This is a genomic window from Sphingopyxis sp. A083, from assembly GCF_001468495.1.
In the GTDB taxonomy this organism is placed as follows: Bacteria; Pseudomonadota; Alphaproteobacteria; order Sphingomonadales; family Sphingomonadaceae; genus Sphingopyxis; species Sphingopyxis terrae.
The window spans coordinates 730,556-787,134 of the sequence record NZ_LNSK01000001.1 but is presented as its reverse complement, the minus strand read 5'-3'; the positions used below and the strand labels follow the sequence as shown (position 1 = coordinate 787,134).

Sequence of the window (56,579 nt, the reverse complement as noted above, 5' to 3'; positions counted from 1 at the left end):
ACCGAGACACCGTCCTTGGTGATGCGGGGGGCGCCGAAGCTCTTGTCGATCACGACATTGCGGCCCTTGGGGCCCAGCGTGACCTTGACGGCGTCGGCGAGGATGTCGACGCCCTTCAGGATGCGTTCGCGTGCGTCGCGCGAAAATTTAACGTCCTTGGCAGCCATGAGGATGCTCCTTTAATAAAAGCGCAGAAAACTGCGTAACTTCACACTGAAATCGGCAAACAGGCTCAGGCGAGAACGCCGAGGATGTCCGATTCCTTCATGATCAACAGCTCTTCGCCATCGACCTTGACTTCGGTGCCCGACCATTTGCCGAACAGGATGCGGTCGCCCGACTTGACGTCGAGCGGCGTCACCTTGCCATCTTCGGCCTTGCTGCCGGTGCCGACGGCGACGACTTCGCCTTCCTGCGGCTTTTCCTTGGCGGTGTCGGGAATGATGATGCCGCCAGCCGTCTTTTCTTCGGCTTCGATACGGCGGACGAGCACGCGGTCGTGCAGCGGACGAAATTGCATGGATGTCCCTCCAGTAATGCAATGGATGTCAGACTTAGCACTCACAGGGCGTGAGTGCTAACAAGCCGGCATATGGGTGGGAGTCAGATGGGCGTCAAGCAGCGCCGATCAACTTTTTTGCGTCAGGCCGGAAGCAGGCCGAGACGGGCGCGCATTCCCCAGCGCATAAGCAGCACCGCGGACACCACGATGAGCCCCACGGCGAGCCCGATCCACACGCCGACGCCCGCAAGCGGGGTCCAGAAGCCAAGGTAGATGGCGGTGCCATAGCCCGCGATCCAGTAGCCGCAGACCGCGATGATCATCGGCACGCGCGTATCCTGAAGCCCGCGCAATACGCCTGCCGCCACCGTCTGGGCGCCGTCGAACAGCTGGAACGCGGCGGCCACGATCAGGAACTGCAGCGCAAAATGGACGAGCGCGGCGTTGCGCGCCGCATCGACATCGACGTAGATCGACAGCACGAGCCGCGGCGCGAGCCAGATGACCGCCGCGGTCACGACCATGAACCCGATACCGAGGATCAGCGACGCCTGCCCCGCGAGCGTAATGCCGCGATGGTCGCGCGCGCCGTAGGAAAGGCCGACCCGGATCGTCGCCGCCTGCGCCACGCCGAACGGGATCTGGAAGGCGAGCGCCGCGATCTGGAGCGCGAGGGTGTGCCCGGCAAGCTGCGCCTCACCGATCCGGCCCATCAGGAAAGCGGCGCCGGTGAACAGCCCGGCCTCGGCCAGAATGATGAGGCCGATCGGGGTGCCGATGCGGAGCATTTCCCAGAAGCGGGGCCATTCGGAGCGCCACCAGTTGCCGAACAGATGATAACGGCGCAGCCGCCGGTCGGTCTGGATCACGATGATATAGGCGATCAGCATCACCGTGCTCGTGATGACGCTCGACAGCGCCGAGCCCTGCAGTCCGAGGGCCGGCATGCCGAGATGGCCGAAGACGAGGCTCCAGTTGCCAAGGGCGTTGACGAACAGCGCGAGGAAGGTGATCGCGGTGGCAATCGTCGGACGCCCGAGCGCCGAAACGAAGATGCGCAACACGCTTGCTGCGATCATCGGCACCATGCCCCACATCAGGATCAACAGGAAACTGGCGGCATGTGCCGTGATTTCGGGGTCTTGCCCGGTTGCGCGCATGATCGGGCCGCCCGCGGCACAGACACCCATGAACAGCACGGACACGATCGCACTGAGCCACAGCGCCATGCGGACGGTGCGCCGCACTTCGCGCACGGCATGTTTGCGCCGCCCGAGTTCGGCGGCGACGAGCGGCGCTGCGGCGCCGACGAGCCCTGTCCCGGTCCACAACAACAGGCCGAAGATCGAGACGCCGAGCGACGAGGCGGCAAGCGGCGCATCGCCGAGCCGCGCCACGAAGATCACGTCGATCGCATGGACCATCATCTGCAGCAGGTTCGCCGCCGCCAGCGGCAGGGCGAGCGCCAGCGTCGCGCGAAATTCGGCGCGGAAAGTCTGCGGCTGATCCGCCGTCAGGGGGTGGGCCTGCTCGAGCATAGCCGGCCCGGATAGGCGCGCTTTTACGGCCGCTCAATAGCGCGCGAGCGCCGCGCGCGGTTTCGGATGCGGGGGTGATAAAAAGGCAACAATCGTTGCCTTAGCCCCTCCACGTCACCGCCATCTCATAGGCGAAGGCGAGGAAGGTCAGCGTCAGGCCGACGACGAACAGGCGATAGGCATAGGCGAGGTAGCGATATTTGCGCCGCGCGAGGACAAGACCGTTCTGGTAGGTGTCGCGCAGGATCGTTTCGTAAATATCCTCCTCGGTCCGCATCCGTGCCTTGACCGCGTCGATGAACTCGTCCTCCTCCATCTGCTCGAACCGGCCGAAGAAGAGGATATTGCTATGATCCTTGCCGTCGCGAAACACCGCCGGCGGCGCCTTGCCGACACGGGGGAGAACCGCCGATATGGCGAGCAGCGCCGAGAGGAAAGAAAAGGTCGCCAGCACCGCGAGCGGCAGCGTGAAGGCCCCCGCCCCGGCGCGCGCCTGTCCGACCGCGAGGGTGAAGACCACGAAGGTCGCGCCCATCAGGATCGACGCCTTTTGATCGGCCATCTGCGACAATTGCATCGTGATCTGCTGATTGGTGCGCACGAGATGCACCGCGTTGGGCGGAAAGGATATGGCGGGCCGTTGCGGCGCCGCGTCCGATTTTTCGCTGTCCATCCAGCCCCCTCCCTGCCCCTTCAGCTTGCGGCGACCTTCGCCCGGATGGCACGAAGGACCGCGAACGGCAAGATGCTGCCCGATTGCCGCCGCAATCGCTTGCCAAGCGGGACGGGGCGCGGCATGCCCGCCCGCAGTTTTTTCATTATGGGACGCACCCGCATGAGCACCCCCCTCGCCGACCAGATCCACGGCCTGATCGAACCTTTCAACAAGAAGGGCGTCGCCCTGACCGACGCGACGACCTTTGCCGGCGACCTTGAATGGGACAGCCTGACGGTGATGGATTTCGTCGCCGAGGTCGAGGATACGTTCGACATCATCATCAGCATGAACATGCAGGCCGAGATCGAAACCGTCGGCCAGCTCGTCGCCGCGGTCGAAAAGCTGCAGGGATAATCACCCCCATCCGTTCGTGCAGAGGAGGGGCTGAGCGAAGTCGAAGACCTGTTCGAGACGCCATTTCGTTAAGCTCTATGGCCCCTCAGGACGAACGGATGGTTTCAGGATTCACATATGACCGACCTTTTCTCCAAATTCGATCCGCTCATCGAACAGCGCGCGGCGCTGCTCGCGACCGGCGTTACCGATCCCTTCAGCCTGGTGATGGAGAAAGTGCTCTCGCCCACCGTCGCGATCTGCAACGGGCGCGAGACGATCCTGCTCGGCACCTATAATTATATGGGCATGACCTTCGACGAGGATGTCATCGCCGCGGGCAAGGACGCGCTCGACAAGTTCGGCAGCGGCACCACCGGCAGCCGCGTCCTCAACGGCACCTATCAGGGGCACAAGGAGTGCGAGGACGCGCTGAAGGAATTTTACGCCATGGATCATGCCATGGTGTTCTCGACCGGATATCAGGCGAACCTCGGCATCATTTCGACGATCGCGGGCAAGGGCGACTATGTCATCCTCGACATCGACAGCCACGCATCGATCTATGACGGGTGCAAGATGGGCGACGCCGAAATCGTTGCTTTTCGCCACAACGATGTCGAAGCGCTCGAAAAGCGGCTGAAGCGCCTGCCCGCCGAGGCCGGCAAGCTCGTCGTGCTCGAGGGCGTCTATTCGATGCTCGGCGACGTTGCGCCGCTGAAGGAGATGATCCGCGTCTCCAAGGAAAATGGCGCGATGGTGCTGGTGGACGAAGCGCATTCGATGGGCTTCATCGGCGAACATGGCCGCGGCGTCGCCGAGGCGCAGGGCGTGATCGACGATGTCGACTTCATCATCGGCACCTTTTCGAAGAGCGTCGGCACCGTCGGTGGCTTCTGCGTGTCGAACCACCCGAAGTTCGAGATCTTGCGGCTCGTCTGCCGCCCGTACGTCTTCACCGCCTCGCTGCCGCCGAGCGTCGTCGCGACCGCGGCGACGAGCATCCGCAAGCTGATGCACGGATCGAACAAGCGCGCGCACCTGTGGGAAAATTCGAAGACGCTGCACAAGGGCCTCAAGGACCTCGGCTTCACGCTGGGTACCGAAGAGCCGCAGTCGGCGATCATCGCGGTCATCATGCCCGACCTCGAAAAGGGCGCGATGATGTGGGAAGCGCTGCTCGAAGAAGGCCTCTACGTCAATCTCGCCCGCCCGCCCGCGACCCCCGCGGGTATGACGCTGCTGCGCTGCTCGCTCTGCGCCGAACATTCGAGCGAGCAGGTGAGCGAGATCCTCGGCCGCTTCGAGCGCGCGGGCAAGCGCGTGGGAATTATCGGCTGAACCGAGCCGCGCCGCCGACCAGCGGATTCATTTTCGGGGCGAACCGAGCGGAACGCCGCGTCGTGCGGTCTTCATCGCTTTGCCCCGGAACGCTTGTTGGATAGAAGATCAGCGTGTTCGAGCGGGATTTGGATCACGACAATGAGGGCCGTCGCGAACGGCTGCGCTTCTGGCTAACCGTCGGGCTGGGCGCGGTGCTGACCGGCGTCGTCGGCGCACTCATCATGCTGATGAGCCGTGCCAACGACAATTATGACCGCTCGCTGAGCTGGCAGGCGCACAGCCTGGAAGTGATTTCACAGACGCGCAGCCTTGATGCCGCGCTGGCGCGCGCCGAGGCGGCACTCGGCCGCTTCGCGGTCGGCCTGAAAAAGGAGGACGGCCGCGTCTTTCAGCAGCAGTGGGGGCTGTCGCAGCAATATCTCGCGCTGCTCCGCCGCAACGTCCGCGACAATCCGGAACAGGCGGCGCTGGTCAAGACACTGACCGCCGAACTCGACCGGCGCGGGACGCAGCTCGGCGATGCGGCGCTCAGCGCCAATTACAACCAGACCATTGCCGCGATCTCGAAATATAACGCCGCCGGACACGATGCCGCGCTGCTGCGCATCGACCGGCTGCTGACCGAATTGATCGGCAACGAACGCGCGATCCTCGCCAACCGGAACCAGCTCGCCGCGTCCGACCGTGCCAGCCTGAACCAGGCGATCCTGCTGTTCACCCTGCTCGCCGCCGCGGCGGCGGTGGTCGCGATCGCGGCGACCGTCTCGCTCGTCCGCGCACAGAGCGAACGGCGCGCGGCGCGGCGCGAACAGTTGATCGAAAGCGACCGCGCCATGGCGCTCGAGGCGGCGGTCAATGCGCGGACCGCCGAGCTGGCCGAAGCGAACAGCGCGCTGCGCAGCGAAATGGCCGAACGCGCCGCCGCCGAGGAGCAGCTTCGCCAGGCGCAGAAGATGGAAGCGGTCGGCCAGTTGACCGGCGGCATCGCGCATGATTTCAACAATATGCTCGCTGTCGTCGTCGGCGGGCTGGAACTTGCGCAGCGGTGGATCGGCGAAGCGCCCGAAAAGGCACAGCGCCACATCGGCAATGCGATGGACGGGGCCAATCGCGCCGCCGACCTGACCCGCCGCCTGCTGGCCTTCGCACGGTCCGAACCCGCGCGCCCCGAAATGACGCCGATCGACGCCTGCATCGCGGGCTTTTCGGAATTGATCGGGCGCACGATCGGCGACCGCATCGCGCTGACGCTCGACCTTCAGACCGAAGGGCTCGCCTGCTGGGTCGACAAGCAGCAATTCGAAAATGCGCTGCTCAACCTTGCCGTCAACGCGCGCGACGCGATGGACGGGCACGGGTCGCTGACGATCCGGACGCTGCGCGACGAAGAGGACGACACCGCCGCGCTGGCGGTGGAGGTGATCGATACCGGCTGCGGCATGTCGCCCGAGGTGCTCAAGCGCGTGTTCGACCCCTTCTACACCACGAAACCCGCGGGTCAGGGCACAGGTCTGGGGATGAGTCAGGTCTTTGCCTTTTGTCGCCAGTCGGGCGGCGAGGTGCAGATTCATTCGGTCGAGGGCGAAGGCACGCGCGTTGCGATGCTGCTGCCCGTCGCAAAGCCGCATGCCGAAGCGGCGGCGCCCGCGGGCGGTTCCGATGCCGTGGTGAGCGAACCGCCGACGGACGCGATGCGCATCCTGGTGGTCGAGGACGACGAGCGCGTCCTGACCGCCACCGTCGACGCCGTAACCGAGCTTGGCCATCAAGCGATCGCTTGCGACGATCCGCGCGCCGCCGCCGGGCTGGTCGAAGCGCATGGCGGGTTCGACCTGATCCTCAGCGACGTGCTGATGCCCGGCCTGACCGGCCCCGAAATGGTCGCAGAACTGAAGGAACGCTGGCCCGATCTGTCGGTGCTGTTCGTCACGGGCTATGCCGGCGATGCCAGCGAGTTCGAAAGCTTTGGCGACCATGACGTGCTGCGCAAGCCCTTTACGCTGAACGCGCTCGAACAGGCGATCCGCCGCTGCGGCGATGCGCGCGCACCGGAGCGCGTCGCTTCCTAGCGGATTGCGCCGCTCTTCACGAGACGTGGCACCAGCGTCAGCGCAGCGACCAACGGCCAGCGGCGCTGCCACGGCTTGATCTCTATCTTGGTGCCCGCATGGCGGTTGATCTTCCAGGCGAGATAATCGATCCCGCCAGCGTAGGTCAGGCTGGCCTTGGCGAGCCGCACGATACTGAGCAGCTTGCCCTCGATCCGCCGCCGCGCCCAGCCGCCGCTGGCGGCACCGGCCGGGATTGCCGCCATCGCCGGCAGGCTGAAGCGGTCGTAGCGCGCGGCGTCCGCATCGACGACCGACTGCGCCCGACCGGTGCGTTCGGCGCGCAATTCGACCGAATAGGTCAACGAAAAGGCGCGCCGCCACCAATCGAGCGGCGCCTCGCCATCGACCGTTCCCGCCGCAGCAAGCAATGTCGGCGCGGCGCGTGCCACCGCCGCCACCGCGCGGTCCCGCGCCGTATCGTCGACGGCCCAGACGAGCCGCGACGGCTGGGCGAAGCGCGCCCAGACCGATACGTTGCGCGTTTCAGGGCCGTTCAGCCGGTGAAAATCACCTTCGCTGAGCACCGCATATTTGGCGATCAGCCCCTCATGCTCGAACGGAAAGACGTTTGGCGGGATGAGGCGGTTGGCGGCCGCGAGCCAGCGCTTCGGATAGGCATCGCCATAGTCCGAAACGATCAGATAGAAATCGAGCATCAGCCCGTCGAGTTCGCTCTCGCGCAGGCAGCTGCCGTAGAAGAGCACAGCGCGGGCGCTGCCCGGACAGCGGGCAGCGATCGCCGACGCCATCGCAGCGACGCGCGGATCGACGTGTATCGCAAGCTCTTCGCGGACGAGATCGGTAAGCGCCGACATGCGAGCGCTCAGGCGGCGAGGCGCAGGAAGGGCACCGGCTGGGTCGAGGTCAGGATGATCGGCCGGCCGTGCTTTGCCTCGAAAATCTCGCCGTCGAGGATAACGTTCGAGCGTTCGCCCTCGATACGGATCTCATCGCCCTGTTCAAAATGGACCCCGGCGAGCTGATGCTGGCCGAGGGTCCCGCGCCAGGTGGCCCCGAGCATGCGGAACAGCGCGCCGACGCTGCGATCGACCGCGAGCAATTTCATCCGCCCGTCGCCGCCGTGCGTATCGCTGGTGCGGATACTCAGCAGCAGCTTTTCCAGCGTCGTGACGATGAGCAGCGAGAATTTGCCCTTGAGCTGGCCCTGGCGGATCAGCGACACGGTCAGCGGCTCCGGCTTCGGCGGCAGGCGCCCGCCGCCAATGCCGAAGATGATCGCGAAAAGCCCAAGGATCGCCGCCAGCACATGCGACAGGCCGTTCGGCAGGCCGAGCGGATAGATGCGGTTGCGGCAATAGAGCATCACGTCGGCCAGATAGGCACCGCCCAGGAACATGCCGAGCACGGGGCGATTGCCGCCGCTGTCGAGCGCGATCAACTGCCGTTCGATGACATGATCCTCGAGCCGGCCATTCGACACGAGTTCGACGACGCGCTCGAGCGCCTTGATCGGATCGCCTTCGGCGCCGAGATCGAGCGCGATCAGGTTGGTCTTGCCGTTCGGCAGCACCGCGACAGGCGGCGGCGAACCGCCAAAATGGCCGCCCGAATAAAGTTCGGTCAGCGCGGCCTGAACGGTGCCGTCACCGCCGTTGATCGCGACGATGCGCGGGCTGACCATGGCGATCGTACGGATCGCTTCACCGATCTGGTCGACATCCTCGACCTCGTAATGAAAAATGTCGGGGTGCGCCGCGCAATATTCCCGAACCCGCGGCAACAGGGCACGATTTCCCGTTGAGCGCGGATTGGAAAGAAGGGCGACGCTTGCCATCGGGCCCCTACATATATTTCATGGTGATCGAGATCGTCTTCGGCGCGTTGCCGACATCGAACCCCGTCTTCTTGTAGCTCGGCTTGCCGAGGTTGAAGATGTTGATGCTCGGGTTGTTCGACATGCCGCCGCCGTCCGAGGTCAGATCGGTCTTGCCATTCCCGTTGACGTCGTGGCGCACCGCGATGCCGTAGTGGCCCGCTTCGGGCAGCGGCACGCAAACGGTCATCGACCCGGCCTGTGCCGGCACTTCGACACGGGTGATCCAGCGCCCCTTGGCCAGCCATTCGGACGCGGTGGCACGATAGCTTTGAACACGAATCTTGCCCGTCCCGGCCTTCACGCCGTTGATGTGGACGAGGGTGGACGGACCGCTCCGGCATTTCGACAGGTCGTTGGTGATAACCTGTCCCTCTGCGTTCGCTGCCACGGATACGGCGAGCAGAGCCACGCAGAGCGACGCCGACATAAATTTCGACATGACGCATTAGCTCCCAGTGGTTATAGCCACGCCAGCACCGAGCCGACATGGGTCCCTGTTGCCCTTGAATCCGGATATCGGAACCATTTGCGGCCAAATCATGGTGATGGGGCGACGAAAGATTGAATAGACTGCCCGCCATCGACCGTTACATCGCGCGGCTCATCTTCTTTCCCATGCTCGGTACGCTGGTCCTTTCGGCCATGCTGCTGGTGCTGGAAAAGATGCTGCGCCTGTTCGATTTCGTCGCGACCGAAGGCGGTCCGGTGAGCGTCGTGTGGCGGATGCTCGCCAATCTTATCCCCGAATATCTGTCGCTTGGCATCCCGATCGGGCTGATGCTCGGCATCCTGCTCGCCTTCCGCCGCCTCGCGACATCGAGCGAGCTCGACGTGCTGCGCGGCGTGGGGATGAGCTTCGGACGGCTGATGCGCGTACCCTATGCCTTTGCCTTCGCGCTGGCGCTGCTCAACCTCGCGATCGTCGGCTTTATCCAGCCCTATGCGCGCTACGCCTATGAAGGGCTGCGCTTCGAATTGCGGTCGGGCGCGCTCGGCGCGTCGATCAAGGTCGGCGAATTCACCAAATTGGGCAGCCGGATGACTCTGCGTATCGAGCAGAGCTATAACGAGGGGCGCAATCTGCGCGGCATCTTCGTGCGCGGCGAGAACAAGGACGGGCAAAGCGTTTCGGCAACCGCCGCCGAGGGCCAGTTTCTTGCCACCGACGATCCCGACACGATCATCCTGCGCCTGACGCGCGGCGTGCTGATCCATGAATCGCCGAAATTCGCGGTGCCGCGGGTATTGACCTTCGACAGCCACGATCTGCCGATCCCGCTACCCAAGATCGAGGCGTTCCGCACCCGCGGCGGCGCCGATCGCGAACTCACCATCCCCGAATTGCTGGTAGTCGGTCACGATCAGGCCGAGCCATTGGCGACGCGGCTCGAATCGCGGGCGAATTTCCACTTCCGCATCGTCGAGGTGGTGTCGATGTTCTTCATCCCGCTGATGGCGATCGCGCTGGCGATTCCGCCCAAGCGATCGACAAGCTCGCTGGGCGTCTTCCTGTCGATCGTGCTGCTCGTCACCCAGCACAAGATCAACGAATATGCCGAGGCGCTGGGCGCGCGCGGGGCGGTCGATCCGCTGTTGGCGCTTTGGATTCCGCTGCTGCTGTTCGGCGCGCTCGCGGTGTGGATGTATTATACGGTGGCGCATGTCCCCGGCGGCCAGCCGATCGGCGCGCTCGAGCGCGTCGCGGCCAAGGCGGAACAGAAAATCCGGGCCTTCATCCGCCTGTTCCAGCGCAAGCAGCAGCCTATCTGACGATGAACCAGCTCCATTTCTTTCCGTCGCGAACCATGGCGCTCTATGTCGGGCGGCTGTTCCTGGTGCGCAGCTTCGCGATCCTGTTCGCGCTCGTGCTGGTACTCCAGACGCTCGACCTGCTGGGTGAGAGCGGCAAGATCCTGTCGGTCGCGGGCAACAGCGACAGCGACGTGTGGCGCTATGTCGGGCTGCGCCTGCCGCAGATCATCGAAACCTTTCTGCCCTTCTCCGTTCTGCTCGGGACGATCTTGACGCTGATCACGCTCAACCAGAACAGCGAGGTCATCGCGATGAAGGCGTCGGGCATGTCGGCGCATCAGGTGCTGGCGCCGCTGTTCCTCGCCGCACTGTTCGTCGCCGCGATCAGCTTCGGCTTCAACGAAAGGATCGTGACGCGCGCGACCGCGGCGCTCGCCGCCTGGCAGAAGGTCGAATATGCGCAAATTCCGAAAGACACCGGGATTCGATCGAACATTTGGGTTCGCGACGGCAATAATCTGATCAATGCCGCGACCGTCAGCGGCACCGGGACGGCGATCACGCTGCACGGCGTGCGCATCTATGAACGGTCGGGCGGCGTATTGTCCTCGATATTGTCGGGCGACAGCGCGCGGCCGGTCGCGGGTGGGTGGGAACTCACCAACGCCAAGCGCTTCCTGCGCCGCGCCGGTATCGTCCAGCCGCTCGGCACCATCGTCGCCGCGCCGGGCGTGCGTCCCGACCAGTTCACGCTCGCGCAGGTCGATGGCGATCAACTGCCCTTCACCGAACTCAAGGCGGCAATCGGCGATCTCGAGGCAGCGGGGCGACCCGTCGATGCGCTGAAAGGCGTGTTGTGGCACAAGATCTCGGGGCCGCTCTCGGCGGTCCTGATGCCGCTGCTCGGCGCCGTCGCGGCATTCGGCCTGGCGCGATCGGGCAAGCTGTTCGTTCGCGCCATCATCGGCATGGCGCTGGGCTTCGCCTATTTCGTCGCCGACAATTTCGCGCTCGCGATGGGCGACCTCGGCGCCTATTCCCCCTTCCTCGCCGCATGGGGGCCCTTCATCCTGTTCGCGCTGATCGGCGAAATGATCCTGATCCGGACCGAGGAATAGCGTCCGGACTCCGGGCGCATAGCCGCCGCCCCCCAAGCACCGCCCTGTTTCGGGCCCGGCCCGAATGTTTCGACGGGCAGGCCGACGCCCCTCTCCCCACCCGGAGGCCGACAGCGCCCAAAAGAAAAGGGGCCGCTTTCGCGGCCCCTTCGCATTGGTTCGAGGGTCGAAGGATCAGTCCTTCAGGAAGTCGGGCACATGGCCCTGATCTTCCGGACCGTCTTCGCTGCGCTCGCGGCGCGGGCCGCGGTCGCCGCCGTCGCGGCGGGGGCCGCGATCGCGGCCGCCACGGCCACGGTCGCCGCGATCGCCGCCGTCACGGCGCGGACCACGGTCACCGCGCGGTTCGCGGGGTTCGCGCGCCGGACGCGTGTCTTCCAGTTCCTCGCCGGTTTCCTGATCGACGACGCGCATCGACAGGCGAACCTTGCCGCGCGGATCGATCTCGAGGACCTTGACCTTGACTTCCTGCCCTTCGGACAGGACGTCGGCGACCTTTTCGACGCGTTCGTTCTTGATTTCCGACACGTGGACGAGGCCGTCCTTGCCGCCCATGAAGTTCACGAAGGCACCGAAATCGACGAGGTTCACGACCTTGCCGTTATAGATTTTGCCGACTTCGGCTTCCTCGACGATGCCGAGGATCCACGCCTTGGCGGCTTCGATCTGGGCGGTGTCCGACGAAGCGATCTTGATCGTGCCCTCGTCGTCGATGTCCACCTTGGCGCCTGTCGTCGCGACGATTTCGCGAATGACCTTGCCGCCGGTGCCGATAACGTCACGGATCTTCGACTTGTCGATTGTGATCGTTTCGATACGCGGCGCATGCGCCGACAATTCGCTACGGACTTCGCCGAGCGCCTTGTTCATTTCGCCGAGGATGTGCGCGCGGCCTTCCTTGGCCTGCGCCAGTGCCTTTTCGAAGATTTCCTTCGTGATGCCGGCAATCTTGATGTCCATCTGCATCGTGGTGATGCCTTCGGACGTACCCGCCACCTTGAAGTCCATGTCGCCGAGGTGATCTTCGTCACCCAGAATGTCCGACAGGATCGCGAAATCCTCGCCTTCGAGGATCAGGCCCATCGCGATGCCCGACACCGGGCGCGCGATCGGCACGCCGGCATCCATCATCGCAAGGCTGCCGCCACACACCGACGCCATCGACGACGAACCGTTGGATTCGGTGATGTCGCTGGTCAGACGGATGGTATAGGGAAAATCTTCCTTCTTCGGCAGCACGGGGTGCAGCGCACGCCACGCCAGCTTGCCGTGGCCGACTTCGCGGCGGCCCGGCGCGCCGAAGCGGCCGACTTCGCCGACCGAATAGGGCGGGAAGTTATAGTGCAGCATGAAGTTCTGATACGACAGGCCGTTGAGGCCGTCGATCATCTGTTCGGCTTCCTTGGTGCCCAGCGTGCAGGTCGCGATCGTCTGGGTTTCACCGCGGGTGAACAGCGCCGAACCGTGCGCGCGCGGCAGGAAGTGCGTTTCGGCGACGATCGGACGGATCTGCGTCGTCGTGCGGCCGTCGATGCGCTTGCCGTCCTTCAGGATCGCCGTGCGGACGATTTCGGCTTCCAGCTTCTTGGTCAGCTTGATGCCGGCCATGACTTCCTGCGGGCTGAGGCCATCGGCTGCAAACTGTTCCTTCGCCTTCGCGCGCGCTTCGTTGAGCGCGTTCGAACGGGCCGACTTGTCGGTCAGCTTGTAGGCGGCGGCTATGTCCTTGCCGATCAGCTTCTTGAGCTTGTCCTTGATCGCGGCATTGTCGTCCGACGACGCGATTTCCCAGGGTTCCTTGGCAGCCTGTTCGGCAAGCTTGATGATCGCCTTCACGACTTCGCGGCACGCATCGTGCGCGAACAGCACGGCGCCGAGCATGATCTCTTCCGACAGCTCGTTCGCTTCGGATTCGACCATCATCACCGCGTCGTGCGTCGCCGCGACGACGAGGTCGAGGTCGCCTTCGGCAACCTGTTCGTCGGTCGGGTTGAGGATATATTCGCCGTCGAGATAGCCGACGCGCGCAGCGCCGATCGGACCCATGAAGGGCACGCCCGAAATGGTGAGCGCAGCCGAGGCCGCGACCATCGCGAGGATGTCGGGTTCATTGTGGCCGTCATAGCTCAGCACCTGAGCGATGGCGTTGATCTCGTTATAGAAGCCTTCGGGGAACAGCGGGCGGATCGGACGGTCGATCAGACGGCTGACCAGCGTTTCCTTTTCGGTCGCGCCGCGTTCGCGCTTGAAGAAGCCGCCGGGGATGCGCCCCGCGGCCGAATATTTTTCCTGATAGTGGACGGTCAGGGGGAAGAAGTCCTGCCCTTCCTTCACCGACTTGGCGGCGGTTACGGCGCACAGGACGACCGTTTCACCCAGTGTCGCCATCACGGCGCCGTCGGCCTGACGGGCAACCTTGCCCGTTTCGAGAGTCAGCGTTTCACCGCCCCACTCGATCGATACTTTTTTCACGTCAAACATGGAATTTCCTTCGCCCGCCGGGCCCTATGCCGGGCGGGGCCTCTGTTCCGGGCAATCCGGCCCGGGCGGGTCGGGGCGTCTGTCTGCCCCTATGGCGGTCCCGCCGGATGCGGGAACGGCCCTTTAAGCATGTGTCCCCGCGAAGGCGGGGACCCAGTTCTGCCAGTTCGGTGCAAGCCCGCCCTGGATCCCCGCCTGCGCGGGGATAACGCAATACGTAAACGGCCCCCGAAGCCGGGGGCCGAACGATTGCGTTACTTGCGAAGACCCAGCTTCGCGATCAGGTCGGTGTAGCGTCCCTCGTCCTTCTTCTTGAGATAGTCGAGGAGGCTGCGGCGCTTGTTGACCATCATCAGCAGCCCGCGGCGGCTGTGATTGTCCTTGGCGTGCGACTTGAAATGGCCGGTCAGCGTGTTGATGCGATCGGTCAGGATCGCGACCTGCACTTCGGGCGAACCCGTATCGCCCTTTTCGCGGGCATGTTCCTTGATGAGTTCGGCCTTGCGTTCGGCGGTAATCGACATGTGCTTCGTCCTTCGAACATCCTGTTACAGATTGAAGCCCCGCACGACCTTCAGCGTTCCCGCCAAAGCCTCTATCAATGCCACGGGCCGATCGTCGGCGTCGCGTCCCCAATAGAGCCCGTCCTGCGTGCTTCCCCCGGTCCAGACACGACCCTGACGGATCGCCCCTGCCGCTTCCGGGGAAAGGTCCAGAGCCGGGATGTCGACCAGCCCTGCCTCCAGCGGCAGAAATATCTCTGATTGGGCGGCGCCTTGGCCGAAAGCGTTCAATTTGTCCAGCGAAATCGCCTGATCCAGCGCGAAGGGGCCCGCCTTCGTCCGGCGCAACATGGTGACATGCCCGACGGTGCCGACCGCCCGCGCAATGTCGCGCGCAAGGCTGCGGATATAGGTGCCCTTCGAAACATGTGCCGTGAGGGTGATGGAATCGAGCCGCTCCGCCCCCTCCGCGTCACCCCGGCGAAGGCCGGGGTCTCGCCGTTCCGAGTTAGAACCGCCAACGGCGAGATCCCGGCCTTCGCCGGGATGACGGATGCCTAGGGCATGGATCGTCACCGCCCGCGCCTTCATCTCGACCGTTTCGCCGGCGCGCGCGCGGTCATAGGCGCGCTCGCCGTCGATCTTGATCGCCGAATAGGCGGGCGGCACCTGTTCGATCGGCCCGGTAAAGCGCGGCAGAATCGCAGCAATTTCCGAAAGCCGCGGCCGCACGTCGCTGGTCGCAACGACGTCGCCCTCCGCGTCGAGCCCGGCGGTCTCGGTCCCGAACGCGATCGTGAAATCATAGACCTTGCTCGCGTCGAGCATGCGCCCGCACAGCTTCGTCGCCTCGCCGAGCGCGATCGGCAGCACGCCCGAGGCAAGCGGGTCGAGCGTCCCGCCATGGCCGACCTTGACCTTGCCCAGCCCGGCTTCGCGGCACACGCGCTTCACCGCGGCGACCGCCTGCGTCGAGCCGAGCCCGACGGGCTTGTCCATTATGATCCATCCGTTCATCGCCGCGCGGGCTAGGCCGCGCAGGCGATGCTTGTCAATTCGACCGGGATCGATTCGATTGGGCTCAATTCGACTTGGCGGCGTCCGCAGCGGCCTTGGCGGCTTTCTCCGCCTCGCGCGCTGCCTTGCGCTCTTCCTTGGTCGGCGGCGGCGCCGACGTCACGAAGGACGAAATCGCACAGCGCTCGCCGCGCACCAGAAGCGACGCGAACTTGTCGAGCCGCGAGGTTCCGCGCGTATCGACGCCGATCGCCTGCGCAAAATCGATGTCGCGGCACGGACCGAAGAAGGTGGCATAATACCAGTCGCGGCGGCTGTCCTGAATCCACACGCCATCCTCGCCATCGGCCTGAAAGGTGCGGATCGTCGCGTTGCTGGGAAAGCTGATGCCGGTTTCGACGCCCAGCGCGCGCGATTCCTGCGGTGCCCCTTCGGCCGCCACAGTTGCTGAAAGGGGGAGCAAGGCGGCGGCCAGGGAGAGTGCAAGAGTTTTCATGGCGACTCATCTAGCGCGAACTGGCTGAACTCATGCTGACTGAGGCCGCAATCCTAGCGACGGCGCGCGACCGGCCATAGCAGCAATCCCGCCATGAAAGCCGTACCGGCATATAGGAACCAGGATCGCGGGGCGAACGTGAATGGGTTCCAGAATAGGAGCAGGTTGAGTGCGTGCCCGGCCAGCAGTGCCAACCACAGCGCACGCCGCGTGCGCCCCCACCAGCGCCGCGCCGCGAACCGGTCGATGATCAATGTGAACAGCAGCGTCACCGCCGTGCACACGATCCATGCAAATCCCATAAAAAGCCAAGCCACGCCCATCGCCGGACTATGGCCGGGCAGCCCAATCGTCCGCAAGAAGGCTAAATAACCCAGTATGCCGCAAATAGCCGGTCCAGGTGATGCGTTCGGCGCGTAGCACGCCCTCCTTGACCGCGCCGAGCTTCCCGACCGCCGCCTGACTGCGTGCATTGCGTTCATCGATGCGGAATTCGATCCGGCGGATGCCGACTGCAAACGCATGATCGATCATCAGTTTCTTGACACGCCCATTGAACCCCGTGCCGCGCGCGGCGGGTTCGATATAGCTGTTGCCGATCTCCACCGTCTGCGCCGACACATCGGGACGCAGATAAGCGGTCATGCCGACCAGCCGATCGCCGTCGATGATCGCATAGGGCATCCGGCTTTCATGCCCGATCAGCGTGTCGAAGCTCGCGTCGAAATGATCGGGATCGAAGCTCGACGAATAGATCGGCCAGATGTCGGCATCGGCGGCGCAGGCGGCGCGCAGCGCCTCGCGGTGCGGCTCGGCCAGCTTGACGAGCCGGAGGTCGCCGTCGGCCAGTTCGACATAAAGCCGGTCAAGCATCGGCGACCGCCTCCTGCAAAGCCTCTGCCGCAGCCCGGCGCTTGGCCATGAAATGGCGGCGGCACATGGCGACATAGCGGTCGTTGCCGCCGATCTCGGTCTGCGCGCCCGCGACCACCGCACGGCCGGCGGCATCGACGCGCAGGTTCATCGTCGCCTTGCGCCCGCATTCGCACACCGCCTTCAGTTCGACCAGCGCGTCGGCGATGCCGAGCAACGCCGCCGAGCCGGGAAAGAGATCGGCCGCAAAATCGGTGCGCAGCCCGTAACAGAGGACCGGAATATCGGCCTCGTCGGCGAGCCGCGCCAGCGCAAACACCTGATCTTTCGAAAGGAACTGCGCCTCGTCGATCAGCACGCATGCCAGCGGGCGCCGCCGATGCTCGTCGCTCACCGCGGCCCACAAATCGCTTTCGGGATCGAATTTATGCGCCTCGGCGAGCAGGCCGATGCGGCTGGTGATCTGCCCCGCGCCGTAGCGGTCGTCGAGCGCGGCGGTCCACAGCATCGTCTCCATCCCGCGCTCGCGATAGTTGAAATCCGCCTGCAGCAGCGTTGTCGACTTGCCCGCGTTCATGCTGGCATAATAGAAATAGAGCTTGGCCATGGCATGAGCGATACCGCCTCGGCGGCGCCGCGCAAGCCCAATCAGGCGGCGCCGAGCAGCACGCGAAAACGCGCGGGCTGCGGCAACAGATCGGCGAGCGTGTAGCCGTCGAGATGCGCGGTGAAGGCTGCCAGCGCCCCGGCGAGCGCCCCCTGCAATCCGCAGCCGCCGCGCACCGGGCAGGTCGACGACGCTGGGTTCATACACTCGACGAAGCCGTCCAGCCTTTCGAGCTCGCGGACGACCGCGCCGACGATCACCGTCTCGGGCGCCTTGGCGAGCGTCAGCCCGCCACCGCGTCCGCGCTGCGCCGCGACATAGCCGAGCGCCTGCAGCCGCTGCGCCACCTTGGCGAGATGATTGCGCGACACGCCATATTGGCCAGCGATCTCGTCGACCGACATCTGCCGCCCGGTCGCCGCCAGCGCCATCAGGATGCGCAGCGCATAGTCGCTGTGAAGGCTCAATCGCATAAAATAGGTATATGAAATATTGCTTTTATGCGCAAGGCCGATAAAGCGGCAAATGAAATGCCGTTTATCGAGTCGAGGCAATGAAGAAGACCGTCCCCGCCCACCCCCATGCCATCGCCGCGCGCGAGGACCGGCGCGCCGCCGCCATCGCGATGGGAGTCGACGAAGCCTTTATCGCGACGCTCGTCGATCGCTTCTATGCCGCGATCCGGCGCGACGCCCTGCTTGGCCCGATCTTCGGCGAACGCATCCACGACTGGCCCGCGCATCTCGCGCAGATGAACCGCTTCTGGCAGTCGATCCTGCTCGGCGCCGGCAATTTCACCGGCAATCCGATGGCCAGGCATCTTGCGATCCCGACCATCGGCGAAAGCCATTTCCAGCACTGGCTCGGCCTCTTCTACGCGACGTTGCGCGATGTGGCACCGAGCGAAGGGGCGGTCGCGCTGGTCGGTGCGCGGGCGCGGATGATCGCCGAAAGTCTGCTCACCGGCATCGCCGTCCACCGCGACCGCGACCCCGACATCACCCGCAGGATGGTGCTGCCCCACGTCTGATACCCGCCGCGCGCCGGCAGCCGCCGACACCGCAGCTTGACTCGCCCGCCCCCGCTGTCATGCTGCGCACAAAAGATGCAGCATTAACAGTGGGGAGAGCTGCAATGCGATTGATGCCGGTGACCGATGCGATGTTCCTGTGGGGGGAAAGTCGCGAGATGCCGATGCATATCGGCGGCATCAACCTCTACACGCTGCCCGACGATGTCGACGAAACCGACTGGCTGAACGAACAGCTCGCACTGTTGCGCCAGTCGGAAGGGCTGCGGCGGCCGTTCAGCGAAGTGTTGAAGCTCACCCCGCTCGGCCAGTACGGCCCGATCCGGCTCGAACCCGACCGCGACATCGACATGCACTATCATGTGCGCTCGGCCGCGCTGCCCAAGCCGGGGCGCTATCGCGAGATGTTCGAACTCGCCTCGCGCCTCCATTCCAGCCTGCTCGACCGCACCCGCCCCTTGTGGGAAATCACGCTGATCTCAGGGCTCCCCAATCGGCAGATCGCAACCTTCAAGAAGGTGCATCATGCGCTGATGGACGGCGCGGCGAGCATCCATTTCTATAATTCGATGTTCTCGCCCGACCCCAAGGAACGGCGGACCTGCTCGCCGCTGTCGGTCGAGGCCTATGAAGCCTATAAGCGCAAATTCCCGTCGCCCAAAAAGCCGCCGCGCCCCAGCCTGACCGACATCGCCGCGATCGGCGAGTTTCTGAAGGAGCAATGGGGCAACAGCGTCGGCGTGACCAAGGCGCTCAACCAATATGTCGCGGCGATGTTCGGCATCGGCGGCGAAGGGCTGGTCACCCCCTTTGCCGGCGTGCCACGCACCAGCTTCAACCGCAACATCACCGGCGCCCGCCGCTTCGTCGCGCAAAGCTGGTCGCTCGAACGCGTCCGCGCGGTCGGCAAGGCCTATGACGGGACGATCAACGACGCGGTGCTCGGCATGTGCGCGGGCGCGATGCGCAAATATCTGCAATCGCTGAACGAGCTCCCCGACAAGCCTTTGAAAGCCATGGCGCCGGTGTCGATCCGGCCCAAGGACGATATCGATTCGGGCAATTCGGTTGCCTCGGTGACGGCCAATCTCGCGACCCATATCGACGACCCCGCCGAACGCATGGCGGCGATCCAGGCGTCGATGAACGCCGCCAAGGCGCAGTTGCGCGCGATGACCGCGCAGCAGATCCAGCTCTATACCGCGATCACCAATTTCCCGCAGATGCTGACCGCGCTGACGCGTACCGCCGACAAATTCCCAGCCTATTCGGCGACCATCTCCAACGTCCCCGGCCCGCGCGAGCAGATGTACTGGAACGGCGCGCGGCTCGACGGCATGTATCCCGCAAGCATCCCCGTCGACGGCATGGCGATGAACATCACCCAGGTGTCGAATTTCAGGAATATCGACTTCGGCATCACCGCCTGCCGCCGCAGCGTGCCGCACGCGCAGCGGATGATCGACTATCTGGAAGAAGCGCTGGTCGAGCTGGAAGCCGCGGCAGGGATCAAGACACCGAAGGGAAAATAGCGCCTATCCGCTCCCACCAACCCGTCATCTGGGCTCAGTCTTGAATTTCGCCCTCGCCGCTGCCCAAGTCGCGCGCCACTTTGGGATCGCGCAGCAATTGGTCGATGTGGCTCGCTTCGTCGAAGCTTTCGTCGGCGAGGAATTTGAGCTTCGCCGCATATTTCATGCGGATGCGGTGCGCGACTTCGCGCTGGAGATAGGCGGTGTTGGTGCGCAACGCCTTCAGCACCGCCTCCTCGTCGCGGCCGAGCAGCGGCTTCACGAATACCGTGGCATGGCGCAGGTCGGGCGACATGCGCACTTCGGTCACGCTCACCGGATGCGTCGCGAGGACATCGTCATGCACGTCGCCGCGCTGAAGTATCTCGCTCAGCACATGGCGCACCTGTTCGCCCACGCGCAGGACGCGGACCGAGGGGCCTTCGGATTTTTCGTTATGCCGCATCGCACCCTCCATGTTCCCCCGCGAAGGCGGGGGTCCAGAGCGTCAGGAATTCAACGTCGGGTATAAATCGTTCCACAGCGGGTTCATCTCTTCGATCGCGCGCAATTTCCAGGCGCGATTCCATTTCTTCATACGCAGTTCGTAAGCACGCGCATCCTGAATGTCATCAAAGGCGAGGTGCCAGACGAGCAGCTTGCAACCATAGTCATGCGTGAAGCCTGGTACGACGCCGCTCCGATGCTCCCACGCGCGCTTCGCGAGGTTGCTCGTGACGCCGATATAGATGGTACCATTGCGCCCACTGGCCATGATGTAGACATAGCCCGGCCTTGTGCCCATCCATCGTCGCTCCACGCCGCTCTGGGCCCCCGCCTTCGCGGGGGCGCAAAGGGATCACAACGTCCGCGCGCGTTCCTCGACCTCGAAGACTTCGAGGTGATCGCCCGGCTTGATGTCGTTGGTATCCGCCAGCACGACGCCGCATTCCAGGCCCGCGCGCACTTCGGCGACATCGTCCTTGAAACGGCGGAGCGACGCGATGGTCGTTGCCGAGACGATGACGTCCTCGCGCGTGAGACGCGCGTGGAGCCCCTTGCGGATGATGCCTTCGAGCACCAGCAGACCCGCGGCCTTGTCGCGCTTGCCGGCCGGGAAGACTTCCTTGACCTCGGCGCGGCCGACGACGGTTTCGACGCGTTCCGGACCCAGCTCGCCCGCCATCTCCTTCGCGACTTCCTCGGTCAGGTGATAGATGACGTCATAGTACATGAAGCGCACTTTTTCGCGGTTCGCGATCTCGCGCGCCTTGGCGTTGGGGCGGACGTTGAAGCCGATGATCGGCGCATTCGTCGCCGCCGCCAGCGTCACGTCGCTTTCGGTGATCGCGCCGGCTCCCGAATGGAGCACGCGGACGCGAATCTCGTCGGTCGACAGCTTGTTGAGCGCGTTGACGATCGCTTCGACGCTGCCCTGCACGTCGGCCTTGATGACCACCGGATATTCGATGACATTGGCCTTGTCGGCGAGCGCCGAGAACATGCCTTCCAGGCTGACCGGCGCCTGCGCCGTCCGCTTCTTGAGCGCCTGTTCCTGACGATAGGCGGCGACTTCGCGCGCGCGCGCCTCATTTTCGACCACGGTCAGCGTGTCGCCCGCCATCGGCACCCCGCCGAGGCCCAGAACCTCGACCGGCATGGACGGACCGGCTTCCTTGATCTGCTGACCCTGATCGTTGACGAGCGCGCGGACGCGGCCGCTTTCGGCGCCGCAGACGAAGATGTCGCCGACCTTCAGTGTACCGCGACGGACGAGGATCGTCGCAACGGGGCCGCGGCCCTTGTCGAGCTTGGCCTCGACCACCGTCCCCTCGGCCGAACGGTCGGGGTTGGCCTTGAGCTCCATGATCTCGGCCTGAAGTGCGATAGCGTCGAGCAGCTTGTCGAGGCCAGTCTTCTTGAGCGCCGAAACTTCGACATTCTGGACGTCGCCGCCCATTTCCTCGACGACGATCTCGTGCTCGAGAAGGCGTTCGCGCACGCGCTGCGGGTTCGCGCCTTCCTTGTCGACCTTGTTGATCGCCACGATGATCGGCACGCCGGCCGCCTTCGCATGGTTGATCGATTCGATCGTCTGCGGCTTCAGCCCGTCGTCGGCCGCCACCACCAGCACCGCGATATCGGTGACGTTGGCACCGCGCGCGCGCATTTCGGTGAAGGCTTCGTGGCCCGGCGTATCGAGGAAGGTGACTTCGCTCCCGTCGGGGGTCTTCACCTGATAGGCGCCGATATGCTGGGTGATGCCGCCGGCTTCGCCCGACTGGACGCTGGTGCCGCGCAGCGCGTCGAGCAAGCTGGTCTTGCCGTGATCGACGTGGCCCATGATGGTGACCACCGGCGCGCGGGGCTTCATCTGTTCGGGCGCATCGACGTCCTGATCGTTGCGGATATCGACATCGGCTTCGCTGACGCGTTTGATCTCGTGCCCGAATTCGGTGACGAGCAGTTCAGCCGTATCCTGGTCGATCGTCTGATTGACGGTGACCATCATGCCCATCTTGAACAGCGCCTTGACGAGATCGGCGCCCTTTTCGGCCATGCGGTTCGCCAGTTCCTGCACGGTGATCGTGTCGGGAACGACAACTTCGCGAACCTGCTTTTCGCGCGGACCGCTCGGCATCAGGTGCGAACGCTTTTCCTTTTCGCGAGCGCGCTTCAGCGCGGCGAGGCTGCGCGCACGCGCGCCTTCATCTTCGTTGAGCGCGCGCGTGACGGTCAGCTTGCCCGACTGGCGCCGGTGATCGCCGCGATGTTCCTTCTTCTGTTCGGGGCGCTTCGGTTCGGGACGCTTCGGCGCCTCGACCGGCGTGAAGCGACGCGGCGCGGGCGCAGCGCTGCTCGTCGTGGCGGCGCGCGGCGCGGCTTCGGCCGGCTTGGCTTCGGCAGCAGGCGCGGCCGGCGCTTCGGCGGCGGGCTCGGCAGCAGCCGGAGCGGGCGCTTCCTCGGAAGCCTTGGACTTTTCCTCGCGCGCTTCGGCGGCACGCGCGCGCTCTTCCTCGAGCGCGCGGGCGCGTTCGGCCTCTTCGCGGCGGCGCGCTTCTTCAAGCGCGGCGAGACGCGCCTCTTCGGCTTCGCGCAGCAACTGCGTCTGGCGCTCCTGACGCGACATCAGGCTGTCGGCCTTGGGCGCGGCAGGCTTGGGTGCCGGTGCGGGCGCAGCCGGCTTCGGCGCGGGTGCAGGCGCGGCCTCGACCGCTTCAGCCTCGGGCGCGGGCGCCGCTTCGCCGGGACGGCCAAGCACGCGGCGGCGCTTCACCTCGACCACCACCGTATTGCGGCGGCCGTGGCTGAATTGCTGCTGCACCTGTCCGGCCTCTACCGTACGCTTCAGCCCCAAGGGCTTGCGGGTCAGAGTCGGCTTGTCCTGTTCGTCACTCATCGAAACGTCTTATTCCTTCAATACGCGTCCGAAACCGGAGAGTCCGTGTCGGGCTCCCTGGACGCCATCCCATTCCCCGCCGTGCGGGAATCCTGATCGGAAACGCGGTTGGCCGCGTCCCTAAACCATCCGGTGAAAAACTGCCAGCGGCTCAAATGCGCCAGCACCCGGTCAGCGGCACGGGCGTCGGTCACGCCCAGATGCACCGCATTTTCACGCCCCAATGCCATAGATAGGGTGTATCGGTCCACCGGCAAGACCGTGCCTTCACGGCCGGACCCTTCGTGATCCTCGCCGACCCGCCACGCCTGTGCCAGTTTCTTGCGCCCATCTTCGCCGGCATCCTGCGCATGCAGGAGCAGGCGGACCTGGCCGCGGCGCGCCGCGTCCTCGATCCGCTCGCTGCCGAGGATCAGCATCCCGCCGCGCGCCTCAAGCCCCAGCCGGTCGAGCGTCGCACGCGCGAGTTGCGCCTCGATCCGCGCGCCCAGATCGTCGGGAATCGTGAAGGCGCTGTCCTGCAGCGCCCGCGCCAGCCCGCCCTTGAGCTTGCCTTTCGCCTGGGCCGCTTCCAGCGCGTCGCGGTCGACGCCGATCCACGCGCCGCGCCCCGGCGCCTTGCCGAGCACGTCGGGCGCGATCGCGCCGTCGGGCCCGAGCGCAAGGCGCACGAGCCGTCCGGCCGGCGCCACGTCGCCGGCTACCACACAGCGCCTTTCGGGCGCGTGCTGTCCGCGCTTACCCGCGCGGTCGGTTTGGCTTAGCTGATCATTGCGCGGGGTCCGCATCGGCGGCCTCCCCGGTCTGGGCTTCGGCTTCGGCAGCCGGTTCGTCGTCGAACCAGTGCGCGCGCGCCGCCATGATGATCTCGTTGCCCTGCTCTTCCGACAGGCCATATTCGCCGAGCACGCCGCCCTTGTCTTCGGCGCGTTCCGAACGCTCGCGCGCCGGGCCGCGGCGATTCTCGCTGCGCTTCTTCGCGATCAGTTCGTCGGTCGCGAGATCGGCCAGATCGTCGAGCGTCTTGATCCCCGCCTTGCCGAGCGTGACGAGCATCGCTTCGGTCAGGTGCGGCAGTTCGGCCAGATCATCCTCGACGCCAAGCCCGCGGCGTTCCTGGCGCGCGGCTTCTTCGCGGCGTTCGAGCGCTTCGGTCGCACGGCTCTGCAGCTCTTCGGCCAGCTCGTCGTCGAAGCCTTCGATGCTCGCCAGTTCGTCGAGCGGCACATAAGCGACTTCTTCGAGTTCGCCGAAACCTTCGGCAACGAGCAGCTGCGCGAGCGTTTCGTCGACGTCGAGTTCTTCCTGGAACATCGTCGAGCGTTCGACGAATTCGCGCTGGCGCTTTTCGCTCGCGTCGGCCTCGGTCATGATGTCGATCTGCTTGCCGGTCAGCTGGCTGGCGAGACGGACGTTCTGGCCGCGGCGGCCGATGGCAAGGCTGAGCTGATCGTCGGGAACGACGACTTCGATACGGCCGTCATCTTCGTCGATGACGACGCGCTGCACCGTCGCGGGCTGCAGCGCGTTGACGACGAAGGTTGCGGTGTCTTCCGACCAGGGAATGATGTCGATCTTTTCGCCCTGCATTTCCTGGACGACCGCCTGAACGCGGCTGCCCTTCATGCCGACGCACGCGCCGACGGGGTCGATCGAGCCGTCATAGCTGATGACACCGATCTTGGCGCGGCTGCCCGGATCGCGCGCCGCGGCCTTGATCTCGATGATGCCGTCGTAGATTTCTGGGACTTCCTGCGCGAACAGCTTCTTCATGAAGTCGGGGTGCGCGCGGCTGAGGAAAATCTGCGGCCCGCGATTTTCGCGGCGCACCGACAGGATCAGCGCGCGGACGCGATCGCCGACGCGCATCAGTTCGCGCGGGATCTGCTGGTCGCGGCGGATCACGCCTTCGGCGCGGCCCAGATTGACGACGATGTGGCCGAATTCGACCGACTTGACGACACCGGTGATGATCTCGCCCGCGCGGTCCTTATATTCCTCGAACTGGCGCTCGCGGTCGGCTTCGCGGACCTTCTGGAAGATCACCTGCTTCGCCGACTGGGCGTCGATGCGACCAAGGTCGACCGCGGGCAGCGGATCGACGATGAAGTCGCCGACCTTCGCATCCTTCTGCAGCTTCTGGCCGGCGGCAAGGTCGACCTGCTTGAAATAATCATCGACCTGTTCGACCACCTCGACGACGCGCCACAGGCGCAGGTCGCCGGTCTGCGCGTCGAGCTTGGCGCGGATGTCGTTCTCGGCGCCGTAGCGGGCGCGCGCCGCGCGCTGGATCGCTTCCTCGATGGCCTCGATGACGATGCCCTTGTCGATCATCTTCTCGCTGGCGACGCTGTTGGCGATCGCGAGCAGTTCGGCCTTGTTGGCGGAAATGGCAGTGGCCATCAGTCCTGTCCTTCTTCTTCCATGTCGTCGGCACCCTCGATCGAGAGCGGGACGGTTGCGGCAATCAATTTGTCGGTAAGGACGAGCTTGGCCGTGTCGATCGCGTCGAACGGCAGCTTGTGCTCGATCCCTTCCTTGTCGAAAATCGTGACGATGCCGGCGTCGATGCCGGCGAGTTCGCCATTGAAGCGCAGGCGCCCGTCGCGCTTTTCCTTCAGCGCGACCTTCGCCTCATGCCCCGCCCAGTCGGCGAAGTCGGCGGGACGCGTCAGCGGGCGGTCGATCCCGGGCGACGACACTTCGAGGCGGTAGGCGCCCTCGATCGGATCCTCGCCCGCTTCCTCCAGCGCATCGAGCCGGTCCGAAATGCGGCGCGACAGATCGGCGCAATCGTCGATCGTCAGCTGGCGCGTATCGGGCCGTTCGGCCATCACCTGCAGCGTCGGATCTTCCTCGCCGCCGAAAAAGGCGACGCGCACGAGCGCAAGGCCCAACGCCTCGGCTTCGGGCGCGATGATCGCATTGAGGACGTCGAAATCGACCAAGCTTCATTCCCAAATATCGCGACCGGAAAAGCCATGCGTTTACGGCCGCCGCGGCCCGCGGCCCCGACGTCCTATCTGGCTACCCATGTCTAGGAGTGAGCGTGCATATAGGCGCGTTGCGGGGAGTCGGCAAGCGGAGATTGGGGTAGGCGGCTTTCGGCCGGTTGGGTCATCGGGCCGGATCGGCATGGATGGCAGGTAACGACCGATTGCTGACGTAGGAAATCCTTAGGCCCTAATCGGCATACAGGTAGCCAATTAGCAAGAGGTCTCGATGTGATGGAACTGTTACTCGACTGGATCGAACTGGTCGTAGCATTGGCGCTAGTGCTGGCAGTCGGGGTTGCCTGGCTTGCTAGACCACTATTTGAACATATTTCGGGCCAAAGAATGCAGCAAAGCAACTTCGTCGTGTTTGAGGCATACGAAGTCCATTGGCAGTGCCTGAAAAGCGACATGGAGAGAGCGGGTTGGCGGTCCACCGATATTGAACCTGCGCACGGTGAAGCGAACCTGTATCGCTTTCAGAAATGCACCCCTCTCGCAGAGAAGCTTGGCGATCTCATAAACAAGGGGATGCCGGAAACAGCGAACCGCAAAGAAGGTGCCGACCTGCTAATCAAGGTCGCCGAACACGGAATTGCATGAGATCGAACTGAAAATAACGTTTGTGGGGGCTCCCCGCCCTCAAAGCGGCCTCCCCGCCCACCTTTCCACTTCCCTCGCGCGCGCGGTCATGCTCAATGCGCCGGCATGGTCGACGATTCCCCCCTGCTCGCGCTGTCGAACGTCCGCGTCATGGCGGACGAGGCGTGCATTCTCGATCTGCCCGCGCTGACCATCCCGGCGGGCGAGAGCGCCGCGATCCTTGGCGCCAACGGTTCGGGCAAATCGACATTGGTCAAGCTGATCGCGCGCCAGCTTTATCCTGCTTGGGGTGCCGATGTCCGCATCTTCGGGCAGGACAGCTGGAACGTCTTCGACCTGCGCAAGCTGCTCGGCATCGTGTCGTCGACGATGCAGCTCGACTTCGACGCCGAACCTCCGCTGGAGGTACTCGACTGCGTCGTCTCGGGCTTCTTTGCCTCGCGCGGGCTGTGGGCGCATCAAAGCTACACGCAGGATATGGTCGATGTTTCGGTGGCGGCGCTCGGCGATGTCGGCGCGCAGCATCTGATCGGGCGCAGCATGGCGAGCCTGTCAACGGGCGAGGCCCGCCGCGTCCTCATCGCCCGCGCGCTTGCGCACCGCCCGCGCGCGCTGCTGCTCGACGAACCCTGCGCCGGGCTCGACCCCGCGGCACGGCATCATTTCCTCGACATGCTGCGTGGCGTCGCGCGCAGCGGGGTCGCGCTGTTGCTGATCACCCATCATATCGAGGAGATATTACCCGAGATCGACCGCATCGTGATGCTGCGCGGCGGCCGCCTCGACCGCGACGGCGCCAAGGCCGATCTGCTGACCGGCGACAGCCTGACGCGCCTGTTCGGCCTGCCGATGACGGTGACGGAGCGGCACGGCTGGTATCAGGCGGATATCCACCCCTGACCGCCGCCGCATTGCCTCCTGTCCCGCTGCGGGACAGCGCACACGCGGTGCAATCTTTTATTCGCACCTCGCGGCATAAGCAGGGATCGCAGCACGCCTGGGCGAATCGGCCGATCGGGCGGGGCACCGGATTTTGACGCGCGCATGAAACCCGAACTCAACCTCGACGCTCCCGGCTATGCCGACGCCCGCGCCGCCTGGCGCGGTGCGCCGCGCGCGGCCGCTGCGGCGGCGGGTCCGGGGCGCAACTTCTGGATCGGCCTGCTCGCCGCCGTGCTTGTCGCCAGCGTGGCGCTCGCGCTGTCGAGCGGCCAGTTCCGCCCGCGCGGCTTCGGCCCCTACAGCGTGTCGGTGCCGCTGACCTTCAAACCCTATGACCCGACGCGCTGGGCGGTGATGAATTCGGACAGCTATGCCGACGCGCTCAAGATCGACCCGACGCTGCCCGATCCCAGCAGCGTCGGCTATGCCGATGCGACCGCGCTGCCGCCCGCCGATCCGGCGCAGCTTCGCGACGAAGCCTTTGTCGGCCCGGCGGCCAAATCCTATGTCTTTCGCGGCGTCACCGCGCTCGACCGCGAACGCGCGCATTATTGCCTGACCTCCGCCCTCTATTACGAGGCGGCCTCCGAAAGCGATGACGGGATGCGCGGCGTGGCGCAGACGGTGCTCAATCGCGTGCGCCACCCGAGCTTTCCCAACACCGTGTGCGGCGTCGTCTTTCAGGGTTCCGAACGCGCCGGCGTGTGCCAGTTCACCTTCTCGTGCGACGGCGCGATGGCGCGCGCGCCGAGCCGCGACAACTGGCTGCGCGCGAGCCGCATTGCATCAGCGGCCCTGAACGGCGCCGTCTTTCCGGGCGTCGGGCTCGCCACCCATTATCACACCACCGCGATCTGGCCGCGCTGGGGCAAGAGCCTGGTGATGACCAACATCGTCGGCGCCCATATCTTCCACCGCTGGCGCGGCCGCTGGGGCATGCCCGACGCGTTCCGCGCGCCCTATCTGGGCCGCGAGCCGGTGCCTGGCCCCTATCTTCCCGTCGCGCAGCAGCTTGCGATGCTGAAGAAGGGGCCGATCCCGGGCGCGCCCCTGTTGCCCGCCGCTGCGGTCGATCCCTTGCCCGCAGGCGGCCCCGCGCCGCTGCCCGGCACGCTGAGCGCGCCGGCGCAGACCGCGGCACCGTCCCCTTCGGTGACCGCCGCGCCCACGCCGCCGGCCTACAGCGACCCGCGGCTCAACCAGTCGGGTCAGATCCGCGAGGAATATCAGAAGAGCGGCGAGTGGATTCGCTAGGCGCGACGCGCTAGCTTCTTCTGCTCACAAGGCGAAGGAGGCGTTTCCATGGGGCATGTCAAAGGCATCGGCGGCCTGTTCTTCCGCGCGCGCGACCCCGCCGCGCTCAGCGACTGGTATCGTGACCGTCTCGGCGTCGGCGGCGGATGCAGCGCCGACGACAGCGCGCCGGTCAATCAATGGGTGTGGACGGTGACCGGCGGACCGCTGGTCTTCTCGCCTTTCAAGGCCGACACCGACTATTTCCCGGCTGACCGCCAGTTCATGATCAACCTGCGCGTCGACGATCTTGACGCGGTGCTCGCGCCGTTCCGCGCCGCCGGCGAGGAGGTGATTACCAAGAAGGAATGGGATGATCCGTCGGTCGGCCGCTTCGCGCGCGTCCACGACCCCGAAGGCAATCCGATCGAATTGTGGGAGCCGGCGCAAGCCGGCTAGATCGCCGTCCCGGCGAAAGCCGGGACGACGGAAGCCTTACCTGCCCTGGCTGCGCCAGCGCTTGACGACGCGCTCCAATATTTCTGGCTCGCCGCCGGTTTCGCGCCAAAGCTGCGAGAAGAGCGGATCGCTCGACGCGGGGCGCTTGTCTTCCTCGAGCGTGTCGAGGTGGACGCGAATCGGGATCGACACGCCCTCGCCGCAGATGATGCATTCGCGGTTGCGCAGCGCCGGGATCGAATCGATGAAACCGCGCGCGCCTTCGGGCATCGCCGCCTTCACGAAATGCTGGTCGCGTTCGTTGTTGAGGCGCATCGAGATGATCGTGCCGCACTGCGACAGCACGCCTTCGGCAAGGTCGGACGGGCGCTGGGTGATGAGGCCCAGCGACACGCCGTATTTACGGCCTTCCTTGGCGATACGTTCGAGGATCTTGCGCACCGCCTGCCCCTGTCCGCTATCCTTCGACGGGATGTAGCGGTGGGCTTCTTCGCAGACGAGCAGGATCGGACGCTGCGGCTCGCCGCGCGACCAGATCGCATAGTCGAAGGTCAGGCGCGACAGCACCGCGACGACCACGCCCGTGATGTCCGACGGCACCCCCGATACGTCGATGATCGAGATCGGCCGACCGTCCGACGGCAGGCGGAAGATCTTGCCAAGGAAGTTTGCCATCGTGTCGGCGACGAGCATGCCGGAGAACATGAAATTATAGCGCGGGTCGGCGCGCATTTCCTCGATCTTGCCCTTGATGCGCATGAAGGGCGCCGACGAGGTCGCCTTGTCGAGCTTGCCCATCTCGTTCTGCAGGATGTTGAGCAGATCCGACAACAGATAGGGGATCGGCGAATCGACCGTGATCTTCGTCATCCCCTCGGCCAGCCGGTTCTTGAGCCGCGCCTGGAGCAGACATTTGGCGAGCACGTCGCAATCGCCCTGGCGGTCGCGCCCCTCGCTGGTGACGAAAACCTCGCAATGTTCCTCGAAATTCATCAGCCAATAGGGCATCGCGAGATTGTCGACGTCGAACAGCGCGCCGGTGCCCTTGAACGCCGCCGAATATTCGCCGTGCGGGTCGATCATCACGATATGGCCTTGCGGTGCCAGTTCGCAGATCTTGTGCAGGATCAGCGCGGCGCTCGTCGATTTACCCGTACCGGTCGATCCGAGCAGCGCGAAATGCTTGCCGAGCATCGCGTCGACATACAGCGAACCGCGAATGTCGCGCGTCGGATAGACGGTCCCGATCTCGACATGCGCCCGCTCGTCGGCGGCGTAGATCTGCTTGAGGTCGGCGCTGGTCGCAGCATAGACTTGGCTGCCCGGAATCGGATAGCGCGTCACGCCGCGACGGAAATTGTGGATGCGGCCGGTCAGCTTTTCTTCTTCGCCTTCGCCGAGGAAGTCGATCGCCGCGACGATCAGCCCCTCGCCGCGCTCGTAAAGCTGCTGGTCGCGCACGCTGGCGAGCAGCCAGACATTGCCGACGCGCACCTTGACCTGCGCACCCACCTGGCCCGCCATCGCGACCGACGGGTCGTTCGATGTCGACAAGCCCTGCAACGCCGAAGCATCGAGCAGGATGCGCGAAGCCGAGCCGGCAATGTCGATCACTTCGCCGATCAGAAGGTCGTCGCGGTGGTGCGCCTGCACCGGCGCAATCGGCGCCGCCGTTCCGCCGCCCGCCAGCCTGACATGCTGCGCAGCCGTCGCGTCGCCGGTACCAAAACCGCCCCCATGCATATCCATATTCAGCCCCGCCATATGTTTGTCCCGCGGCGACTATCGCAGGCGAGGGTAAACAAAGCGCTTATGATAGATCAGCGGCGGCGGAAAAGCGCCGATGCGGCATAGCCGAGCAGCAGCGACAGCGCGACCGCGGCAAGGCCGTAGAGGAACCCGTGCCGCTGCGCCGCGAGCGCGACGAAACGTTCGAAGCCCGCCTTGCGGATCTGAACGTCGCGCGAGGCGACGGCCAGCACGCGTCCCTTGCTGATCAGATAGGTTTCGGCGCGGTAGGTGCCCACGGGAACGCGCGCCGGCACGGGGATTCGCGCCCGATACAACACGCCTTCGGTAATCTCGACCGCCGAAGGGTTTTCGTAGAACAGCCCCATGCGGCGATAGAGATCGACCAGCCCCGCCTCGAACCGCTCGAGCTTCTTCGCCTCCGAAAAGCCGGTCGGGGACATCGACAGATTTTTAAGGCCAAGCTCGAAGATCGCCGCGGTGCGTTCGTCGACCAGCTTGTCGACCGGGCGCGACGACCCGATCGCGTAGAAACCGGGCGAGGTGCGCAGCCGGATGCTGCTGGCGTTGACCCACATGCCAGCGATGCGCTGCTTTTCGCGCAGCACCACCGGCCGCACCGGGCCCTTCAGAACGACGACGATGTCGGCGCGATCGTCGGGCAGGCGCTGACCGGGATAGAGGATTGCGCCGAACAGCAGCAATTCCTCGCCGGTGAAGCTGTACTGGATTTCGATCGAGCGGCTCGACACGTCGGGCACCAGACGCGGGTCGACCGCCTGCGCCGCGGCGGGCAGCAGCAACAGCAGCAGCGCTGCGATCGAGGCGCCGATCCGCGTCACTGGACGGTGTAGATTTCGTCGGGACGGATGAAGAGGCCGACCGCCATGCGCAGTGCGACGAGCAGCACGATGATCGCCAGCGCCATGCGCAAATATTCAGGGCGGACCTTTTGCGCGAAACGCGCGCCGATCTGCGCGCCCGTCACGCTGCCGAGCAGCAGCAGGCCGGCAAGGACAATATCGACCGCGCCCGTCGTCATCGCATGGACCATCGTCGTCGCGATGGTGACGAACAGGATCTGGAACAGCGAGGTGCCGACGACCACCTGCGCTCCCATGCCGAGCAGGAAGATCATCGCCGGGACCATGATGAAACCGCCGCCGACGCCGAGCAGCATCGTCAATATGCCGACGAGCGCCCCGAGGATCAGCGGCGCGAGCGGCGAAATATAGAGGCCCGAACGATAGAAGCGCCAGCGCATCGGCAGGTTCGCGACCATCGGATGGTGGCGCCGCTTGCGCGCCGGCGCCGGAAGCCCGGCCTGCAGCGCGCGCAGCGCACCCCATGCTTCGCGCGCCATCAACCCGCCGACCGATCCCAGCAGCACGACGTAAAGGATGTTGATCGTCGTATCGATCTGCCCCCATGCGGTGAGCAGTTCGAACAATCCGGCGCCGATCAACGATCCGAGCAACCCGCCGGCGATCAGCACAGCGCCCATGCGCAAATCGACGCCGCCGCGCTCGAAATGCGCGAGCGCGCCCGATACACTGGCCCCCGTCACCTGCGTCGCGGCCGACGCCGCGGCGACCGTCGGCGGGATACCGTAAAAGATAAGCAGCGGCGTCGTCAGAAAGCCGCCGCCGACGCCGAACATGCCCGACAGAAAGCCGACCCCGCCGCCCAACAGCACGATGACCAGCGCGTTGACCGACAGATTGGCGACAGGAAGGTAAAGATCCATGGGCCCCGTATGCACGTAAGCGGCGCAAAACCAGCACCGATTCCGCCGACCCTAGAGCCTTTTCAGCGCAGGTGGAACCACCTGACGAGCGGGATAAGCGCGCAAAAGGCAAATCCCGCGCGCCGCCTGTGTTGCGGGCAGAAGCCGTCCCAAGAACGCGCTGTCCCGGCACATGAAATCGGCCGTGCCACCGCGCGCCGGGGGGTTGTCAAAAGTCGCTCGCCAGCGTCAGCGCGAGGCCGCTTTCGGGGCGGGCACCGCCAGCGACGCGCTGTCGCCAGTCGAGCGCGATGCTGCTGCCCTGGCCGACATCGGGCAAGCGGAGCGTCAGCCGTGGCCCGACATCGACGCGTGCGACACCGGGCTGTATGGCGCCTGCCGCCATCCCGCCCACGCTGACGCGGGTCGGACCCGCCGCCGCTATCTCGCGATCGATCGAAATCGCACCGTCGGCAAAGACGTCGCCCCGGCGCAGCCCGACAACCCCCGCCTCGCCATAGGCGTCGAGCCGGAAGTCATGCGGCAGCGGTAGCGCGCTCACGCCGCCGACGACCATTGCGGCAAAGGCGCTGCGCCCCTCATGGCCGATCGCCATCCGGCGCTCGACCGCGACATCGACGGGCAGGCCGGGTGCCGGAGCAAATGCCAGTCCGAGCGCCAGTTCGCTCTGTTCGGGACGGCGCAAGGCCGCGGTCGCCCGCCCATAGACGCGCAGCGCTCCGTCTCCGGCGAGCGCGTGCGCGACGCGGAAGCCCGCCTGCGAACCGCCCAATTGCCCGTCGCCCGCCAGCGACCGCCCGTCGCCGTCCCGCAAATAGACCCATGCCGATGCCGACAGCCCCGTTAATTGCCGCTGCATCCAGAAGGCGCCGCCGCGACCAGGCGCTGCACGCGCGGGCGCGGTCGCAAGATTCCACGTTCGTGATTCTGCGGCCGCGGCGCGCGGCGGGGCGGCGGGGAAGAGGCGGGCCATCAAGGCGAGGCTCAGCTGCGGCAAATCGGCGCCGAGGTCGGGCACTGCAGGGGTTGCGGCATGTCGCGGTCGCCGCGGCAAAGCGCCATGGGCGATCCGCTGCACGACCGGCGCCGACGCAGCCGCGATCGCACCCTGGTCGGGCGCGCCGGACAGAACCGTCGGAAACCAGGGCGGCGCGACCGGTATCGGCGGCGCGGGAGTCGCGGCGCTCCACAGCATCAGCGCGCGCAAGGCGATCCAACCACCGATGCAGAATGCCAGAAACCGCAGCGCCGGGGCGCCGCCGGACGCCGGACCGCTATAGGCCGTGCGATTCACCGCAACCATGCTTCGGAAAGGAGCAAGGGACGCGGAGCCTCGACGGCGGGGTGATCGGTCTTGTCCCAGACCACCCGCCCCGAACGCTGCATCGTCCAATAGCATGCGATCGCGCGCCGTGCCGCAAGGACCGCGATCAGATTGGCGACAAAGGCGCGCGGCACCGCCGCGAAACCGGCGCGAAGCCCATAGCAGCGCGCGGTGAAAAGAAAGCGCATCGAAAGCCGCCACAGCAATAGGACGGCATTGAAAGCAAGCAACCAGCGCAGCGTGTCGCCGATGTCTACCGCGGACCAGCCGAACAGCGCTTCACCCGCCATGGCCAGCCCCGCCAGGATCATCCCGATATAGGCCGCCAGAATGACGATCGCCGCAAGCGGCGCGCGCCGGTCGCGCCAGAGCATCCAGCGCGCGGCCCAGGCGCGCGATGCGCCGCGTGGGCCATCGTCGGGGCGCGCGGCTGGCCAGGCGACATGATCCCATCCCGCGAGCGCGATGCCGACGACCCACCGCGCCTTCTGCCGCGCCGCCGCCTCGACCCGTGCCGGAAATTCGCCGCGCGAGACGATCCGTGTCCCGTCGCCGTCGACCGCATCGACGAAGAGCGCCGACAGGCCGAAGGCATCGAGCAGCATCCCGACCTCATAATCCTCCGCCAGACTGTCGGCGCGGAACGGGTCGCCCCCGCGCTCAATCGCCAGCAGCGACAGCGCATTGCGCGTCAGCGCGGTTCCGACGCCCGCCGACGGCAGCGGCAGGCGAAGGCGCGAGCGCAGCGCCAACTCCTTGCCATGCGCCTCCGCAAACTCGTCGGCATAATGTCCGCCGATCCAGCGTTGACCGGGTTCGTAATGCGGCACGACGGGGATCTGCACCATCGCATCCTGCGCGAGATGCACGCGATAGAGCGCGATTTCGGCCGGATGCACCCGATCTTCGGCATCGTGGAGCACGACTGCGGCAAAACGCCGCCCCTCGGCGCGTTCATCCTCGCCCAGCGCGTGCCACATCCGGTTGAGATTATCGCCTTTTGTCGTTGGCCCGGCCGCCGGACCAATCACCAGCCGCACCCGCCGGTCGCGCGCCACCAGCGGGGCGACCGCCATCAGCGTCGCGGCATCATTGGGGTAGCAGCCGACATAGAGCCGGACATCCTCGCCATCCCAGCTTCGCAGCATGTGGGTGAGGGTCGCGGGCAACACCGCCGCCTCGCGCCACGCCGGCACGAAGACCGCAACCGTTCCCGAAACCGGATCGCGCCCGCGAACAGCGTCGCGCCGCGCCCGGCCAGCCCCGAACCAGAGCGCATCGAACAAGAGATCGTCGAGCCCGAACAAAAGGATGCCCACCGATGCGAACAGCATCAGTTCATGACCGGCACCCTGTACCAGCCAGCCCAGCCATGCGGTCGACCCTTCCACCCGCCTGCCCTGCTCTGCCCCTGTCTCTGACGTCTTGGCGTCACATATCGCAATGCCTAATCGGCGGAATCGGTTTGTAAAGCGTGACGCAGCCGTTCGAGCGCGCTACGACGTCCACCAAATGGCCCCCAGACAAAAAGAGGTGTAATTTCGTGACCCGCAGTTCGTCGCCACGCTCGGCTCTCCGCGACTTTCTTGAAAGCGAGAGCGCCGGCGGGATGTTGCTGATTTTCGCGGCCGCTTTGGCAATGATTATCGCCAATTCGGCACTGGCCACCGATTATCACCACGCAATCCATGCGGTGACGGGGCCGACGCTGACCGACAAGCTGGGTCCGATGACCGTTCACCTATGGGTGAATGATGGCCTGATGGCGATTTTCTTCCTGCTCGTCGGGCTCGAGATCAAGCGTGAGTTCGTTGACGGACGCCTTGCGAGCTGGGATCGGCGGCGGCTGCCGATGATCGCCGCTGCAGCGGGCATGGCGGTTCCCGCGGTGATCTACATACTGCTCGCGGGGGGCACGGCGGGTCTTGCGCAAGGCTGGGCGATCCCCGCTGCGACCGACATCGCCTTTGCGATCGGCGTGCTCGCGCTGCTCGGCAAGCGCGCGCCGACGTCGCTCAAGCTGTTTCTGGTGACCGTCGCGATCGTCGACGACATGGGTGCGGTCGCGATCATCGCGCTTTTCTATACGGCCGAAATCAACATGCTGGCGCTCGGCGCTGCGGCGCTGCTGCTCGGCGTGATGTTCGCGGTCAACCGCGCCGGGGTGAAGCATCTCGCGGTCTATCTGCTGCTCTTTGCGCTGCTCTGGTACGCAATGCTGCTCTCGGGCGTGCATGCGACGATCGCCGGCGTCCTCGCGGCGATGGCGATCCCCTTCGAACGCACGCCGGGCGCGCCGGACAGCGAAACCTCGCCGCTCCACCGCCTGGAACATGGTCTGCACCCGTGGGTCGCCTTTGCGATCGTGCCGCTGTTCGGCTTCGCCAATGCCGGTGTCGACGTGCGCGGACTGGGGCTCGATCAGATTTTCGCGCCGCTGCCGCTCGGCATCGCGGCCGGGCTGTTCTTCGGCAAGCAGGTCGGCATTTTCGGCAGCGTCTGGCTGGCCGTAAAGCTGGGGATCGCGGGCAAGCTGCGCGGTGCGACCTGGCTGCAAATCTATGGCGTGTCGGTGCTGTGCGGGATCGGCTTCACGATGAGCCTGTTCATCGGCGGCCTTGCCTTCCCGGGCAACGCCCTGCTGATCGAGGAGGCCAAGATCGGTATCCTGATGGGATCGCTCGTCGCCGCGCTGACCGGTTTTGCCGTGCTGCGCTTCGCTCCGCTCCATCCCGACCATTCGGGGATCGAGACGAGTTCGGACGCGGAAATCGCCCGCGACGGCGACGTCAGCGACACCTCCGAAGTGCGGCCCGCCACAGCTGGCTGATGCCCCGCCGCAGCGCTCTTCTGGCCCTTGCCGTCCTTGCGGGCATGACCCTGTCGGGATGCTATGCGCTCGACCCCGAAATGCGGCGGGTCGTGGCGCAGCGCAAGGCGGCTGAACGCGCAGCAAAGGACGCACCAACCAAGCAGGCGCCGGCGGAACCGGCAATGGCCGTCACCATCCTGCCGCAAACGGTGCTGCCGCCGCCGATGCCGGCGCCCGCCGGAGCGGACGCCGCGCTCGATCCCGCCGTGGCCGCGGTTGCGCGCCACACGCTCGACAGCGTGGCGCATGATTATGTCGGGCTGGTTCTCGAATTGGGCACGCATAACAAGAGCGATATCGACGCCTATTACGGACCGAAGGCGCTGATGGCGGCCGCCGTGACAGATCCGCGCAGCCTTGCGATGCTGGGCGAAGCTGCGCGCCAGCTCTCGGCATCGCTTGACGACGTCGCGCCCCACCTGACCGCAGCCGCCGACCAACGGCGCTTGCGCGCGCTGAAGGCGATGCTGCTCGCGGCCGAGACGCGCAGCGAAATGTTGCAGGGCAAGCGCTTTGCCTTTGCCGACGAGGCCGAACGGCTTTTCGGCGTGCGCCCGACGCTCGAACCGCTGTCCGCCTATGACGCCACGCTGGCTACCATCGCGCAGCTCGTCCCCGGCGACGGCGAATTGGCCGATCGCGTCGAAGCCTATTTCGACCGCTTCACCATTCCCGCCGCCCGGCTGAAGCCGACCTTCGACGCCGCGATCGCCCAGTGCCGTGCGCGGACCGCCGCGCAGGTGGCGATGCCCGAAGACGAGAATTTCGACCTGCAGTTCGTCACCGGAAAGAGCTGGAGCGGCTATAATTTCTACATGGGCGGCTATCGCAGCATCATCCAGGTCAACACCGACCTGCCGATCCGCCTGTCGCGCGCGCTCGATCTCGGCTGCCACGAAGGCTATCCGGGCCACCATCTGTTCAATCTGCAAATCGAAGCAAAGCTGGTCCGCGACCGCAACTGGATCGAATATAGCGTCTACCCGCTTTACAGCCCGCAAAGCTTCCTGGCCGAAGGAAGCGCCAATTACGGCATCGACCTTGCTTTTCCGGCTGACGAACGCATCGCCGTCGAGCGCGACACGATCATGCCGCTGGCAGGCATCGAACCACCCGCCGACGAGCGCTACTGGCAGCTTCTCGACGCGATGAAAGCGCTGTCGGGCGCCCGGCTGACGATTGCGCAGCAATATCTCGACGGCGCGATCGACCGGCCGACGGCGGTGGCGTTGACGCAGAAATATGGGCTCGTTTCGCGACCGCGCGCCGAGCAGATGACCGATTTCACCGAAAAATATCGCAGCTACGTCATCAACTACGGGCTCGGCGAAGCGATGGTGCGCGACTATGTCGAACGCGGTGCGCCGTCCCGCGACATGATGTGGCGCCGCTTCCTCGGGCTTCTCGGCGAACCCACCCTGCCAGCGGATCTCGCCGCGCGATGACCCCCGCGGTCGCCCTTCTCTGGCTCGGCCAGGCGGGATCGCCGCGGCGCCCGCCTGCGGGAGTGGCTCCGCGCGATTGATCCGTCGGCGCGCCCGAGCGGCGCGCCCTTTCGGTTCCATCAATCGCAAGGATTTCCCATGCACCTGGACAAACAGGATATTCACCAGCGCATCGAAGCGCCGGTCATGAAGGATTATGGCGTCTATCTGGCGGTCGACCGTCTGCTCGATTGCCAGAAGCCGCTCGCAGAGCTTTGCACCCCCGACGAATTGCAGTTCCAGATCGTCCATCAGGTGGAGGAATTGTGGATGAAGCTCATGGCCTTCACCCTCGCCGAAATCGACGGCCATATGGCGGCGGGCGAGACGATGCGCGTCCTGTCGCTCTTCGACCGCGTCAACCGGATCATGCGGCTGATGACCGATCAGCTGGCGCTGCTGGAGACGATGAGTCCGTTCGACTATCAGGCGATCCGGCGTCAGCTCGGCAATGGGTCGGGGCAGGAAAGCCCCGGCTTCCAGCTCCTGCTCACCCTGCCGCAGCCGCTGTGGGCGCGCTACAAATCGGCCTATCTCGATCCCGCCGGGCGCTGCGTCGCCGACGTATACGACACCGGCTACCGCCACGACGAGGCCTATATGGTCGCCGAGGCGCTGATCGAATTCGACGAGTTGTTCCAGATCTTTCGCGCCCATCACATCTATCTCATCCACCGGTCGATCGGCATGGGATCGAAATCGCTCAAAGGGCGTCCGGTCGAACTGCTCAATGCCGGCGCGCGGCATCGATTCTTCCCCGAACTGTGGGACATTCGCGCCGCAATGACCGACCGCTGGGGCGCCGAATATGGCGTCAAGCGCGACAGTATCAGCGGCAATGCGCCGGCCGGACACGGCAGCGGCCTGTGAGCGGCGCGCTGCTGCCGGCCGCGGTTGCCGGGCACTTTTTCCTGCCGCCCGGCGCCGTCTATCTGAAAAGCCACAGCGTCGGATGCCAGCCGCGCAGCGCCGAGGCGCTGCTGCGCGACCGGATGCTGACCCCGTGGCGCGAGACGGGCGAGGCCTGGCCGCACTGGCTGGAGGCGATCGACGCCTGGCGCGCCGCGCTGGCGGAGCTGATCGGTGTCGAAGCAAGCGATCTGTGCCCCGCCACCAATGTCAGCGCGGCGCTGTCGCGCTACCTCTCGGCGCTAGGCACCGCGACGACCCGGCGCACCATCCTGCTCGCGCCGAGCGCCTTTCCGACGATCGGCTATGTCGCAAGCGGGCTCGCCGCCGCGGGGTGGACGACGCGCTATCTGCCTGCCGCCGCCGATGTGCGCGATCCCGCGCAGTGGGCATCGGCGCTGGACGACGATGTGGCGCTGGTTGTTGCGATGCACGTCAGCTCGAACAGCGGCGCGCTGACCGACATCGCCGCCGTCGCCGCGGCCGCGCACGCCGCGGGCGCGCGCTGCATCGCCGATTGCGCGCAATCGGTCGGCCTTGTTCCCGTCACGCCCGCCCTATGGGGCGTCGATGCGGTGATCGGCACCAGCGTCAAATGGCTGTGCGGCGGACCGGGCGCGGCGTGGCTATGGGTCGCGCCGCACGACCGCACCGCGCTCGATCCGATGGAGCGCGGCTGGTGGAGCCACGACAATCCGTTCGAGATGGATATCGAAAGCTTCCGCTATGCCCCCGACGCGCGCCGCTGGTGGGGCGGCACCCCCGATGTCGCACCATTCATCCTGTCGACCGCGGGTATCGAAGCCGTCACCGCAATAGGCGTCGAGCGGGTGCGCGCGCATAATCGCGCGCTCCAGACGATCCTCCGCGCCGCGCTTGAACCCCGGACGCCGCAGTGGCGCTGGCCCAAAGGCGACATCGGCGGAACGCTGTGCATCGACACCGGCGCCGACCAGCCGCGTGTCGCCGCGGCGCTCACCGCGAATGCGATCAGCGCCGACTTCCGCGGCACCACCGTCCGGCTGTCATTTCACGCCTATAATGGCGCCGACGACGCCGAAGCGGCCGTTCGCGCGCTCGTCTGACGGTCGCCCCTAGAGCGCCGGGCGCCGGTCAAACCAGGGCTGTGCCTCTTCGAGCTGGGCCGCGAGCTGGAGCAACAGCGCCTCTTCGCCGAAGCGCCCGACGAACTGCGTTCCCATCGGCAATCCCTCGGGCGTCCACCACAGGGGGACATTGATTGCGGGCTGCCCCGTCGCATTCTGGATCGCGGTGAAGGGAACATAGTCGGTCATCGCGCCGAAGCCGGCCACCACATCTTCGCTGTCGAGTGGGAAACTGCCGTTGCGCGGCGGCGGGGCGCCGAGCGTCGGGGTCAGCCAGATGTCATGGTCGGCGTGCCACGCCGCGACCGCGCGCGCCATCTGTTGCAGCTGGAAGATCGCGCCCCACAGTTGCGGCGCGCTGATCGCCTTGCCCATCGCGTACAGGCCGCGCGTCAGCCCCTCCAGATTGTCGGGACCGGGCGTCTGCCCTGTCATCATCGCGATGCCGTCGATCTGCATCGCCGCGCCGCTCGACCATATCGCCATGAAGGCCGGAACCATCGCATCATTGTCCACCGGGGGCGATGCCTCCTCGACATGATGACCCAGGCTCTCGCACAGTTTTGCCGCATGTTCGACCGCGGCGACCGCCTGAGGATCGAGCGCCCGCCCCCCCGGCGCCGAGCGCGCGAATGCAATCCGCAGCTTGGGGCATGGCGCCTCGGCGGCCCGGCGCCAGCTCGGCGGAGCGGACGGCGCCGCATAGGGATCGCCGGGTTCGGCGCCCGCGGTGACGTCGAGCATCGCCGCGGTGTCGCGCACGCTGCGGCTGACGATATGTTCGGCGGCGAGGCCGCCCATCACATCGCCGAGCATCGGCCCCAAGGGGTTGCGCCCGCGCGTCGGCTTCAGCCCGACCAGCCCGTTACAGCTTGCCGGGATACGGATCGATCCGCCGCCGTCGTTGGCATGCGCGACGGGCACCATGCCGCTCGCCACCGCCGCGCCCGATCCGCCCGACGAGCCGCCGGTCGAATGCGCCGGGTTCCACGGGTTGCAGGCGGGACCGTACAGCTTGCTCTCGGTCGTCGCGACGACGCCGAATTCGGGCACATTGGTCTTGCCGATCGGGATCAGCCCGCCCGCCAGGAAACGCTGCACCAACGTCGCGGTAAAGGGCATCGGAACGGGCGGCGAGATGCGCGATCCGTTGCGCGTCGGCCACCCGGCGAGATCGCCCAATATATCCTTGAGCAGGAAGGGAACGCCCCGGAACGGCCCGTCGGGAAGCGGCGCCTTCGCGCGCGCCCGGGCGCCATCATAATCGGTGAAGATCACCGCGTTCAGGCGCGGGTTGAGCGCCTCGATCCGTTCGATCGCGCTATCGACCAGCTCGAGCGGCGATACCGCCCCCTTCGCGACGAGGTCGGCAAGGCCGAGCGCGTCGTAACGATCATATTCGGCAAACCCCACCGGCCCGTCCTTTTCGTATCAGATGTCGACGACGATCTTGCCGAAATGCTTGTTCGCGGCCTGATGGCGGAACGCATCGGCGAGGCCTTCGAGCGGGAAATGATCGCTGATCACCGGCCGGATCGCATTTGCCTCGATCCCGGCGATCATGTCGAGCTGCTGCTGGCGGCTCCCCACGGTCAAACCCTGAACGCGCAGATTCTTCGCCATCAGCAGCGCGGTCTGCACCGGCCCGGCAAAGCCCGCGAGCACGCCGATCAGCGCGACATGGCCACCGACGCGCGTCGCGATCATCGACTGGTCGAGCGTGCCGGCACCCCCGATCTCGACCACGCAATCGACCCCGCGCCCGCCGGTCAGTTCCATCGCCTTTGCGCCCCAGGCGGGAACCGCCTTGTAATTGATCAGCTCGTCGGCACCGAGATCCTTGAGCCGTGCGAGCTTATCGTCGGACGAGCTGGTCGCGATCACCCGCGCGCCTGCGGCCTTGGCGAATTGCAGCGCAAAGATCGACACCCCCCCCGATCCCTGCACCAGCACGGTCGAACCCGGCCGGATCGTATCATCGACGAACAGCGCGCGCCAGGCGGTCAGCCCGGCGCAGGTCAGCGTCGCGGCCTCCGCTGCCGAATAGCCCGCCGGGACGCGTGTAAACCAGTGGTCGGGCGTCACGACGACATCGCGGGCATAGCCGTCGATGCCGTCACCCGGCACCCGCGTGAAGGCACTCGTCGGCGGCGCGCCGTCGATCCAGTCGGGAAAGAAGATCGAGACGACCGGATCGCCAACCGCAAACTGCGTCACCCCCTCACCCACCGCCTCGACCACGCCGGCGCCGTCGGACATCGGGATGCGCCCGTCGGCAGCGGGGATCATGCCCGCCACCACCGCATAGTCGTGGAAGTTAAGCGACGACGCCGCCAGCCGCACCCGGATCTCGCCCGGCCCCGGTTGCCCGGGGTCGGCGAGATCGGTGAGCGTCAGATTGTCGAGCGAAGCGGGAGCGCGAAGCCGGACCGCCCGCATCATTCCGCCGCCATCGCCAGCTCGACGCGCTGCGGACCGCGGATCACGCCGCCCGGATAGGCGCCCTGCGCTTCGCCGTCCCTGAAGGTGACGACGCCCGACTTGACCGTCGCAACATAGCCATCGGCCTTTTGCAGCAGACGCTTGCCGCCCGCCGGCAGATCGAAGGCGAGCCACGGCTTGCCGAGCTTGATCGCTTCCATGTCGATGACGTTGAGATCGGCGAGATAGCCCGGTGCGACCAGCCCGCGATCTTCGAGCCCATAGAGCAGCGCCGTGTCGCGGCACTGGCGCTTGATCGCCCGTTCCAGCGGCACGCGCCCGCCGCGCTTGCGATCGCGCACCCAATGCTGAAGCATGAAGGTCGGCGACGCGGCATCGCAGATCGTGCCGCAATGCGCGCCGCCGTCCGACAGGCTGTTCACCGTATCGTCGCTGTCCTGCAGCGCCTCGAGGAAGTCGAGGTTGCCGTCGGCATAGTTGAGGATCGGCAGATAGGCGAAACCGGTCGCATCGTCGCGGCACAGCAGATCATAGGCATATTCGGCCGGATCGACGCCCGCCGCCGTGGCGCGCGCCGCGATGCTGGCATCGGCGCCGGGCTCATAGTCGAAATCCTCGTCCATCTCGAACTGCATGGTCCAGCCGCCGGCGACGACCATCAACAGCCCCATGATGTCCTGCGGCGCTTCGCTGAAGTCATTGTCTTCGGAAAGGAGCTGCGCCTTGAACGCGGGGTCGAGCAGCTTTGCCTTTTGCTCGTCCCACGACAGGCCCTCAATGGCGCGCCACGACGGGCGGAAGCGGAAGGGATGGACGGTGCCGCGCCACGCCATGATGATGCCGTTGCCGCGCAGCGCGATCTGCGCGACGATATTGGCACCCTTGGCATTTTCGGCGCGCATCGTTTCGATCTGTTCGTCGAGCGGCAATTCCTTGGCGATCGACTGGAGCGCCGCAAAGGTCACGGGCAGCCCGGTTTCGCGGCTCAGCTTGCCCATCCAGTCGAACTCGTTCCATTCGCGGTTGAGGTCGCTCGCCATTTCGAACACCCCATAACCGACGCGGCCCATCGCACGGCCGATCTCGATCAACTCCTCGGCGGTCGCGGTCGTGCCGGGGACGACTTCGCCGTCGACCGATTTGTGGATGACGGTGCGGCTCGTCGAAAAGCCGAGCGCGCCGGCGCGCACCCCCTCTTCGACGATGCGCGACATTTCGGCGATGTCCTCAGCCGTCGGCACCGCGCCCGGCTGTTCGCGGTCGCCCAGCACATAGGCGCGAACCGCGCCATGCGGAACGTGGCACGCGACATCGATGGTGCGCGGCAGTTTTTCGAGCGCATCCATATATTCGGGGAAGGTTTCCCATTCCCAGCTCATCCCTTCGGCGAGCGCGGTGCCGGGAATATCCTCGACGCCTTCCATCAGGCCGATCAGCCAGTCGTGGCGGTCGGGCCGCGCGGGCGCGAAGCCGACGCCGCAATTGCCCATGACGACGGTGGTGACGCCGTGCCAGCTCGACGGCGCCATTTCCTGATCCCACGTCGCCTGCCCGTCATAATGGGTGTGAACGTCGACGAAGCCGGGGGTGACGATCTTGCCGCGCGCGTCGATTTCCTCGCGCCCGGCGCCGAGGTCGGTGCCGACCGCGACGATGCGATCGCCCTCTACCGCCACATCGGCCACCATGGACGAACCGCCCGTGCCATCGACGACGGTGCCGCCGCGAATCACCAGATCGTACATCTCGCTCTCCCGTTATTTGGTTTCAGTGCGAAACCTATCATCAAATTCGGACAGTGCAAATAAGCGCGCGCGGCGTGCGGCGAACGGCTATAGCCGTGCGACAAACCAACGGGAGTCGATGCCATGATCCGTCACTTTACCCTTGTCGCCACCGCCGCGGCTCTTGCCGCAGCCGCCATTCCGGCCATCGCCGCCGACGCGCCCGCCGCCGATTATGCGGCAGCGCTTGCCGATCCGGCGCGCCCGGCCGCCGACCGCGAGCGCGACGCCGCCCGCAAGCCCGCCGAATTGCTCGCCTTCGCCGGCATCAAGCCGGGCCAGAGCGTTGGCGATTATGTGATGGGCGGCGGCTATCTGACCCGCATCCTGTCGGGAGCCGTGGGCACCGCGGGACATGTCTACGCTTTTCAGCCCGCCGAGTTCATCGCCTTTCGCAAGCAATATGGCGACGATCAGACCGCGGTCGCCGCGGCCTATGCCAATGTCGATGCGGTTGGCGGCGCCTTTGCCGCTCCGGCTTTCCCGGTGCCGCTCGACGCGATCGTGACGGTGCAGAATTTTCACGATCTCTATTTGAAGCCCTTCCCCGAAGGGACCGGCGACAAGGCCAGCGCCGCACTCTTCGCCGCGCTCAAGCCCGGCGGCACGCTGGTGGTGGTCGATCACAGCGCGGCGGACGGCAGCGGCACGACGCTGTCCGACAGCCTGCACCGCATCGACAAGGCCGCAGTCGTCGCGGCGCTGACCAAGGCCGGCTTTGTGCTCGAGGCCGAGAGCGACCTTTACAAACGCCCCGAAGACCCGCGCACCGCCAATGTCTTCGACCCTGCCATTCGCGGCAAGACAGACCAGTTCACGCTGCGCTTTCGCAAGCCGGAATAGATGGATAGAGCGCCCCGATGAGCAGCGATGACGAAGATTATGTCTATGACGAGGCGAGCGGCGAATGGCTGTCCGCCAGCGAAGCGCGCGACCGGGCCGCGGCGGCCAATGCGCTTCCGCAAGCGAAGGACGCGGTCGGCAATCTACTGAGCGACGGCGACTCGGTCGTCCTCATCAAGGATCTGCCGGTGAAGGGCGCGGGCCAGACGTTGAAGGTCGGCACCGTCATCAAGTCGATCCGGCTGACCGCCGATCCCGACGAGATCGACTGCCGCTACGAAGGGATCAGGGGCCTGGTGCTGCGAACGGAGTTCGTACGGAAGCGTTAGAGTCGTGCCTTTTTTGTCGCGTGTCCCCGCGAAGGCGGGGACCCATCTCCGGTCGGTTCCAGTTTGCACCTTTCGATGATGGACCCCCGCCTTCGCGGGGGAACACCACCTTTATATATAACCCTCAAATCTTCCCCAGCGTCTCGCGCCGCGGGCCGAGATAGCCGAACAGATAGGCCGCGACCTTGCGCATCTGAATCTCCTCGGCCCCTTCGGTGATCCGGTAGCGGCGGTGGTGGCGATAGATATGCTCGAAGGGCTTGTGGCGCGAATAACCGATGCCGCCATGCACCTGCATCGCGCGATCGGCCGCCTGACAGACGAGCCGGTTCGCCCAGTAATTGCACATGCTCACCTTGTCGGAGAGGGTGCGCTCGACCTCCTTGTGCGGCATATTGTCCATTTCCCACGCCGTCTTGCGGATAAGGAGGCGCAGCATTTCGGCCTGCGTCGCCAGCTCGACGAGCGGGAACTGGATCGCCTGGTTCTTCGCCAGCGCTTCGCCGAAGGGCTTGCGCTCGCGCGCATAGCGCACGCTTTCCTCGATGCAGTAAACCGCCGCACCAAGCGACGAGGCCGCCTGACGGATGCGGTTCTGGTGGACGAAGCTTTGCGCGATCGACAGGCCGCCGTCGACCGGGCCGAGCCGCGCGCTGTCGGGCACCCACACATCGGTAAAGCTGACACGCGGGTGATCGGTGGGCATGTTGAAGGTCCAAAGATATTCCTCGATCACGAGGCCCGGCGACGGGTTGGGGACAAGCAGGCAGGTGATCCCCTTGGCATCGCCGTCATTGCCACTGGTGCGGCAGAAGGTCGCGCAATGGGTCGCGACATGCATCCCCGTCGTCCACATCTTCTCGCCGTTGATCAGCCAGCCTTCGCCCCCGTCGCGGGTTTCGCGCACCGCGCGCGTTTCCATGTGCGTCGCGTCGCTGCCATGATCGGGTTCGGTGAGGCCAAAGGCGGTGCGGCGTTTGCCTTCGAAGCCGCCGAGGATGAACTCCTGCTTCTGATCGTCGCTGGTACCAAATTGTTCGAACATCTCGACGAAGGGAAAATTGCCGACGATGCTGTGTTCGTTCTGCAGATCATTGTGGAGGCCGAGGCCCTTGGCGGCAAAATGCTCGCGGATCACCGCCATCCACAGGTTCGATCCGTCCTTGCCGCCATATTTCTTCGGCGCCGAAAAGCGCCAGTGGCCCGCGGCATCGGCTTTGCGGGTCGCCTGCTTCAGCAGCTGTTCCCACTCGTGGCGCGGCAGTCCCTGATTGTCCCAGTCGGTGCGCGCATGTTCGCGGCGATGGTCGAAGAAGCGGATGTTGTCGTCCGCCTCCTCGAGCGGTTTGATCTCCGCTGCGATGAAGGCGTCGAGTTCGTCCAGATAGGCCTGCAAATCGGCCGGAACCGCAAAATCCATCGTCTCTCTCCCGTTTGTCTCTATCCGTTCCAGGCGGCCCGCGCCGCGGCGAGCGCGGCATATTTGGGACTGTCGACCGCGCATTTGTCGAGCGCCGCGCGGCGCAGGCGCGCGAGCAGGCCGGGGTCGGCAAGCGTCGCCCGCCCGGCCAGTATGTCCCCGGCCAGCGCCTTGTCCTCGGCACGGATGCCCGCGCCAAGATCGCGCATCACGATGCCGAGCGCGTTCATCGCGACCGCGACCTGAAATTTGCCGTGCCCCTCGGCCTGCGGCTTGATCGCCTCCCCCAGCCAATCGCGCACCGCCTGCACCATTTCCTGCGTCGTCGGTTCGCCGACCGGCGCCGCGGCGGCGGCAGGCGAAGGCGGCAGCGGCGCCGCGCGCTCGGCCGCGGGCGCCCCATCTTCGAGCAGCCGGATGATGTCGAGTTCCTGTTCGGCAGTGCGCCGCCCCACGACCACGCGTTCGACCGTCGTATCGGCGCCGCTCCGCCACGCCTGCCCCATCTGCAGACAGCCGAGCGCCCACCACAGGGTGCGATAGACGAGCCAATATTTGAAGCGGTCGCGGTCCACCGGACGCCCGCCCGCGGCCTCATAGGCGGCAAAATAATCGTCGAGGCTGCCGACCCCGAACGCCGGCTTGTCGAGCATGCCGAACCGCCACACCGTCATGCAGCCGAAGGCCAGATCCTCGTGCGCGTCGCCCAGATGCGCGAGTTCCCAGTCGAGCACGGCGGCAAGACCATCGGCATCGACCATGACATTGCCCATGCGATAGTCGCCATGGACGAGCACCGGGTCGGCGGGTTCGGGCAGATGATCCTCGCACCATTTGACCGCGAGCGCGATCGCCGGCCGGTCGCCGCCATAGGAAAGGAAGCGCGCCTTGAGCTCCGCGAGCGCTGCGGCGGTATCCATCACCGGAATTTCGGCCGGGATCGCGTCGCGCGGCAGCGCGTGGATCAACGCCAGTTCGCGCCCCAGATCGGCGACGAGCGACCGCGGCGCCGCCGCTAATATCTTCGCCGGGCTGACTTCGGCGATGACGCGCCGCATGACATAGCCCGTGCCCATGCCGTCGGCATCGGACAGCACCCCGATAACCTCGGGCGCCTTGACCCCGCCCGCGTGCGCCGCCCGGACCAGCGCAGCCTCGACCGAATGACCATAAGGCCGCCCTTCCATATATTCGGCCGAGGGCGCACGGCGCAGCACATAGGCACCGCCGCCCCAGTCGAACGCCCAGCTTTCCATATTGGCGCCGCCTGAAAGGCGGATCAGATTCGACAGGTCGCCGGCACCGGCAACGCGCATCATGAAGGGAGGCAGCAAGGTCGACAGATCGGACATTACTTCCCCTTGCTAAGTATTTTCGGGCTCCGCAAGCCCGTAATCGTGACAGGTGGGCGCGGCCGCGCGTCAGATGTTCGCACGCCCCCGCTGCATCACCGCCATCCGCCGCGCCTCGACCTCCTCGGCGCGAACGGCGCGGTTCGCCGCCGACGACCGCGCCTGTTCGAGCGCCATCGCGTCACCGAAGGGCAGCGCATAGCCGTCGTCGATCAGCCGCTTGTAGCGTCGTACCATCGCCGGATCGGCGCTGGCGATATCGCGCGCGAGCGCCTGCGCCGCGGGCACCAGTTCTGCGGGGGCAACGACGCGATTGACGAGGCCCCAGTCGCGCGCCGCTTCGGCGCCCAGGAAATTACCCGTAAGCGACAATTCCTTGGCGCGGCCGATACCGATCAGCCGCGACAATTTCTGCGACAGGCCCCAGCCGGGCATGACCCCGACGCGCGCATGTGTGTCGGCGAAGCGCGCTGCCGTCGATGCGATCAATATGTCGCAGGCGAGCGCAAGCTCGAACCCGCCGGTGATCGCAACCCCGTTGATCGCGCCGATCACCGGCTGCGGGCAGAGCTCGATCGCCTTGACCGGATTCTCGTCGGCGTCGGTGGCATTGGCGGCGCCCAGATTGCTAGTGTCGGCCCCCAGTTCCTTGAGGTCGAGCCCGGCGGTGAAGGCCCGCTCGCCCGCCCCCGTCAGCACGATCGCGCGCACACTGTCGTCGGCGGCAAGCCCCCGCATCACCGCCGCAAGCTCGGCGCGCAGCGCCCGCGAGAGCGCATTCATCGCCTCGGGGCGGTTCAGGGTGACCGTTGCTACGGCATCATAATGGGCGACGAGGACAAGGGACATCAGGCGATTTCTCCGAAAGATCGATAATCGTCGACATGCGCGTTGGCACGGCGGAAGTTGGTGAAGCTCATGCTCGCCGACAGGTCGAGCGCCTCGACCTGATGCCACCAACCGACGGGCAGGAAGATCGCCTCGCCCGGCCCGATTACGCATTCGAGAACCGGCGGCGTTTCGGCGGTGCCATCGCCCGCCGGCAGCGCTTCGTTGCCCCAGTCGGAAAAGCAATGGCGGCTGTTGCGCATCCGCGCAAAGGCCCAGGGCGGCGCCATGCGGACCCGCTTGCGGCCCATGACCTGTACGAGCAGATTGTTCGTCAGATCGTGGTGCCAAGGCGTCAGCGTCCCTTTGGGACCGAGCCAGAAAAAGCCGTCGCGGCCGTCGCGCGGTTCCAAGAGGTCGATCGGCGCCAGGTCGTCCCACAGGACCGCGAGCGCCGCCGCGTTGGTACCGCTGTTATAGGCCGTCAGATAGATGTCGTTGCTGACCTCGTCCCCCCGCAACCAGTCGATCAGCTCGCCGAACCGCAGCATCCGCCGGTGAGCGTCCTTGGCGAGTTCATAATCGGGGTCGCCGTCGCGCCCCACCTGCGCCTCGACCGCCGCGCCGCCCGCGACCGCCGCAAAATGATCGAGCGACCAGCGCGACAGCGCGGGCCAATGATCGACCAAGCCGGTCAGCTTCGCCGGACGGTTCGCATCATAATAGCCGCGATAGAATTCTGCGGTGGCAATGCGGTCGACAGTATCGAGCGCGAAGCCGCCTTCGCTCTCGCGCGCAAGCCGCGCCTGATTGGCGAACAACCATTGCTGCTTGGCACCGCGCGACGCCTGCCGCCGCAAGGCGAGCGCCATCGGGTCCTTTGCGAGCCGCTCGACCTCATATTTCGCCGATGCCGCCGACACGCCCGCGGCGATCAGCCGCGCATGCAGCGCCGCATCATCGTCGCCCGCGGCCAGCCCGTCGGCGAGGATAAGGCGCTTGTCGGCTTGGGGCATCGAACGACTCCAAAGGGGCAGCGCCCACCCTATGATCGCGAATGCGTCGGTATCAAGACGCCCGGCTCAGCGGCGCTCCGTCGCGGGCTCTTCCCCGGCCGCGCCTTCCGCCGTCTCCTTCGGCGGTTCGGCGGGGGTGAAGCTGCCGTTTTCGATCAGCCATTGCGGGTAGCGGCCCTGGATGTCGGCCATGATGCGGTCGATCGCCGCAGCGACCTGTTCGCCTTCGCCCTCGCGGTCGCGCTGGACGACGACGCGGCGCGCCTGCGCATCGACCAGCACCCGCGCGCGCGGAATCAATTCGCCGATGGTCAGCCCGGCGATGATCCCCATGCTGTCGGCGTCACGCTGTTCGAGCGTGGCGAGCCGCTGGTTCAGCCGCTCCTCGAACTGCACCGCGGCGTTGGTCTGCTGCTTGAGCTGGACGAGGTTGACGCTGACGTCGCGGTCGAGATCGCCGCGCACCTTGGTGGCAAGCTGATCGTTGAGCTGCGCCGAATATTGGTCGACGAGGACAACGCCGTCGACCGCCACCTCCTCGCCCTCGGTGCGGACATTCAGGCTGTCGATGCGATCGCCGTCACCGAGCAAGCGGTTGAGTTCGGACTGCACCGCCGAGCGTGCGCGGATCTCGCGCGCGATATTGTTGAGCGACAGCGCCAGCGGGATCGACAGCACGCCCAGCGTGACGATGATTCCGGTTATCTGCATCGCGGTATGCTGCGGGGTCAGCGACGGGCCGAATTTGTTGACCCTTGCGACGATCGTCGCGGCAAAGGCGATGGCGAGCGTGTTCGTCAGGAAGAGCAGCGCCGAACCAAGCGCGAAGTCGGGGCGGCCGGTGGCAAGACCGAAGCCGATCGTCGAGAGCGGCGGAACCAGTGCGGTCGCGATCGCGACGCCGACCATGACGCCCGACAGCTTGCGCAGGATCGCATAGACGCCGGCGATGCCGCCGACGACGGCGACACCGAGATCGAGCAGCGTCGGCTGCGTCCGCGCGCGCAGTTCGGGGGTGACGTCCTTGATCGGCGACAGCCAGATGATCAGCATCGCGACGAGCACCGCGACCGCCATCCCCGCCGCCATGGTGACGAGCGAACGCTTGATGAGATTGGATTCGAGCGTCGCGAGGCCAAAGCCGACGCCCATGATCGGGCCGAGCAGCGGCGATACCAGCATCGCGCCGATCACCACCGCCGCAGACCCTTGAAGCAGGCCGAGCGTGGCGATCGCCGCCGACAGCGTGATCAGCAACAGGAATTTCTGATTGAGCCGCGCGTCGCGCGCGACGCTGGCCAGAATCAGCGCGCGGCCATGGACGGCTTCTTCGTCGTCGGCCGCGCGGTCATCATCGTCGATTTCGCGCCCCGGCCCCGGCCGCGCGGACCGGCGACCGCCGGCGTTGAACGGCGCGTCGCCCAGTCCGGGCACTCCGGGATGATTGCCGGCCATATGGTCGGGCGGTTAGATCTTGCCGGTCAGTTCGGGCACCGCGCTGAACAGATCAGCGACGAGGCCGAGATCGGCGACCTGAAAGATCGGAGCGTCTTCGTCCTTGTTGATAGCGACGATCGTCTTCGAATCCTTCATCCCCGCGAGGTGCTGGATCGCGCCCGAGATGCCGATCGCGAAATACACCTCCGGCGCGACGATCTTGCCGGTCTGGCCGACCTGATAGTCGTTGGGGACATAGCCCGCATCGACCGCGGCGCGCGAAGCACCGAGCGCGGCACCGAGCTTGTCGGCGAGCGGAACGATGACTTCCTGATATTTCTCGCTCGAACCCAGCGCACGCCCGCCCGACACGATGATCTTCGCGGAGGTGAGCTCGGGACGATCCTGCTTGGCGATTTCGGCGCCGACGAAGCTCGAAATGCCGGCGTCGCCGCCAGCCGAGACGGCTTCGATCGCGCCAGAACCACCGGTGCTGGCAGCCTTGTCGAAGGCGGTGCCGCGAACGGTCAGAACCAGTTTCGCATCCGAGCTTTCGACGGTCGCGATCGCGTTGCCGGCATAGATCGGGCGGGTGAAGGTCTTCGGACCCTCGACCGACAGGATTTCCGAAATCTGCATCACGTCAAGCAGCGCGGCGACGCGCGGCGCGATATTCTTGCCGGTCGTCGTCGCGGGCACGACGAACGCGTCATGGCTGCCCATCAGATCGGCGACGAGCGGCGCGATATTTTCGGGCAGGTTGTGACCGAAGGCGGCGTTGTCGGCGACATGCACCTTGCCCACGCCCGCGATTTCCGACGCCGCCTTGGCAACGCCATCGACGCCTTCACCGGCGACGAGCAGATGGACTTCACCAAGCTTCGACGCGGCGGTCACCGCAGCGAGCGTGGCATCCTTGACGGCGCTGCCGTCATGTTCGACCCAAACGAGCGTTTTCATGAGTGCACTCCCATCGCCTTCAGCTTGGCAACCAGTTCATCGACATCGGCGACCTTGACGCCGGCCGAGCGGACGGGCGGTTCCGAAACTTTGACCGTCTTGACGCGCGGCGCCGTGTCGACGCCGTAATCGGCGGGCGCCTTGGTATCGAGCGGCTTCGACTTCGCCTTCATGATGTTCGGCAGCGACGCGTAGCGCGGCTCGTTCAGACGCAGGTCGGTGGTGACGATCGCGGGAAGCTTCAGTTTCACCGTTTCGAGACCGCCGTCGACTTCGCGCGTCACGCTGACATGATCGCCTTCGACGTTCACGGCGCTGGCGAAGGTGCCCTGCGCCCAGCCGGTGAGCGCGGCGAGCATCTGGCCGGTCTGGTTGTTGTCGCCGTCGATCGCCTGCTTGCCGAGGATCACGAGACCCGGCGTTTCGGCATCGGCAATCGCCTTCAATATCTTCGCGATCGCGAGCGGTTCGGCTTCATCGTCGGTCTGCACCAGGATTGCGCGGTCGGCGCCCATCGCGAGCGCGGTGCGCAGCGTTTCCTGCGCCTTGGCCGGGCCGACGCTGACGGCGACGATCTCGGTCGCGACGCCCTTTTCCTTGAGGCGGATCGCCTCTTCGACAGCGATTTCGTCGAAGGGGTTCATCGACATCTTGACGTTGGCAAGGTCAACGCCCGTGCCGTCCGCCTTCACCCGCGGCTTCACGTTGTAATCGAGCACCCGCTTCACGGGGACGAGGATTTTCATGGCTTTTCAGCTCCTCTCGAAGAATTGTGCAGTGCGCCATAATTGGCGTTTACGTAAACGTCAACCTGTGGGCGACCCCTTCCGCCGCAAGAGCGGAAGGGGAAAACCAGTCAGGCCGCCTTCGCAACCTCTGCGACGATCTTCTTCGCCGCGTCGCCCAGATCGTTCGCGGGAACGATCGCGAGACCCGAGTTCGCCAGGATTTCCTTGCCCTTTTCGACGTTCGTGCCTTCCAGGCGGACGACCAGGGGCACCGACAGATTCACTTCCTTCGCCGCGGCGACGATGCCTTCGGCGATGATGTCGCACTTCATGATGCCGCCAAAGATGTTGACGAGAATGCCCTGAACGGCGGGATCCTTGAGGATGATCTTGAACGCCGCGGTGACCTTTTCCTTGTTCGCGCCGCCGCCGACGTCGAGGAAGTTCGCCGGGAAAGCCCCGTTGAGCTTGATGATATCCATCGTCGCCATCGCCAGGCCGGCGCCGTTGACCATGCAACCGATATTGCCGTCGAGCTTGATGTAGGCGAGGTCATATTCGCTCGCTTCGACCTCGGCCGGATCTTCTTCGGTCAGGTCGCGCAGCTCGGCGAGATCCTTGTGACGGAACATCGCGTTCGAATCGAAGCCGACCTTTGCGTCGAGGACATAGAGCTTGTCGCCTTCGTCGGTCGGGCAGATGGCGAGCGGGTTGATTTCGATCTGCGAGGCGTCGGTGCCGAGGAATGCGGCATAGAGGCCCTCGAGGATCTTTGCCGCCTGCTTGGCAAGATCGCCCGACAGGTCGAGCGCCTTGGCCACCGCGCGGCCGTGGTGCGGCATCAGGCCGGTGGCGGGATCGATGGTGATGGTGTGGATCTTTTCGGGGGCCGAGTGCGCGACTTCCTCGATGTCCATCCCGCCTTCGGTCGACGCGACGACCGCGATGCGGCTGGTGGCGCGATCGACGAGCAGCGCGAGGTAGAATTCCTTGCCGATGTCGACGCCGTCGGTGATGTACAGGCGGTTGACCTGCTTGCCGGCCTCGCCGGTCTGGATCGTCACCAGCGTGTTGCCCAGCATGTCCTTGGCGTGCGCTTCGACTTCCTCGATGCTCTTGGCCAGGCGAACGCCGCCCTTGGCATCGGGGCCGAGTTCCTTGAACTTGCCCTTGCCGCGGCCGCCCGCGTGGATCTGTGCCTTGACGACGTAAAGCGGTCCGGGGAGCTGCTTTGCCGCCGCGACGGCTTCCTCGACACTCATCGCGGGAATGCCCTTGGGCACCGCGACGCCAAATTTCGCGAGCAGTTCCTTGGCCTGATATTCGTGGATGTTCATGAGCTCTGCCGGGCCTTTCGACTCTGTAAGCGGGGAGATATGCGGCGCCGCATAAGCACAAGTTGCGCGGCAAGGCTACCCCTGCCGCGCCCAGAAAATCTTGACACGCGCCAAAGCGGCGGTTGGATCAGCGCAGCGCGCACACCGCGGCGGAGCTGGTCGTCACCGCCAATATCTCCGGATCCTTGAGCGCGCGGACCTTGCGGAAGAACTGGTCGAGCGTCAGGTCGGTGATTTCGCGGTCTTTCAGGCTGCCCAGCGCCGACAGGCGGCGAAGCTGGACGAGCGACAGCCGGTCGACCATGCGCCCCGCCATGCACGTCGACATCGCCTTCGACAGACCTGCATTCTGAAGCCCGTTGCGCAGCCGCGTCTCGGGCGTCGCGCAGGCGGACAGGACCAGCGGCAGCGCCAGCAGCGGAACCATCACCCGTTTCATCGAAGCCTACTTTCCGTGAAATTCGGCCACCGCGCCGGAAACCGCCTGCATCAGCGCCATGCGCGCGGGGATCGACGCCGACGTGTCGCCCAGCATCACGACGATGGCATAGCGCGTGCCGTCAGGCGCGGTGGCGATGCCGATGTCGTTATAGCCTGCCGTCTCGCCTTTGTAATCCTGGCCGGTGCCGGTCTTGTGCATGAAGTCCCAGCCCGAGGGGAGCCCGGCCTTCAGCCGCTTCGGCCCGCTGTGCGTCCGGCTCATCACGCCCATCAGATATTGCGTCGATTCGGGCGACAGCAGCGCCCCGCGCGCCAGCCGGGTCAAGGCGCTCGCGATCGCCGCCGGCGCGGCGCCGTCCATCGGATTGGCAAGATAGGCCTCGCGCGCGGCCTTGCGCGTCGAATCGGGCAGCGCGGCGCGCGCCTGCTGGAAGGCATTGCCCCGCGAATAGCTCTGCTGCCACGACAGGCCCGCGGTCGCGCTCTGCAACAGGCGTTCGCCGGGACCGAAACGGATAGATCCCAAATCCTTCTTCGCGATGAAGCGCCGGACCGCCTCGGGACCGCCCACCGTGCGCAGCAGGCTGTCGTTGGCGGTGTTGTCGCTGTGCGTGATCGCGGTTTCGATAAGGTCGCGCACGCTCATCGTCACCTTGCCTTCGGACCGCACGCGCGCCGCGAGCGGCTGATGGAACAGGGTGAGGTCATTGGGGCCGATGTCCACCTGGCGGTCGAGGCTGAGCTTGCCCTGGTCGACCGCATCGAGCACGGTCATCGCCACCCACAGTTTCGACACGCTCTGCTGCGGGAACAGTTCGCCGCCGCGTTCCGAAAACGACCATTCGCCGTCGATACGCTGAACCGCGATGCCGGTCTTGCCGGGAAAAGTTCGCCAAAGCTGGGAAATCCGGTCGCTGAGACCACTCGGCGGGCGCCGGAAGCCCGGATCGACGACGTCCTTTGGGGGCGCATTCACCGCGCGCGCCGGGGTTGCGGTGCTGACCGGCGGCCCGATGGGCACGCTGACCGCACCGCGCGGCGCCGTTTGCGCCTGCCGCGGCGTCGGCACC

At 65.8% G+C, this 56,579-nt stretch carries 56 protein-coding genes (2 of these 56 running past the window's edge); 17 read left to right on the top strand and 39 right to left on the bottom strand.

Features of this window, described 5'->3' with window-relative positions; translation table 11 throughout:
• The 4 genes from groL to ATE59_RS03790 form a co-directional block, all read right to left on the bottom strand.
• A protein-coding gene (gene groL, locus ATE59_RS03805) for a chaperonin GroEL (protein WP_003042661.1) crosses the window boundary here: on the bottom strand, positions 1-167 show its start. 1,477 nt of this gene lie to the left of the window's left edge; only the first 167 of its 1,644 coding nucleotides appear in the window; its start codon is at positions 165-167; its stop codon lies off the left edge, out of view.
• 65 nt (positions 168-232) lie between these two features.
• On the bottom strand, positions 233-520 hold the full coding sequence (gene groES, locus ATE59_RS03800) for a co-chaperone GroES (RefSeq protein WP_003042663.1): 288 nt from the start codon (positions 518-520) through the stop codon (positions 233-235).
• 122 nt (positions 521-642) lie between these two features.
• Positions 643-2,040 (bottom strand): MATE family efflux transporter, encoded by a 1,398-nt coding sequence (locus ATE59_RS03795; protein ID WP_058811238.1) that lies wholly within the window; start codon positions 2,038-2,040, stop codon positions 643-645.
• 100 nt (positions 2,041-2,140) lie between these two features.
• Positions 2,141-2,713, bottom strand: coding sequence for a Pycsar system effector family protein (locus ATE59_RS03790; RefSeq protein WP_058811237.1), 573 nt, complete (start codon positions 2,711-2,713; stop codon positions 2,141-2,143).
• A 162-nt stretch (positions 2,714-2,875) separates the two neighbouring features.
• Here ATE59_RS03790 and ATE59_RS03785 point away from each other — a divergent pair, with 162 nt between their 5' ends.
• The 3 genes from ATE59_RS03785 (at position 2,876) to ATE59_RS03775 (ending at position 6,504) form a co-directional block, all read left to right on the top strand.
• Entirely contained in the window at positions 2,876-3,112 is a 237-nt protein-coding gene (locus tag ATE59_RS03785; protein ID WP_040589850.1) for an acyl carrier protein, read from the top strand.
• 117 nt (positions 3,113-3,229) lie between these two features.
• On the top strand, positions 3,230-4,432 hold the full coding sequence (gene spt / locus ATE59_RS03780; protein ID WP_058811236.1) for a serine palmitoyltransferase: 1,203 nt from the start codon (positions 3,230-3,232) through the stop codon (positions 4,430-4,432).
• A 128-nt stretch (positions 4,433-4,560) separates the two neighbouring features.
• Positions 4,561-6,504 (top strand): ATP-binding protein, encoded by a 1,944-nt coding sequence (locus tag ATE59_RS03775; protein ID WP_231737161.1) that lies wholly within the window; start codon positions 4,561-4,563, stop codon positions 6,502-6,504.
• Here ATE59_RS03775 and ATE59_RS03770 read toward each other — a convergent pair.
• From ATE59_RS03770 to ATE59_RS03760, 3 genes are read right to left on the bottom strand one after another with little or no spacing between them, the layout of a single operon-like run.
• Positions 6,501-7,361, bottom strand: a complete 861-nt coding sequence (locus tag ATE59_RS03770) for a hypothetical protein (RefSeq protein ID WP_058811234.1) — start codon at positions 7,359-7,361, stop codon at positions 6,501-6,503. The genes ATE59_RS03775 and ATE59_RS03770 overlap by 4 nt on opposite strands.
• Before the next feature lie 8 nt (positions 7,362-7,369).
• Complete coding sequence (locus ATE59_RS03765) at positions 7,370-8,341, bottom strand: diacylglycerol/lipid kinase family protein (RefSeq protein ID WP_003042677.1); 972 nt, start codon at positions 8,339-8,341, stop codon at positions 7,370-7,372.
• A gap of 7 nt (positions 8,342-8,348) precedes the next feature.
• A complete protein-coding gene (locus ATE59_RS03760; RefSeq protein WP_058811233.1) occupies positions 8,349-8,822 on the bottom strand; it encodes a DUF2141 domain-containing protein in 474 nt (157 codons plus the stop codon).
• A 122-nt stretch (positions 8,823-8,944) separates the two neighbouring features.
• On the opposite strand from ATE59_RS03760, the gene lptF reads away from it, so the two are divergent.
• Positions 8,945-10,153 (top strand): LPS export ABC transporter permease LptF, encoded by a 1,209-nt coding sequence (lptF, locus tag ATE59_RS03755; protein ID WP_082657278.1) that lies wholly within the window; start codon positions 8,945-8,947, stop codon positions 10,151-10,153.
• 2 nt (positions 10,154-10,155) lie between these two features.
• Positions 10,156-11,253, top strand: a complete 1,098-nt coding sequence (gene lptG, locus ATE59_RS03750; protein ID WP_058811232.1) for an LPS export ABC transporter permease LptG — start codon at positions 10,156-10,158, stop codon at positions 11,251-11,253.
• A 174-nt stretch (positions 11,254-11,427) separates the two neighbouring features.
• Here the strand turns inward: lptG and pnp are convergent, their stop codons facing one another.
• The 8 genes from pnp to ATE59_RS03710 form a co-directional block, all read right to left on the bottom strand.
• Positions 11,428-13,734, bottom strand: coding sequence for a polyribonucleotide nucleotidyltransferase (gene pnp, locus ATE59_RS03745; protein ID WP_058811231.1), 2,307 nt, complete (start codon positions 13,732-13,734; stop codon positions 11,428-11,430).
• Between the two features lie 254 nt (positions 13,735-13,988).
• On the bottom strand, positions 13,989-14,258 hold the full coding sequence (gene rpsO / locus ATE59_RS03740) for a 30S ribosomal protein S15 (protein ID WP_003042688.1): 270 nt from the start codon (positions 14,256-14,258) through the stop codon (positions 13,989-13,991).
• 24 nt (positions 14,259-14,282) lie between these two features.
• Positions 14,283-15,254, bottom strand: a complete 972-nt coding sequence (truB, locus tag ATE59_RS03735; protein WP_058811230.1) for a tRNA pseudouridine(55) synthase TruB — start codon at positions 15,252-15,254, stop codon at positions 14,283-14,285.
• Positions 15,255-15,318: 64 nt separating this feature from the next.
• The gene (locus tag ATE59_RS03730) at positions 15,319-15,750 is read right to left on the bottom strand and encodes a DUF6491 family protein (protein WP_231737160.1); all 432 of its coding nucleotides are present in this window, start codon (positions 15,748-15,750) and stop codon (positions 15,319-15,321) included.
• A gap of 53 nt (positions 15,751-15,803) precedes the next feature.
• Positions 15,804-16,067, bottom strand: coding sequence for a hypothetical protein (locus tag ATE59_RS03725; RefSeq protein WP_156416698.1), 264 nt, complete (start codon positions 16,065-16,067; stop codon positions 15,804-15,806).
• 13 nt (positions 16,068-16,080) lie between these two features.
• The gene (locus ATE59_RS03720) at positions 16,081-16,623 is read right to left on the bottom strand and encodes a GNAT family N-acetyltransferase (RefSeq protein ID WP_058811228.1); all 543 of its coding nucleotides are present in this window, start codon (positions 16,621-16,623) and stop codon (positions 16,081-16,083) included.
• Positions 16,616-17,230, bottom strand: coding sequence for a thymidine kinase (locus ATE59_RS03715; RefSeq protein WP_003042700.1), 615 nt, complete (start codon positions 17,228-17,230; stop codon positions 16,616-16,618). The genes ATE59_RS03720 and ATE59_RS03715 overlap by 8 nt, the downstream gene beginning before the upstream one ends.
• Before the next feature lie 41 nt (positions 17,231-17,271).
• Positions 17,272-17,703, bottom strand: coding sequence for an RrF2 family transcriptional regulator (locus ATE59_RS03710; protein ID WP_058811227.1), 432 nt, complete (start codon positions 17,701-17,703; stop codon positions 17,272-17,274).
• A gap of 80 nt (positions 17,704-17,783) precedes the next feature.
• Between ATE59_RS03710 and ATE59_RS03705 the strand changes: the two genes are divergently transcribed.
• The gene (locus ATE59_RS03705; protein ID WP_058811226.1) at positions 17,784-18,260 is read left to right on the top strand and encodes a group III truncated hemoglobin; all 477 of its coding nucleotides are present in this window, start codon (positions 17,784-17,786) and stop codon (positions 18,258-18,260) included.
• 104 nt (positions 18,261-18,364) lie between these two features.
• On the top strand, positions 18,365-19,792 hold the full coding sequence (locus ATE59_RS03700) for a WS/DGAT/MGAT family O-acyltransferase (RefSeq protein ID WP_058811225.1): 1,428 nt from the start codon (positions 18,365-18,367) through the stop codon (positions 19,790-19,792).
• A gap of 34 nt (positions 19,793-19,826) precedes the next feature.
• On the opposite strand, the gene rbfA is transcribed toward ATE59_RS03700, so the two are convergent.
• The 6 genes from rbfA to rimP are packed head-to-tail and all read right to left on the bottom strand — an operon-like array spanning position 19,827 to position 26,119.
• Positions 19,827-20,237, bottom strand: coding sequence for a 30S ribosome-binding factor RbfA (rbfA, locus tag ATE59_RS03695; RefSeq protein WP_003042712.1), 411 nt, complete (start codon positions 20,235-20,237; stop codon positions 19,827-19,829).
• A 42-nt stretch (positions 20,238-20,279) separates the two neighbouring features.
• Positions 20,280-20,576 (bottom strand): GIY-YIG nuclease family protein, encoded by a 297-nt coding sequence (locus ATE59_RS03690; RefSeq protein WP_003042716.1) that lies wholly within the window; start codon positions 20,574-20,576, stop codon positions 20,280-20,282.
• Between the two features lie 54 nt (positions 20,577-20,630).
• The gene (gene infB, locus ATE59_RS03685) at positions 20,631-23,171 is read right to left on the bottom strand and encodes a translation initiation factor IF-2 (RefSeq protein ID WP_058811223.1); all 2,541 of its coding nucleotides are present in this window, start codon (positions 23,169-23,171) and stop codon (positions 20,631-20,633) included.
• A gap of 17 nt (positions 23,172-23,188) precedes the next feature.
• Entirely contained in the window at positions 23,189-23,959 is a 771-nt protein-coding gene (locus tag ATE59_RS03680) for a DUF448 domain-containing protein (RefSeq protein ID WP_058811222.1), read from the bottom strand.
• A complete protein-coding gene (nusA, locus tag ATE59_RS03675) occupies positions 23,940-25,574 on the bottom strand; it encodes a transcription termination factor NusA (RefSeq protein WP_003042722.1) in 1,635 nt (544 codons plus the stop codon). The genes ATE59_RS03680 and nusA overlap by 20 nt, the downstream gene beginning before the upstream one ends.
• Positions 25,574-26,119 (bottom strand): ribosome maturation protein RimP, encoded by a 546-nt coding sequence (rimP, locus tag ATE59_RS03670; RefSeq protein WP_058811221.1) that lies wholly within the window; start codon positions 26,117-26,119, stop codon positions 25,574-25,576. The genes nusA and rimP overlap by 1 nt, the downstream gene beginning before the upstream one ends.
• 279 nt (positions 26,120-26,398) lie before the next feature.
• Between rimP and ATE59_RS03665 the strand changes: the two genes are divergently transcribed.
• From ATE59_RS03665 to ATE59_RS03650, 4 genes are all read left to right on the top strand, one after another.
• Complete coding sequence (locus tag ATE59_RS03665) at positions 26,399-26,767, top strand: hypothetical protein (protein WP_003042728.1); 369 nt, start codon at positions 26,399-26,401, stop codon at positions 26,765-26,767.
• A gap of 105 nt (positions 26,768-26,872) precedes the next feature.
• Positions 26,873-27,667, top strand: a complete 795-nt coding sequence (locus ATE59_RS03660) for an ABC transporter ATP-binding protein (protein ID WP_003042733.1) — start codon at positions 26,873-26,875, stop codon at positions 27,665-27,667.
• Between the two features lie 144 nt (positions 27,668-27,811).
• Positions 27,812-28,963, top strand: a complete 1,152-nt coding sequence (locus ATE59_RS03655) for a cell wall hydrolase (protein ID WP_058811219.1) — start codon at positions 27,812-27,814, stop codon at positions 28,961-28,963.
• A 48-nt stretch (positions 28,964-29,011) separates the two neighbouring features.
• The gene (locus ATE59_RS03650; RefSeq protein ID WP_003042741.1) at positions 29,012-29,401 is read left to right on the top strand and encodes a VOC family protein; all 390 of its coding nucleotides are present in this window, start codon (positions 29,012-29,014) and stop codon (positions 29,399-29,401) included.
• A 36-nt stretch (positions 29,402-29,437) separates the two neighbouring features.
• Here the strand turns inward: ATE59_RS03650 and ATE59_RS03645 are convergent, their stop codons facing one another.
• The 5 genes from ATE59_RS03645 to ATE59_RS03625 form a co-directional block, all read right to left on the bottom strand.
• Positions 29,438-31,150 (bottom strand): ATP-binding protein, encoded by a 1,713-nt coding sequence (locus ATE59_RS03645; protein ID WP_003042744.1) that lies wholly within the window; start codon positions 31,148-31,150, stop codon positions 29,438-29,440.
• Between the two features lie 71 nt (positions 31,151-31,221).
• Complete coding sequence (locus ATE59_RS03640) at positions 31,222-31,992, bottom strand: TIGR02186 family protein (RefSeq protein ID WP_003042747.1); 771 nt, start codon at positions 31,990-31,992, stop codon at positions 31,222-31,224.
• Positions 31,989-32,897 (bottom strand): sulfite exporter TauE/SafE family protein, encoded by a 909-nt coding sequence (locus ATE59_RS03635; RefSeq protein WP_003042748.1) that lies wholly within the window; start codon positions 32,895-32,897, stop codon positions 31,989-31,991. The genes ATE59_RS03640 and ATE59_RS03635 overlap by 4 nt, the downstream gene beginning before the upstream one ends.
• A gap of 208 nt (positions 32,898-33,105) precedes the next feature.
• The gene (locus tag ATE59_RS03630; protein WP_058811218.1) at positions 33,106-34,200 is read right to left on the bottom strand and encodes a hypothetical protein; all 1,095 of its coding nucleotides are present in this window, start codon (positions 34,198-34,200) and stop codon (positions 33,106-33,108) included.
• Complete coding sequence (locus tag ATE59_RS03625) at positions 34,188-35,612, bottom strand: glycosyl transferase family protein (RefSeq protein ID WP_058811217.1); 1,425 nt, start codon at positions 35,610-35,612, stop codon at positions 34,188-34,190. The genes ATE59_RS03630 and ATE59_RS03625 overlap by 13 nt, the downstream gene beginning before the upstream one ends.
• A gap of 152 nt (positions 35,613-35,764) precedes the next feature.
• On the opposite strand from ATE59_RS03625, the gene nhaA reads away from it, so the two are divergent.
• From nhaA to ATE59_RS03605, 4 genes are all read left to right on the top strand, one after another.
• Complete coding sequence (gene nhaA, locus ATE59_RS03620; RefSeq protein ID WP_082657277.1) at positions 35,765-37,051, top strand: Na+/H+ antiporter NhaA; 1,287 nt, start codon at positions 35,765-35,767, stop codon at positions 37,049-37,051.
• 44 nt (positions 37,052-37,095) lie between these two features.
• Entirely contained in the window at positions 37,096-38,538 is a 1,443-nt protein-coding gene (locus ATE59_RS03615) for a hypothetical protein (protein WP_231737158.1), read from the top strand.
• Positions 38,539-38,676: 138 nt separating this feature from the next.
• Complete coding sequence (locus ATE59_RS03610; RefSeq protein ID WP_058811215.1) at positions 38,677-39,447, top strand: tryptophan 2,3-dioxygenase family protein; 771 nt, start codon at positions 38,677-38,679, stop codon at positions 39,445-39,447.
• The gene (locus tag ATE59_RS03605) at positions 39,444-40,571 is read left to right on the top strand and encodes an aminotransferase class V-fold PLP-dependent enzyme (RefSeq protein WP_058811214.1); all 1,128 of its coding nucleotides are present in this window, start codon (positions 39,444-39,446) and stop codon (positions 40,569-40,571) included. Before ATE59_RS03610 ends, ATE59_RS03605 begins: the two co-directional genes overlap by 4 nt.
• 9 nt (positions 40,572-40,580) lie before the next feature.
• On the opposite strand, the gene ATE59_RS03600 is transcribed toward ATE59_RS03605, so the two are convergent.
• From ATE59_RS03600 to ATE59_RS03590, 3 genes are read right to left on the bottom strand one after another with little or no spacing between them, the layout of a single operon-like run.
• Entirely contained in the window at positions 40,581-42,005 is a 1,425-nt protein-coding gene (locus ATE59_RS03600; protein WP_058811213.1) for an amidase, read from the bottom strand.
• Between the two features lie 18 nt (positions 42,006-42,023).
• On the bottom strand, positions 42,024-43,031 hold the full coding sequence (locus tag ATE59_RS03595) for a zinc-dependent alcohol dehydrogenase family protein (protein WP_058811307.1): 1,008 nt from the start codon (positions 43,029-43,031) through the stop codon (positions 42,024-42,026).
• Positions 43,031-44,779, bottom strand: a complete 1,749-nt coding sequence (locus tag ATE59_RS03590) for an N-acyl-D-amino-acid deacylase family protein (RefSeq protein WP_058811212.1) — start codon at positions 44,777-44,779, stop codon at positions 43,031-43,033. Before ATE59_RS03590 ends, ATE59_RS03595 begins: the two co-directional genes overlap by 1 nt.
• A gap of 123 nt (positions 44,780-44,902) precedes the next feature.
• Here ATE59_RS03590 and ATE59_RS03585 point away from each other — a divergent pair, with 123 nt between their 5' ends.
• Positions 44,903-45,661: a class I SAM-dependent methyltransferase gene (locus tag ATE59_RS03585; RefSeq protein WP_058811211.1), complete on the top strand. Its 759-nt coding sequence runs from the start codon at positions 44,903-44,905 to the stop codon at positions 45,659-45,661.
• Positions 45,662-45,678: 17 nt separating this feature from the next.
• Positions 45,679-45,990, top strand: a complete 312-nt coding sequence (locus ATE59_RS03580; protein WP_058811210.1) for an alkylphosphonate utilization protein — start codon at positions 45,679-45,681, stop codon at positions 45,988-45,990.
• Positions 45,991-46,114: 124 nt separating this feature from the next.
• Here ATE59_RS03580 and ATE59_RS03575 read toward each other — a convergent pair whose 3' ends face one another.
• The 10 genes from ATE59_RS03575 to bla all read right to left on the bottom strand — a co-directional run.
• Entirely contained in the window at positions 46,115-47,410 is a 1,296-nt protein-coding gene (locus tag ATE59_RS03575) for an acyl-CoA dehydrogenase family protein (protein ID WP_058811209.1), read from the bottom strand.
• Between the two features lie 20 nt (positions 47,411-47,430).
• Complete coding sequence (locus tag ATE59_RS03570) at positions 47,431-48,762, bottom strand: phosphotransferase (protein ID WP_058811208.1); 1,332 nt, start codon at positions 48,760-48,762, stop codon at positions 47,431-47,433.
• A 69-nt stretch (positions 48,763-48,831) separates the two neighbouring features.
• Positions 48,832-49,611 carry an enoyl-CoA hydratase gene (locus ATE59_RS03565; protein WP_058811207.1) on the bottom strand — a complete coding sequence of 260 codons (780 nt, stop codon included), beginning with the start codon at positions 49,609-49,611 and terminating at the stop codon, positions 48,832-48,834.
• A complete protein-coding gene (locus tag ATE59_RS03560; RefSeq protein WP_058811206.1) occupies positions 49,611-50,606 on the bottom strand; it encodes a cupin-like domain-containing protein in 996 nt (331 codons plus the stop codon). The genes ATE59_RS03565 and ATE59_RS03560 overlap by 1 nt, the downstream gene beginning before the upstream one ends.
• Positions 50,607-50,672: 66 nt before the next feature.
• Complete coding sequence (locus tag ATE59_RS03555) at positions 50,673-52,061, bottom strand: DUF389 domain-containing protein (RefSeq protein WP_058811205.1); 1,389 nt, start codon at positions 52,059-52,061, stop codon at positions 50,673-50,675.
• Between the two features lie 12 nt (positions 52,062-52,073).
• The gene (locus tag ATE59_RS03550) at positions 52,074-53,003 is read right to left on the bottom strand and encodes an electron transfer flavoprotein subunit alpha/FixB family protein (protein ID WP_058811204.1); all 930 of its coding nucleotides are present in this window, start codon (positions 53,001-53,003) and stop codon (positions 52,074-52,076) included.
• The gene (locus ATE59_RS03545; protein WP_003042796.1) at positions 53,000-53,749 is read right to left on the bottom strand and encodes an electron transfer flavoprotein subunit beta/FixA family protein; all 750 of its coding nucleotides are present in this window, start codon (positions 53,747-53,749) and stop codon (positions 53,000-53,002) included. The genes ATE59_RS03550 and ATE59_RS03545 overlap by 4 nt, the downstream gene beginning before the upstream one ends.
• 110 nt (positions 53,750-53,859) lie before the next feature.
• Positions 53,860-55,068 (bottom strand): ADP-forming succinate--CoA ligase subunit beta, encoded by a 1,209-nt coding sequence (gene sucC, locus ATE59_RS03540; protein ID WP_003042798.1) that lies wholly within the window; start codon positions 55,066-55,068, stop codon positions 53,860-53,862.
• Positions 55,069-55,195: 127 nt separating this feature from the next.
• Complete coding sequence (locus tag ATE59_RS03535; protein WP_040589774.1) at positions 55,196-55,507, bottom strand: hypothetical protein; 312 nt, start codon at positions 55,505-55,507, stop codon at positions 55,196-55,198.
• Positions 55,508-55,513: 6 nt separating this feature from the next.
• Positions 55,514-56,579, bottom strand: the 3' portion of a protein-coding gene (gene bla, locus ATE59_RS03530; protein WP_058811306.1) for a class A beta-lactamase. Its footprint extends 86 nt past the window's final position; 1,066 of the gene's 1,152 nt are visible here — the last part of the coding sequence; its start codon lies beyond the right edge, outside the window; the stop codon is at positions 55,514-55,516.

Coding starts and splice junctions, on each gene's coding strand:
- ATE59_RS03565 (WP_058811207.1), bottom strand. CDS start 49,611: ATGTCCCTTGTCCTCGTCGCCCATTATGATGCCGTAGCAACGGTCACC.
- ATE59_RS03760 (WP_058811233.1), bottom strand. CDS start 8,822: ATGTCGAAATTTATGTCGGCGTCGCTCTGCGTGGCTCTGCTCGCCGTA.
- ATE59_RS03570 (WP_058811208.1), bottom strand. CDS start 48,762: ATGTCCGATCTGTCGACCTTGCTGCCTCCCTTCATGATGCGCGTTGCC.
- ATE59_RS03795 (WP_058811238.1), bottom strand. CDS start 2,040: ATGCTCGAGCAGGCCCACCCCCTGACGGCGGATCAGCCGCAGACTTTC.
- ATE59_RS03575 (WP_058811209.1), bottom strand. CDS start 47,410: ATGGATTTTGCGGTTCCGGCCGATTTGCAGGCCTATCTGGACGAACTC.
- ATE59_RS03630 (WP_058811218.1), bottom strand. CDS start 34,200: ATGGTTGCGGTGAATCGCACGGCCTATAGCGGTCCGGCGTCCGGCGGC.
- ATE59_RS03585 (WP_058811211.1), top strand. CDS start 44,903: ATGATCCGTCACTTTACCCTTGTCGCCACCGCCGCGGCTCTTGCCGCA.
- infB (WP_058811223.1), bottom strand. CDS start 23,171: ATGAGTGACGAACAGGACAAGCCGACTCTGACCCGCAAGCCCTTGGGG.
- ATE59_RS03595 (WP_058811307.1), bottom strand. CDS start 43,031: ATGCGGGCGGTCCGGCTTCGCGCTCCCGCTTCGCTCGACAATCTGACG.
- ATE59_RS03580 (WP_058811210.1), top strand. CDS start 45,679: ATGAGCAGCGATGACGAAGATTATGTCTATGACGAGGCGAGCGGCGAA.
- ATE59_RS03645 (WP_003042744.1), bottom strand. CDS start 31,150: ATGGATATGCATGGGGGCGGTTTTGGTACCGGCGACGCGACGGCTGCG.
- truB (WP_058811230.1), bottom strand. CDS start 15,254: ATGAACGGATGGATCATAATGGACAAGCCCGTCGGGCTCGGCTCGACG.
- ATE59_RS03680 (WP_058811222.1), bottom strand. CDS start 23,959: ATGCGGACCCCGCGCAATGATCAGCTAAGCCAAACCGACCGCGCGGGT.
- ATE59_RS03770 (WP_058811234.1), bottom strand. CDS start 7,361: ATGTCGGCGCTTACCGATCTCGTCCGCGAAGAGCTTGCGATACACGTC.
- ATE59_RS03785 (WP_040589850.1), top strand. CDS start 2,876: ATGAGCACCCCCCTCGCCGACCAGATCCACGGCCTGATCGAACCTTTC.
- ATE59_RS03790 (WP_058811237.1), bottom strand. CDS start 2,713: ATGGACAGCGAAAAATCGGACGCGGCGCCGCAACGGCCCGCCATATCC.
- groES (WP_003042663.1), bottom strand. CDS start 520: ATGCAATTTCGTCCGCTGCACGACCGCGTGCTCGTCCGCCGTATCGAA.
- ATE59_RS03655 (WP_058811219.1), top strand. CDS start 27,812: ATGAAACCCGAACTCAACCTCGACGCTCCCGGCTATGCCGACGCCCGC.
- ATE59_RS03700 (WP_058811225.1), top strand. CDS start 18,365: ATGCGATTGATGCCGGTGACCGATGCGATGTTCCTGTGGGGGGAAAGT.
- ATE59_RS03650 (WP_003042741.1), top strand. CDS start 29,012: ATGGGGCATGTCAAAGGCATCGGCGGCCTGTTCTTCCGCGCGCGCGAC.
- ATE59_RS03635 (WP_003042748.1), bottom strand. CDS start 32,897: ATGGATCTTTACCTTCCTGTCGCCAATCTGTCGGTCAACGCGCTGGTC.
- ATE59_RS03555 (WP_058811205.1), bottom strand. CDS start 52,061: ATGGCCGGCAATCATCCCGGAGTGCCCGGACTGGGCGACGCGCCGTTC.
- spt (WP_058811236.1), top strand. CDS start 3,230: ATGACCGACCTTTTCTCCAAATTCGATCCGCTCATCGAACAGCGCGCG.
- ATE59_RS03550 (WP_058811204.1), bottom strand. CDS start 53,003: ATGAAAACGCTCGTTTGGGTCGAACATGACGGCAGCGCCGTCAAGGAT.
- ATE59_RS03665 (WP_003042728.1), top strand. CDS start 26,399: ATGGAACTGTTACTCGACTGGATCGAACTGGTCGTAGCATTGGCGCTA.
- ATE59_RS03765 (WP_003042677.1), bottom strand. CDS start 8,341: ATGGCAAGCGTCGCCCTTCTTTCCAATCCGCGCTCAACGGGAAATCGT.
- pnp (WP_058811231.1), bottom strand. CDS start 13,734: ATGTTTGACGTGAAAAAAGTATCGATCGAGTGGGGCGGTGAAACGCTG.
- ATE59_RS03535 (WP_040589774.1), bottom strand. CDS start 55,507: ATGAAACGGGTGATGGTTCCGCTGCTGGCGCTGCCGCTGGTCCTGTCC.
- nusA (WP_003042722.1), bottom strand. CDS start 25,574: ATGGCCACTGCCATTTCCGCCAACAAGGCCGAACTGCTCGCGATCGCC.
- ATE59_RS03720 (WP_058811228.1), bottom strand. CDS start 16,623: ATGCTTGACCGGCTTTATGTCGAACTGGCCGACGGCGACCTCCGGCTC.
- ATE59_RS03730 (WP_231737160.1), bottom strand. CDS start 15,750: ATGAAAACTCTTGCACTCTCCCTGGCCGCCGCCTTGCTCCCCCTTTCA.
- rpsO (WP_003042688.1), bottom strand. CDS start 14,258: ATGTCGATTACCGCCGAACGCAAGGCCGAACTCATCAAGGAACATGCC.
- ATE59_RS03615 (WP_231737158.1), top strand. CDS start 37,096: ATGACCCTGTCGGGATGCTATGCGCTCGACCCCGAAATGCGGCGGGTC.
- lptG (WP_058811232.1), top strand. CDS start 10,156: ATGAACCAGCTCCATTTCTTTCCGTCGCGAACCATGGCGCTCTATGTC.
- ATE59_RS03660 (WP_003042733.1), top strand. CDS start 26,873: ATGGTCGACGATTCCCCCCTGCTCGCGCTGTCGAACGTCCGCGTCATG.
- ATE59_RS03590 (WP_058811212.1), bottom strand. CDS start 44,779: ATGTACGATCTGGTGATTCGCGGCGGCACCGTCGTCGATGGCACGGGC.
- ATE59_RS03715 (WP_003042700.1), bottom strand. CDS start 17,230: ATGGCCAAGCTCTATTTCTATTATGCCAGCATGAACGCGGGCAAGTCG.
- ATE59_RS03690 (WP_003042716.1), bottom strand. CDS start 20,576: ATGGGCACAAGGCCGGGCTATGTCTACATCATGGCCAGTGGGCGCAAT.
- ATE59_RS03710 (WP_058811227.1), bottom strand. CDS start 17,703: ATGCGATTGAGCCTTCACAGCGACTATGCGCTGCGCATCCTGATGGCG.
- sucC (WP_003042798.1), bottom strand. CDS start 55,068: ATGAACATCCACGAATATCAGGCCAAGGAACTGCTCGCGAAATTTGGC.
- rbfA (WP_003042712.1), bottom strand. CDS start 20,237: ATGCGGCATAACGAAAAATCCGAAGGCCCCTCGGTCCGCGTCCTGCGC.
- ATE59_RS03545 (WP_003042796.1), bottom strand. CDS start 53,749: ATGAAAATCCTCGTCCCCGTGAAGCGGGTGCTCGATTACAACGTGAAG.
- ATE59_RS03560 (WP_058811206.1), bottom strand. CDS start 50,606: ATGCCCCAAGCCGACAAGCGCCTTATCCTCGCCGACGGGCTGGCCGCG.
- ATE59_RS03610 (WP_058811215.1), top strand. CDS start 38,677: ATGCACCTGGACAAACAGGATATTCACCAGCGCATCGAAGCGCCGGTC.
- ATE59_RS03705 (WP_058811226.1), top strand. CDS start 17,784: ATGAAGAAGACCGTCCCCGCCCACCCCCATGCCATCGCCGCGCGCGAG.